Consider the following 57671-nt stretch of genomic DNA (forward strand, 5'->3'; position numbering starts at 1 on the left):
GTTTGGCTTGTTACGATAAAATATTTAAAATACCTACAGTTGCTCCGCAAGTTTTGGTGTCAGAGCAACGTGCTGCCTTAGATATTCAAAAAGCCGATGTTGAACCTGAAACCCTCAAAGATAAAATCACCCAGAAAGCAGAAAATTTATTTGCGATTCATGGTGATAAAATTGATCCGAATACCTCATTACTTGATCGACGTTGGGAGCTTTCTCAAGACAGTAAATTAGGTACGTGGAATATTCGAGCGAACCAACCTGTATATTTACTTCCTGCATTTTGGACCAGCAAGAAAAATGAATTTCCACAAAGTCCAAATCCTCAAAACACCGTGGATGAAGATCAAAATTTAAAGTCAATGGAAGCTAAATTTCAGATTTCTTTAAAAACCAAAGCTGCCGAAAATCTGTTTGGGAACAATGGTGATGTTTGGGTCGGTTATACCCAATCTTCTCGCTGGCAAGTTTATAACAGTGAAGAGTCTCGTCCATTTCGTGAAACAAATTACGAACCTGAAGCGAGTTTGATTTTTAGAACCAATTATAATTTATTAGGTTTAAATGGTCGCTTACTGGGTCTGACTTTGAATCATCAGTCAAACGGACGTTCTGATCCGCTATCACGTAGTTGGAATAGGGTCATTTTAAATCTTGGTTTTGAAAAAGATAATTTTGCCTTAATGGTACGTCCGTGGTATCGCATTGAAGAAGATTTTCAGGATGACAATAACCCTGATATTAAAAATTATATCGGTCGTGGTGATTTGACCGCATTCTATCGCTGGAATGACAATGATTTTTCTTTGATGCTACGTCACTCTTTAAAAGGTGGGGATGACTCGCATGGTGCAATGCAATTTGATTGGGCATTTCCAATTAAGGGCAAGTTACGTGGACATTTTCAATTGTTTGATGGTTATGGCGAAAGCTTAATTGATTATAATCACCGCGCGACTTATGTCGGTCTAGGTGTTTCGTTAATGAATTGGTATTAATCATTTAAAATAGCGTTGATTGGCTAGATTTAAATAACAAGCTGTCTTTATATAAGGCAGCTTTTTTGTTTTTAATTATTGATTTATAAGGAAGAGTTGTTGTTTTATTTGGATAAGTAAGCGGAAAGCGCAAGAGTGCTATTTTGCAGTATAAGGTGAGGCATAGCCTACGCAAAGCGATTAAAATATTAAAAGTAAAGTGTGGCATTGCTAACTTTTTATAATCAAATAATTTTTTACATATAATTGATTTAATTTAAAATATTAATTATAAAAAATTATATTCTTGAGTCCGAGTTTTTGTCTGGTTGACTATATAATAAAAAACCACGCTATTTTTAACGTGGTTTTTTATAATTTGGCTATTTAAAGGCTTTATTCACGAAGTGCTGACTGTTGAATCTTCATCCTCTGAGGCTTTTTGTTCAGGTTCAACTAAAAAACCACCTGTCTGTCTATGCCATAAGTGTGCATAAATACCATTTTGTGCGATCAGTTCCTCGTGAGTACCTTGTTCTGCAATTTGACCTTGATCTAACACAATCAAACGATCCATTTGAGCAATGGTTGAAAGACGGTGAGCAATCGCGATCACAGTTTTATTTTGCATTAACTCATCTAAGCTCGATTGAATTGCAGCTTCAACTTCGGAGTCTAAAGCACTGGTTGCTTCATCCAAGATTAAAATAGGCGCATCTTTTAAAAATACACGTGCAATGGCAATACGTTGACGTTGACCACCAGAAAGTTTTACCCCACGCTCACCAACATAAGCATCATAGCCAGTACGACCTCTTAAGTCTGAAAGTTGCGGAATAAACTCATCTGCTTTGGCTTTTCTTACTGCTTCATACATTTCTTCATCAGTCGCATCAGGACGACCATATTTGATATTTTCCGCAACTGTACGATGTAATAAAGAGGTATCTTGGGTCACAAGCGCAATATTTTTTCTTAAACTATCTTGAGTGACTTCTTCAATATTTTGACCATCAATGGTAATTTTTCCATTATTGATGGTGTAAAAATGTAAAAGTAATTGAATTAATGTAGATTTTCCCGCGCCTGAACGTCCAACAATCCCAATTTTTTCACCCGGTTGAATGTTTAAATTAAAGTGATCAATGACTTTTTTGCTGTTATAAGCAAATGTGACATCGCTAAATTTAATATTACCTTGAGTCACAACAAGTGGTTTGGCATCTTCTTTGTCTTGGATATTAATCTGACGACCTAAAGTTTGCATACCATCTTGAATTGTTCCGACATTTTCAAATAGGGCAGAAGTTTGCCACATCATAAACTCAGCCATACTGTTAAGTTTAAGAATCATGGCTGTTGTTGCTGCAATCACACCAATCGCTGCTTGACCCTGTAACCATAACCAAACGGCAGTACCTAATACCCCAAAGAATAAAACGGCTGTTAGCAAATTGATGCAAAGTTCATATGCAGTGCCTAAACGCATTTGTTTGAACACTGTACGCATAAATTCTTTCATTGACTCTTTTGCATACTGGCTTTCGCGGCCTGCATGCGCAAAAAGTTTTACTGTCTGAATGTTGGTATAGGCATCGGTTACACGTCCAGTCATCACCGCACGTGCATCGGCTTGTTCTTTGGAAATTCGTCCTAATCTTGGAATGTAATATAAGGCTGCACTAACAAACAACGCCAACCATAATAAAAGTGGAATCAATAGAATAGGAGAAATTGATCCCAATACAATGCTGATGGTGATGAAATAGATGACAACATAAGTCACCATGTCGCCCAAAATCACCCAAAACTCACGTACCGCTAGCGCCGTCTGCATGACTTTGGCTGATAAACGTCCAGCAAAATCATTATGGAAGAAGTCTAAGCCTTGGCGTAGCATTAGATTATGAAATCTCCAACGTAAACGCATTGGAAAACTACTGTATAAAATCTGATGTCTGATAATGGATTGCATACTGGCAAAAAAGATATTTGCCAATAAAATACAACTTAAAAAGATCAAATTTTCACGATGATTTACTAAAAAGTCTTGAGGTTTAGACTGTGTCAACCAATCGACTAAATGTCCAATTTGTGAAAAAAATAAAGCTTCAAAACTTGCTGTTGCAGCAGTTAATAATATTAAAATCAATAAATAACGCTTAACACCAGTCGCAGCTTGCCAAACAAATGGAAAGAACTTGGTGGGTAATGGTTCGTTTAAACCTTTCGACGGATATGGATCGACTAACTTTTCAAACCATTGCAGCAACATAAAATCCTCGTGGAAATTTTATAGATTGATTAAATTGTAAAATATTGAAATGAAGTTACAACCTGAACAGCTTAAATTATTTTAAGACAAATTCAGCAGAAATTGGGAGAATAGTGGGGTAATGTAGATTGTATAGTTTTCGTGGAAATTACACCAGTTATTTATATCGAATAAAAACGATTTATAGTATAGCCAAAGATAATTAAAAAATTATTGTACTTTGGCAATCTAATCGTAAATTGAACATTAATCTTCTAACACTTTAACAATCATAAGAAAGTAAAAACACTGCTCGAATGTTTTTTACATGAGCGTTCAATTCTTAAAAGAAACTTTGCCTTTCTATAAGTACTATATTAAAATATAGATTACAGTCTATATTTCTAGGTTTCGCATGTGGACAGTCATTACAACGGATTTGTTTAATGAATGGCTTGAACAGCAAGATGATTCAACACAGGAAAAAGTCTTAGCTGCATTGGTCGTTCTACAACAGCTGGGGCCAAGTTTAGGTCGCCCTTTAGTTGATACCGTAAATGACTCGAAATTCACGAACATGAAAGAATTACGTGTTCAGCATAGAGGTAAACCACTAAGAGCCTTTTTTATATTTGATCCATTACGACAGGCTATTGTGCTTTGTATTGGTAATAAGGGCGGTAAAAAGCGTTTTTATAAAGAGATGTTAGATATTGCAGAACAGCAATACGAACTTCATCTTTCAACCCTAGGAGATCAATCTAATGGCTAAAATCTTACAGGAACTATTGGCTGGTCGCTCTCCAGAGAGTCAAGACCGAATTCAAAAAATGGCTGATGAACTACGTTTACAAACGCAGCTGCATCTTATTCGAGAAGAATTAGAGATTTCGCAAAAAGAATTAGCTGAGATACTTGGAATCAAGCAGCCTTCACTTTCAGCAATTGAAAATCGTGGTCATGATCTTAAAATTTCAACAATAAAGAAATATGTTGAAGCAATGGGAGGGAAGCTTCGCATTGATGTAGAGCTTCCCACAGGAAAACATATTGAATTTAATGTTTAACTGTTGAAAATGGAAGCGATAAGCTTCCATTTTTTGATAGGAATGAGCACGATTATGCTGAAAATTATCTAAACTTAAATTTAATTGAGTCTAGAGCTGTGTTAAAACGCTAGATGTCTACTTTTTTATTTTAGGTTTTAAATCATTGACAAAGAGTATCAATCCAAACAGTATTGGACTACTCAGTATGCATAAGGCCACAAAAGAGATGCTATTGCCATAATTTAAACTGAATAAAAATAAAGCCAAGATGATCAACGCAAACGAGATAACTTTTACCAATTTCACATGTTGCGCTAAAACAGACAATTTACTTTTCTGAGTCTTGGTGATCTGCTTTGAGCTGATCAAATACAAGCTATAACTGGCAATCAGGATCAGCAGAAATGCAAATGCCAATATCATGACACAGACTCCTGCGCTGATTTTTGTTCCAGTTTTTTCTTGATCTTCGCCACAGCTTTGTTTTGAATCGGTGTGATTCTTTGATGTAAAAAAATCGCTAAAATGGCAAATAACCAGATCATTAAGTCCACACGTAAAAATAACCAATAGTCCTGTAATGAATGAATATATTGATTAGAAATTAGATAATAGACATTTAAAATAGGCAAGGCTAATGTCATGGCAATCAGCAACTTGAGCTGAGTTTTCCAGAGATATTGTTGTTTTGTGCAGAGCGCAATTATAAAACTGAATAACCATAAAGTGAAAAATGTATAGACTTCATAATTCGGTGTATCTGCTTGAAGTTGCACAAAACGATTGGCATATAAATAACCCAACATCGCAACGGGTAAACCAATAATCATCGTGGTATTGAGTCGATTTACCAGATAATGCCCAAAGTGAAAATGATCATTTTTCTTCTGTAATTGTCGTTTTAAACTCCAGAGCAATAAGCCCGAAGCAATCATTGCACAGCCCAGAAGACCAGAGAAAAACAAGCCTAAACGCAATAAAGGTTGGGCAAAATTCGCCATATGCAGCCCATACATACTGGCATTTAATGTTGCAATTGCACTGTTATTACGAGTATTCCCAATTAAAGCACCAGTAGCGCCATTAAAGCTAAGTTGTGCTTGATTACGTGTAATCGAATGATCTTCTAAGGCAGTAATCGTGAGCTTGGCAAGCTGTGTATTGGGTTGATCTACGGTAATGTTATCAATATTAGTTTTTCCCCATTGCTGTTGGGTTTGTTGCAGGAAATGTTGAATAGATAACATATTCTTCGGCTGTGCTTGTTGAGCCTTGTTTGCAGTTGAAACATGACGAATTTCATCAAAATACTGATATGGATTATCTGGATAGGCTTTTTTCATCCCTGCGGGGAAAAGCAGATAGAAAAAGATCGCTAAGCCGGTAAATGTAATGGTTAAGAAAAAGGGCAATGCGATTACCGAACTTACATTATGAAAATCTAAATATGAACGCTGACCTTTAAATGTTCTTAAGGTAAAGAAATCGGTAAATATCTTTTTATGGGTAATAATGCCTGAAATCAAGGCTATAAACATAATTAACGCTGCAAAGGTGACAATCAAACGCCCAATCGAATAAGGCATTCCATAAAGCTGATAATGAAACCCATAAAAGAAATCACCGCCTTGTGTGGCAGAAAGACTCAATTCTTTACCTGTATTGGCATCTAAAGTTTTACTTTCATAACCACCATCTGCTTTTTGCCAATAAATTTTATTTGCAGGGGTATTCTGGTTTGCAACACCGATATACCAACTTTTTGCATCTGGCGCATTTTTTTGCAAATAAGCAAATGCAGACTGTATAGCGGATTCCTGTTTGATTTGCATACTTGCGAATTGTGGTTGCATCCACATACTAATTTCATGGCGATAATATGTTGCAGAACCCGTCAAAAAAATTGCAAATAACAGCCAGCCGAAGGTAAGCCCGATCCAAGAGTGTAACCATGCCATAGATTGACGAACAGATTTATGCATGAGTTAACCTATAAACTTGGAAAATAGGAAAAAAGTAGCGACCAGAGCTAGGCTGATCAGCGTAAGTTTTTTTAAAGAATGTATACAAAAGCTTAGAATCACAAAAATAATGTAAAAAATAAGTGCGCTAAATGCCGCCAAGTAAATAGATTCAGCTTTGGCAAAATAAGGATAAAACACATCAATTAAAGCTAAGGATACTAAATAACTGCACACATAGCCCATACCAAAAGCCAGTATAAAACGATAGAGCACTGATAAAGGGTAGAGCACAATCTGCATAACGATCACTTTCTTGCAATTGAAAACGCCTTAATCTTAAAAGATTAAGGCGAATTCAGATTAGTATTTAAATTTTACAGCAACACTATAGTTTGCAGATGGGCCATAAAAAGCCTGACCATCTGGGAAGCTATATAAATATTTTTTGTCTGTCACATTGTTTGCATTTGCCTGTAGCGAAATATGCCTATTCAAGTCATAGCTACCCATCAAATTCACTAAAGCATAAGCATCTTGGGTAATTGTACTCTTTACAGAAGAGTCATACAGCTTGGTCGCATCTTGCCATTGTAACGCTGCGCCAATTTTCAGTTTAGGTATAGCTGGAATAGTATAGGTGGTTAAAAGATTAATGGTTTGGTTAGGGTTGTAAGTACGTGCCTCTCCACCATTTTTTAAATCTTTTAAACTAAATTGGCTATAACCGAATGTCAGATTTAAATGATCTGTTAATTGTCCAGCCAGTCCAACTTCTACCCCTTGAGAACGTAAGTCACTGGTTTCAACTTTTCGATTGAGAGGGTTTCCGTCAGAGTTACGTAATGGGTAATTACTTTGTTCTGTACGAAACACCGCCAAAGTTCCAGTGAGTTTGTCATCTAGCCATGAACTTTTAATACCTGCCTCATAGCTTTCGCCTTCAACTGGTTTGAGTGCTTTATTATCAGTACCTAATCCAGATTGTGGGCGGAAAATAGAGGTATAGCTTAGATAACCCGTGTATTCAGGGTTAAAGTTATAGGTAATGCCAACATAAGGAGATACTTTGTTTTCATCATAGGCCATTGATGAACCATAACTTTCACCTTCACTTTTAGCTTGAACATAATTTAAACCGAGTAAAAGTTTTAAATCATCGTTTAAGTGTAGGCGTGTTGCAGCATATACAGAATTGAGCTTTTGAGTATAGTTTGCAGCATCACTAAAAGCAGACCAAGTTACTGATTGGGGTGTCCAGCTTGCCCAGTTTGTGGTGAGCTGACGTAAATAACCTTGGGAGTAATCATTGTAGATATTAATATCATTGATCATACCTGAAGTTTGTTGATCATATTGTTTACTTTGTAGATAACTATAACCCAGTGTCGCTTCGTGTTCTCGACCAAATAATGAATAAGAGCCTTGTAGATTTAAGTCAGCAAAATGTCTTTTTAGACTTTCTTTACCGCCCCAAGCGGTAAGGGCTACACCTGCTCCATTTTGATCAGGGTAACCAAAATAATAGAGTAAGTTACTGTTGTGATCGGTTTGGGTATAATTATAGCTAAGCTTTGCTGTCCACTTATCATTAATTTTTTGCTTTAGCTCAGCAAAAGCATTTTGTGACTTATTGTCCCAATAGGCCCAATCTGGATTGGGATTATAATTTCGGTTATAAGAAAGTTGATTTCCATCTGCACCGAGAAGTGGTAAAGCACCCCAATTATTTGCATTAGGTTTGTTTTGTTGTTGGCTATAACCGACTGTCAATAATGTGCTATCACTTAAATCCGCATCAATGATGCCAGAAAATCCATTTTTCTCGGATGAATAGCGGTCTAGATAAGAATCTCCAGTTTGTTCATAACCCATCAAACGTCCGCGGATGCTGCCTTCTTTGTTTAATGCACCTGAAACATCTGCTTCATAGCGTTGGGTATTCCAAGAGCCATAACTTAGCCCAGCATTGGCTTGAAATTCTTGGGTAGGACGCTTACGGATATAATCGATTGTTGCGCTTGGATCACCAAAAGCATTGGTTAAGGCATCTGCACCTTTAATCACATCAATACGATCATAAAAATATGTATCAGGGTTGGTATTATTATAATTGTAGCTGCTAGAAGGGAAGCCGACGCCATCAGTTAAAATATTTGAGATTTCAAAACCACGAGCAGTGTAGGTTGAACGTTCGGTTTCTTGACTGCTGACAGTAATACCAGGTGTATTACTTAGAGCCTCACGTGCACTATTGAGTGCAAAATCATTTAATTGCTGACGTGTCACAACATTCACTGTCTGTGGTGTTTCTTTAACAGGAATACTCAGCTTGGCAGCGCTTGCAGATTTTTTAACGATATAAGATTTTGATTGTTCAGAGCTTAATTCAGTTTGATCAGCTGTGGCTTGAACTGAAATCGTGGGTAGATTTTCAATATCTGCAGCAAAACTCTGCTGAGCACTGAATACCGCTAAACTAAGAAGAGAGAACTTAAAACTGTGTGGGAGAGAATTCAGCATTGCTTATCTTAAATGATAATAATTATCGCTTAGTTTATTGTTAGTGGGATGAGCTTACAATAGTCGTGCAATTGAAAATATAAATAGAAAATAAAATAACGATAGAAAATTAGATGAATTGTTATATAAATTCACGCATTTGCCATACCAGTATCCTGTTTTGACTATTCACAATTAAATCCTATGAATATGCTATCATGCACTTATAGTGCTGATCAGGAAGAATATCTTGCAAAATCGAAAGCTTAAAATTGGAATTGTCGTAGGTGAGGTATCGGGGGATACTTTAGGCGCAAAACTTATTCGTCGTTTTCGTGAACAGGGTATTGATGCTGAATTTGAGGGGATTGGTGGTCCTCAAATGATTGCAGAAGGATTTAACAGTTTTTATTCAATGGATATTTTATCTGTGATGGGAATTGTTGAAGTGCTTAAAGATTTAAAAAAATTATTTGCAGTACGTGATGGTTTGGTCGAGAGATGGTCTGCCAATCCGGTAGATGTTTTTATCGGTATTGATGCGCCAGACTTTAACTTACGCCTTTCAAAAAGTATAAAACAGAAAAACTTGCCTATTAAAACGGTGCAATATGTCAGTCCATCTGTATGGGCTTGGCGACAAGGACGGGTGCATGGCATCAAAGCCAGTGTTGATTTAGTGCTTTGTCTATTTCCTTTTGAAAAAGGCTTTTATCAACGATATGACGTGCCAGCAGCCTTTGTTGGGCATCCACTGGCAAGTCAATTGCCATTACAAAATCCAATTTTGGATGCAAAGCAAGAGCTTGGTTTAGATATCAGTCAAAAGCATATTGCCTTGTTACCGGGGAGTCGACGTGGTGAGATTGAACGACTTGGACCGTTGGTGTTGGATGCAGCAAAAATTCTTTATCAAAAATATCCAGATTATCAGTTCCTGATTCCTGCCATTAATGATTTACGCAAACAGCAAATTCAGGAATTATTAAAGCATTATCCAAGTGATTTGGTTGCAAAAATTCATTTACTGGAAAATACTGATAAAGAATCAAAAATTGGCCGTCAGGTCATGAATGCTGCCAATATTGTGGCTTTGGCATCGGGGACAGCGACACTTGAAGCATTATTGTTACATCGCCCAATGGTGACTTTTTATAAGTTGAATTGGTTAACTTATGTGATTGCTAAATTTTTAGTGAAAATTCCGTATTATTCATTGCCGAATATTATTGCGGGTAAAAAAGTGATTCAAGAGCTTATTCAACAAGATGCCACAGCAGAAAATTTGGCCAATCAAATTGAAAAATTAATGAATATTGAAACTGCACAAATTCAGGTGATGCAATTGATCACCATGCACAAGCAACTTTTGGCTGGAAATAGTGAAGATCCCGTTCAGGCGATTTTAGCAATTTTAACAGCTTGATTTTTAACGCTAGCAACTGATTAAGCAAATATTCGTTTGCTTATCGAGCTGCTGGAAAAATTTTGTAATCACCTTCATTGGCAAATGATTTTTGGTAAATTATTTTATTATTTTTTAATTGATAGGGTAAGGTAATCAGGATTGAATAGTGGTCGACATGGTTAAGTGCAACAACTAAAGCATCTGTTTTTTTTCCTGACGCTACTGATGTAAGTTTAATATCATAAATCATTCCCGTTGCTTTATATTCTTTCTTTTGTCCGCCAAGCTGAAAAGCTTGATTTAGGTCTTGAATTAAATCTGTTGATTTAGGAAATTCGTTACCATTATAAGTTGCTAGAGTAATAATTTCTTTTTTATAATTTAAAGTAGCTGCTAATGGGTAGAATCCACGATTTTTTTTAAGAAAATATTCGGCCTTTGGTAGTAGAAATTTTAATAAAAGCTCACTTTCCATTTTTGCATTAGATGTATCTTTTGCATGGGTGAAAGTGGATAAAATCAAAAAGCTAGTGACAATTATAAGTTTAAGAAATTTCATAGTTTATTTATACAAATGGCATTATCAATCTTATTATTGATCTAAGTTTGCTTAATGTAAACACATGCCTAAAATGAATCAATGCTTATAAGTTTATATCATTTCATAAAAATAATTCATATCATTGAGGAGCATGTACTTCAAAATTGACATTGAGCGTTTGAATATACTTGTGTAGTGCATCCTGCACCACCATACCTGTTACCATACGATAATAATCATGTCTATTTAATATTTAAAAAGCAAAATTAGGGTCCTATATTAAGACCGTTATATTGATAGATATAATTTTAAATTTCTAAGCTAATGAAAAAAAACTCCTCTAAATCTAAGATAAAGAGGAGTATGTATGAATCAATTTCTGGGTTTGGGTGTGAAAAATTATTCCGCCCGAACTTTAAGTTCATAACCTGTATATTTACGAATATTGATGACACCCGTATCCATAATCAAGTATTGACCTTTGATTCCTTGTAGCTTGCCCCGAATGATTGGGGTTTTATCTAAATTGTGCGATTTAACTTTTTCAGGGTAAATATCGACAGGGTAGATGAATTCACGAGGTAATTCATTTTCTAACAATTCAACCGTTTCATTAAATTCAAGATTTTGCGCAAACTCATCGCGAATGCTTTGAATCTTAGGGGAAAATTCTTGAACCAATTCATTACGAATTTCAATCAGATCAATCGGTTCAGCTTCACCTTTAAGTAACTTTCGCCAATCCGTTTTATCTGCAACCTGTGTTCCAAACATGACTTCAAGTTGACCTGAAAGACGGCGCGAACCGACTTTTAAAATAGGCAGTGCTTGGGTCGCACCTTGGTCTAACCAGCGTGTTGGCATTTGACCTAGACGGGTAATCCCCACTTTTAAAGCACTTGAATTTGCTAGATAGACAATATGCGGTTGAAAGCAAACTTCATGAGCAAAATCATCTTCACGGCAAGTACCTAAATGATAATGGCAAGTTTCAGGCTTCATGATACACATGTCGCAAGACGCCTTGGTTTTCATGCATTTAAAGCAGTGGCCTTGCGAATAAGACTTCGGTGTTTTTGCGCCACAAGAAACACAATAAATATTTCCTGTCGCTTCAATCTCAATTTCCTGGCCTAAACTAAATGGTAGCTCGGTTTCTGAGCGATCTAATATAAATTTATATTCAACATTTGCCTTATGTGTTTGTTGATCAGTTACACTAAGGTCTTTAAGACCTGCATGCATTTTATGACAAATGCCTTGTAGTTCCATGTTTAATTACTCGCTTCAAAAAAGGTGCAGTTATGGCTGAGCAAAATGTCATCACTTCAATGCTAGACGATTTATCGCAAGAACAGCCAATTCAAACTGCATTGTGTATTGGGCAAAATTTGGCGCAATACCCTACAAATTATTCAATTCAATGGTCCTATTTTAACGTATCTGAGTTTTTAAGTCTGCCTTTTACGCAACGATATGATTTAGGATTTGTACTTTTAGATACAGATGAAATGTCTGGGGTGACCGATTTGCAGAAATCTCAGTTATTGGTCAAGTTGCGTGATTTACTGGCAAAACGAATCGTCGTGGCATGTCAGTTAAAAGATGAACAGTTGCTCAGATCGCTTGGTTTTACTCAACTGATTGATAAAACCTTACATCAAAATGATTTTGCACTTTGGCAGTTTAATATTTTGACCTATAAACATGTACCAGATTGGTTTAATTCTAAGTTCTGGGCCAACCCAGAAAACTGGAATAAATTTCGTTGGTAATGGTTTTATTTTGGTTATAAAAATCAGCCTTAAGCTATTGCAAAATTTAACAATTCCAATTTTGGTGAATAGGTTAAAGCCAAGTATGCTGTACTTGTCTCATAAAACTTAAAAAAGGAAAACTCATGACAGATTTAACCAATATTGTGGAAATTCTGGCAAAACAAGCACTTGGCGGACAACAACAATCACAAGGCGGGCTTGGTGGTGGATTGGGCGGGGTACTTGGTTCAGTACTCGGTGGCTTGGGTGGGCAGCAACAACAATCACAAGGTGGATTGGGTGGCGTACTCGGTTCAGTTTTAGGTGGTTTGACAGGTGGACAACAACAACAAGCACCACAAGCGGGTGGTTTTAATGCCTCATCTTTATTGATTGCAGTTGTGCCATTAGTCTTGGGTTGGATTCAACAAAATGGTGGCCTACAAGGTGCTTTAGCTAAATTACAAGGTGCAGGTTTAGGTGGGCAAGTTCAAAGTTGGGTCGATCCGTCACAAGGTAATGGTGCTGTAAATGTAGAGCAAATCCAGAGTTTATTTGGAGGTCAGCAAGTTGAACAAGTTGCTCAACAAGCTAATGTTCCGACCAATGAAGTATATGGTGCAATCTCTACAGTATTACCGCAAATTATTGATTCACTCACACCACAAGGTGATGCAACAGATCACACTGAAGCCAATGGTGATATTCAAAATGTCATGAATTTGGTATCAGGCTTTTTAAAGTAAAATCGAACATAAAAATGATCAAAGCCAGTCAATAGGTGTTGACTGGCTGATTTAAATTAAGGCTGTGGGTCATCGCCAATTGCTTCGCTACTTTTTACGTCGCCATTCTGTTTCTTTTTAACATATTTAATTTGCCCATATCCTTCAGCATACCATTCATCCAATGTTTCATCTCCGATTTGAGAAATGAAATGACATGCATTATCGAACTTTAAGGTATTGTCATCATTGTCAATTAAAGTCAGATCCTCAAACCCTACAAATACTAAGTCAATCGTCTTATTGTTTTCAGACTTATCATTGTTATCCATTTGCGACTCAATGACTGCATTATAAGTCATTTGAAACTTTTGCTGTGGTTTGAGATTGGATGGGAATGTTGGAAGCGGGGCTTGATAGGTGGTTTTTACCAGCACATCATTAGGATTTGATCCGAGCGCAGCAATACCATAGTCCAAGTTTGCAAGCATGGTACGGCCAGTTAAATCGTAGATATAATCTGTGCGCACACCTGCGCCTTGTCTAACGATTGCTATTGCCTTCTGATTGTTAAAGGTTGTGGGAACAATCTGGATTTCTGTCTCTTCATTGTTGTTTAGAGTAAACTGTTTGTTGGGTTCTAACTTAAAGCAATTATCTGAATTGGCTGCTTTATGTACTTTTTTAACCACTGGTGCTTCTGCTTGATGTTCAGAACTGTCATGCGGTTTGTTTTTAGAACAAGCAACACTAAAAATAGAAAGTAAGCTAAGTAAAACAACAGTTTTGTTCATTTTTATCCTAGACGATAAAGTTTAAATTTCACGAGGCTATTTTTCACCATGAGCCAATAAAAAACAACCATATTCTTACGAAATATGGTTGGAGTAAACTTTATATTTATGAATGGCTTATTATTCGGCTAAAACAGTTTTGTCTTCCTCTTCATCATCTTCAGCAGAATCCATGCCTAATTCTTTGAGTTTGCGGGTTAAAGTGTTACGCCCCCAACCTAAGAGTTCAGCAGCATGACGTTTACGGCCACGGGTTTGTTGAAGTGCTGCGATGATCAAAGTACGTTCAAACATTGGGGTGGCAATGTCTAAAATTTTCATTTCACCATTTTTAAGCTTTTGAATCGCCCATTGCGCCAGTAACTCATCCCAATGATGTAATGCAACACGGTCGATACCAGCTTGCGCTTGACCTTGATCATCAGATTTATTGATTGGAATTTGTTTTAATTCTGACGGTAAGTCTTCTGGATACACTTCACGGCCTGTGATCATCACAGTTAACCAGCGGCAGGTATTCTCGAGTTGACGTACGTTGCCTGGCCAAGGCAGTTTTTGAATATACTCTTGCGTTTCTGGGCGTAAAATTTTTGGACTAACCCCGAGTTCTTTACCCGCGCGTGCCAAGAAGTGTTGCGCCAACATCGGAATATCTTCAGAACGATGAGCAAGTTTAGGAATATGAATACGAATGACATTTAAGCGATGATATAAGTCTTCACGGAAACGGCCATCATTGACCAATTTTTCTAAATCTTGATGTGTTGCTGCCACGATACGAACATCAACACGAACTGGAATATGACCACCAACACGATAAAATTCACCATCTGCCAAAACACGGAGTAGACGTGTTTGTGTTTCAAATGGCATATCACCAATTTCATCTAAGAATAAGGTTCCACCATTGGCTTGTTCAAAACGACCTTGGCGTTGAGTATTGGCACCAGTAAATGCGCCTTTTTCATGACCAAATAATTCAGTTTCAATCAAATCTTTTGGAATAGCAGCCATGTTTAAAGCAATAAATGGTTTACTGCTTCTTGGTGAGTGGCGATGTAAAGCATGCGCAACTAACTCTTTACCTGTCCCAGACTCCCCGTTGATCAATACGGTAATATGCGATTGAGATAGACGTCCAATGGCGCGGAAAACTTCCTGCATTGCAGGGGATTCACCAATAATCTCAGTAGATTGAATTGGAGTGACTTTGGCAGATTCTTGTTGTTGCAGCTTGTTGATGTGCAAAATGGCACGATTCACCAGTGCAAGTGCTTCATCAATATCAAATGGCTTTGGAAGATATTCAAAAGCACCTGTTTGATAGCTCGATACTGCAGATTCTAAATCTGAGTGTGCTGTCATAATAATCACAGGCAGATCAGGATAACTTCCTTTGACTTTTCCTAGGAAGGTTAAACCATCAATGCCGGGCATACGAATATCAGTGAGAATGACATCTGGCACATTGCTTGGAAGCTGATCTAAAGCAGATTGTGCTTCTTCAAAACTGGTGACATCGAAGCCTTCTTCTTTAAATGTTTTTTCCAAGACCCAACGCATAGCACGGTCGTCATCGATCACCCAAATTTTATTATGCGACATGGTTAGACTCCCAAGGTAGATATAAGCTAAATACTGTTTTTCCAGGAACGGATTGGCATTCAATCATTCCGTTGTGTTGATGCATGATATTTTGTGCGATGCTTAAGCCAAGACCTGTTCCTTTGGCACGGCCAGTCACAAGCGGATAAAACACGGATTCTAAAATTTCTTCAGGAACACCAGGGCCATTGTCTTCAATATCAATACGAATGGCTGATTTATTCAGTACGCCATTAATCGTCACCAAACGTTGAATGCGTGTACGCAACATCAGTTCAGGTTGATGATCAATAAAAAACTCACGATTCTCAGTCATCGCCTGTACCGCATTGACACTAATATTGAGCATCACTTGAATCAGTTGATCGCGATCTGCTTTGACATCAGGCAATGAAAGGTCATAGTCTCGTGTGATTTTAATTTTTTTCTTGGTTTGATTTACAATTAAAGAGCGAACACGTTCAAGCGGTTCATGCACGTTGACCAGTTCGTAGCTCGGGAGCTGACGTGAACCCAGCATAGTATCAGCAAGGTTTCTTAAACGATCGACTTCACTGATAATAATATCGGTGAACTCCGCATATTGTGGATCATTTAAACTACGAGCAAGCAGTTGAGTTGCACCACGAATTCCACCTAATGGGTTTTTGATTTCATGTGCAACACCTCGAATCAGTTGCCGTGCAACTTGGTGTTGTTGAATCAGGTTTTCTTCTTTAGAAATTTTAAGCATCCGATCAATCGGATTTAATTCAATTAATAGTAATGGGTGATAGGGTCTTCCTGTATTTAACTGCGACACGGAATAATCAACATGCATGTCTTTAAAGTTAACATTGATAATCGCTTCACGGCGTGTATAGGCTTGACCTGTTTTTATTGAGTTGTTTAATGCTTCCAAGGTATTAAAGCTATCATTTGGTGCATGTAAAATATTAATCACTGGCTGACCTGCCGCACGAAGCAAGCTAATATCAAACAATGCTTCGCATGATGAATTAAGATAAAAAATATTTAAATTACAATCGACCAAAAGAATTGCAGTGGTTAAATTATCCACAAGCAATCTATAATCAATTGTTGGGTATTGATCCATTAGCAGAGCTTTCCTGTCTTTAAATAGCGCAATGGCATCTGCACCTCGTTTTCTATTTTCCCGAACATGGGTGATTGAATCGGTTAAATCGTCCTGATATAAAGCAAGATGCACGCCAACTTTTAAATACTGCGCAGTTTTCTTACATGAATGATAAAAATTGCGCATTTACTGCGCTTTATTCAAGTGTAAAAACCTGCATTCATATTACGCTATCATTATATTGTTCCAAAATGGTGCATTGTAGTAATTTAATTATTTGATTGGATGTATTTTGGTGCATTATACAAAGAGTGCAGTTTCCACCTGTTTTTATCTCTTGAAAAGTCATACAATACGCGGATTATAGTGGAGCGCAGATTCATGAAGTCCCCCAAAGTCGGTTTTGTATCTTTAGGTTGTCCTAAGGCATTGGTAGATTCTGAACGCATTTTAACGCAGTTAAAGACTGAAGGTTATGATGTTGCATCAGATTATGAAGGTGCTGATTTAGTTGTTGTGAACACCTGTGGTTTTATTGAATCTGCAGTACAAGAGTCTTTAGACGCAATTGGTGAAGCCATGAGCGCCAATGGTCGTGTGATTGTCACAGGCTGTTTGGGTAAAGATGAAGATAAAATTCGCCAGATGCATCCAAATGTCTTAAAAGTGACAGGTGCGGCGGCGTATCAAGATGTGATGGAAGCTGTCCATCAGTATGTTCCAGAACCACCGAAACACAATCCTTTTGTAGATCTTGTACCTGAACAAGGTATTCGTTTAACACCTAAACATTATGCTTATTTAAAAATATCAGAAGGCTGTAACCATCGTTGCACATTCTGCATTATTCCAAGCATGCGTGGTGATCTTGTGTCACGTCCTGTTGGCTCTGTATTAAATGAAGCACAGGCGTTAAAAAAAGCGGGTGTAAAAGAAGTCTTGGTGATTTCTCAAGACACCTCCGCTTATGGTGTAGATACCAAATATAAGCTTGATTTCTGGAATGGTCAGCCTGTTAAAACCAAATTCTATGACATGTGCGAAGCGCTTGGTCAGTTAGGGATTTGGGTGCGATTACATTATGTTTATCCATATCCACATGTGGATGCGGTTATTGACTTAATGGCACAGGGTAAAATTCTTCCGTATCTAGACATTCCTTTTCAACACGCCAGTCCGCGCATCTTAAAATTGATGAAGCGACCAGCTCATAGTGAAAACACCTTGGAACGTCTAAAATTATGGCGTGAAAAATGTCCTGAATTGGTTATTCGTTCAACATTTGTCGTAGGTTTTCCAGGCGAAACTGAAGAAGATTTTCAAATGTTATTGGACTGGTTACAAGAGGCGAAACTTGATCGTGTAGGTTGCTTTACCTACTCACCTGTAGAAGGTGCAACAGCCAACGATTTGCCTGATCATGTGCCTGAAGAAATTAAGCAACAACGCTATGAACGTTTTATGGAAGTTCAACAAGCGATTTCTGCTGAAAAACTGCAAAGTCGTATTGGCCAAACCATGACGGTTTTAGTGGATGATCTTGAAGAAGAATTCCCAGTCGCAGTTGCACGTTCTTATGCAGATGCACCTGAGATTGATGGTAATGTTTTTGTTGAAGATATTGATAAGTCAGTGATAAAAGCTGGTGATTTACTTGAAGTCGAAATTACAGATGCAGATGAATACGATTTATTTGCCAAGTTGATTCGCGTTAAATCAGCTTAAGTGTTGCCGATTTCGATTTGATTAAATACGAATAAAATTGTAGATATAAGTATTGGAGTTTTGTGATGTTAGATTCTAAAAAGCCACGCTATGAGCGAATTTTGCTGAAACTTTCGGGTGAAGCGCTTGCGGGTAATAAAGACATGGGGATTGATGCCCAAGTCTTAGATCAAATGTCTTTATCTATTGCTCACTTGGTTGGTTTGGGTGTGCAAGTGGGTATCGTGGTGGGTGGTGGTAACTTATACCGTGGTAGTCAATTGCAAAAAGATGGTTTGGTTGGCCGTGTAACGGGTGACCAAATGGGTATGCTTGCCACAGTAATGAATGGCTTAGCATTACGTGATGCTTTGGTTCGCCGTAACATCAAAACCCGTTTAATGTCAGCATTACCAATTGGTGCAGTAGTTGAAGCCTATTCAAGCCGTGATGCAATTCGCCACTTAACTCAAGGTGAGGTGTGTGTATTTGTTGCAGGAACAGGTAATCCATTCTTTACAACGGATACTGCAGCGTGCTTACGTGGTATTGAAATTGAAGCAAATCTTATTTTAAAAGCCACTAAAGTTGATGGTGTCTACAATAAAGACCCAAGCAAATATGATGATGCTGTTAAATATGACCATTTAAGTTTTGATGAAGTTTTAGATGAGAAACTTGGTGTCATGGATTTAACTGCAATTTGCTTATGCCGCGATCACAATGTGCCACTTCAAGTATTTGATATGAACAAGTCTGGTGCTTTGCTTTCTGTGGTAATGGGCGAAAAAGAGGGCACTCACGTTACAAACTAATGTACGTGGGTAGTAAAGCTCTTTATACTACTGCAATTTTAGATTAGGGTGTATTGACACTTCGCCTGTTTATGAAATGTCATTAGACCCCATACACATTTAGATAAATAAGTAAGGAAGATCATATGATTAACGATCTTAAAAAAGACGCAGAAGACCGTATGAATAAGTCATTGGAGTCTTTGGAACATGGTTTTGCAAAGGTTCGTACAGGTCGTGCGCATCCATCGATCCTAAATGGAGTTATGGTTCCTTACTATGGTTCTGACGTGCCGTTAAACCAAGTGGCTAACGTGGGTGTTGAAGATTCACGTACTTTGTTGGTGCAACCATTTGAACGTTCAATGGTTTCTGCAATTGATAAAGCAATCCGTGAATCAGATTTGGGCTTAAACCCAGTAACTGCTGATGCGATTCGTGTGCCAATGGCAGCTTTAACAGAAGAAACACGTAAAGATATGCAGAAAGTTGCACGTAACGAAGCAGAAAATGCCAAAGTTGCGATTCGTAATATTCGTCGTGATGTTTTAGGCGATATCAAATCATTATTAAAAGATAAGGAAATTTCTGAAGATGATGAGCGTCGTGCAGGTGATGATATCCAAAAAATTACCGATAAATTTGTTGCTGAAGTGGACAAACGTCTTGCTGCGAAAGAAGCTGAATTGATGAAGGTCTAAGATTTAAATGACCACATCTGAAGACAACCATCTTCCAAAACATGTTGCCATCATCATGGATGGCAACAATCGTTTTGCAAAAAAGAAACAACTGCAAAAAGGTGATGGACACCGTGAAGGTAAAAATGTCCTAGATCCGATTGTAGAGCATTGTCGTAAAGTTGGCGTTCAGGCGCTTACTGTGTTTGCTTTTTCAAGTGAAAACTGGAATCGACCACAGTATGAAGTTGATTTGTTAATGAAATTGTTGGAAGACACAATTCATGAGCAAATTCCACGGATGGAAAAATTCGAAATTTCGTTGAGATTTATTGGTGATCGTAGTCGGCTTTCTCCAGAGCTACGTGAATTAATGTTGCATGCTGAACAAAGGACTGCTAAGTTCAGTAACATGACTTTAACAATTGCAATTAGTTATGGTGGTATGTGGGATATCGCAGATACTGCACGTAAACTTGCGCAACAGGTTAAAGATCAACAAATTGATGTGAATCAAATCAATACTGAGTTATTTGCACAACAAATAAGTTTGGGGGATTTGCCACCCGTGGATTTATTGATTCGTACAGGCGGTGATTACCGACTGTCTAATTTCTTACTGTGGCAGGCTGCATACGCTGAGTTATATTTTACTGAGACATTATGGCCAGAATTTACAGTGCAAGAGTTGGATCATGCGTTCAATATTTTTTCAGGGCGTGAAAGACGTTTCGGAAAAACCTCTGAACAAATTCAACAAGAACATATAGAGAATTTATAATGTTAGAGCGGATTATAACCGCATTGGTATTGGTGGCAGTTGTACTGAGTTGTATGTTTGCAACAAAATCTCAATATCCAATGTTAGTGTTAATGATTATCGCAGCTGGGGCAGCAGGTTATGAGTGGTTTAAACTCATGCCACATGAATCTGACCATGTGAAGAAAATTAAAGCTGCTGGATTCGGCGTATTGACCGCTTTTTTTTCAGGGTTAGCATTATATTTTAATGATTTGGCGCTTATTCTTTGGAGTGCCTCTATTCTCACTTGGTTGTGTAGTCTGTATTGGGTAAAACATTATCCTGAATACGATGGCTGGTACAATATCACTTTAAATATTGTTGGCTTGGTTCTAATCAGTGCCGCAGTTACCGCTATTTTTGAAGTTTGGAAAAGCTCGCCTTGGTGGTTGATGTACCTGTTCCTGTTGGTTTGGGGCGCGGACAGTGGTGCATATTTTGTTGGGCGTAAATTTGGTAAGCGTAAACTTGCGCCAGATGTGAGTCCAAACAAATCAATTGAAGGTTTGATTGGTGGGATTGTCACTGTTGCGATTGTGATCATTGTGGTTCAATCGATTTACCTACATTTAACGCTTCCACAACATATTCTTTTCCTAGTTTTGTCTATTGTGACTGTGTTTAGCTCTGTGCTTGGCGACTTGTTTGAATCTATGATCAAACGTCGTGCAGGAATTAAAGACTCAGGTCGTATCCTTCCAGGACATGGTGGGGTGCTTGATCGTATAGATTCATTGCTTGCTGCGGCTCCGTTTTTTGCGGCTGGCATGTATGTTTTAAAACTTATTGGTGTAGATTTATAGATGTCACAATCTGTTTGTATATTAGGTGTTACAGGTTCTATTGGGCGCAGTACTTTAAAAATTTTACAACAGCATTCGGACCAGTATTCAGTTTTTGCAGTGACTGGATTTAGTCGAATCAAAGAACTCAGTGAAATATGCAAACAATATCGACCGAAATGTGTTGTTGTACCATCGGATAAAGTAGATGAGTTACAACAGCTACTTGCTATACATCATATTTTTGATATCGAAATCCTCACAGATGAAGCAGGGCTTATCACCGTATCGGAACATCCTGATGTAGATGTAGTGATGGCAGCAATTGTTGGTGCAGCAGGATTGTTGCCTACTTTAGCCGCAGTGAAAGCAGGTAAGCGCGTTTTGCTTGCCAACAAAGAAGCCTTGGTGATGTCTGGCGATATTATGCTTCAAGCAGCTAAAGATCATCATGCTTTGTTACTGCCTGTCGACTCTGAACATAATGCTATTTTTCAATGTCTTCCTCAAAATTATTTACAGATTCAATCCAATGGTGAGCCTCAATTGGGGGTCAAGCAAGTTTTGTTGACTGCTTCAGGCGGCCCATTTTTAAATTTTAGCTTAGAACAATTAAAAACTGTAACACCTGCACAAGCCTGTAAACATCCAAATTGGTCGATGGGACAAAAAATCTCGGTAGATTCTGCAACCCTGATGAATAAAGGTTTAGAATTGATCGAAGCATGTCATTTATTTTCAATTAAAGAACAATTTGTTACAGTTGTTGTTCATCCACAAAGTATCATTCATTCAATGGTTCAATATGTGGATGGTTCAACTTTGGCTCAAATGGGTAATCCTGATATGTGTACGCCGATTGCGCATGCACTTGCATGGCCTGAGCGGATTCAAACTCATGTCCCGCCTCTGGATTTATTTGTCCATTCACAACTCGATTTTCAAGCGCCAGATATTACGCGTTTTCCATCGCTTAAACTGGCTCGAAATGCTATGCAGGCGGGTGGATTGGCACCTTCTATTCTCAATGCTGCTAATGAAATTGCTGTGAGTGCTTTTTTACAGCAAAAAATTGCGTTTTTAGAAATTTCACAAGTGGTTGAACATACCTTAAATCACGTTCAAAATGGTTTGGCAGATTCGATTGACACGATTTTGCAGACAGATCAACTTGCGCGCCAAGTTGCTTCACAACGCATTACACAATTGGGAAGCTGATCATGAGTGTTCTATTTATCATTGTTGCTGCCATATTCTTACTTGGTCCGTTGATTGCGATTCATGAATTTGGACATTATTGGGTTGCACGTAAACTCGGTGTAAAAGTACTGGTCTATTCGATTGGTTTTGGTCCAACTTTGTTGAAGTGGACATCGAAAAAATCAGGCATCCAATATCAACTTTCAGCATTACCACTGGGTGGTTATGTCAAAATGTTGGATGAGCGTGAGGGGAATGTTAGTGCGGAAGATTTGCCGTTAGCATTTAACCGTCAGCCACCATGGAAGCGTATTGCGATTGTTGCTGCAGGTCCATTGATCAATTTGATTTTTGCAATAGTCCTGTTCTGGATTCTATTTCTTCCTGCACAAGAGCAATTAAATACTCGTGTTGGTGCAATTCTACCCAATACTCCTGCTGCAACAGCTCAAATGCAGATTGGCGATAAAATTGTAGCTGTAGATGGAACCGATGTCAGCACTTGGGAGAAACTCAACTATGCCATCGTTGACCGTGTTGGTGAAACAGGTCATATCGATGTTCAAGTTGAGCGTAATGGTCAGCCGCAGGGTTTTGCTTTACCGATCAAGAATTTCTTAAAAGACCAAAGTCAGTCACCATTTGATGTATTGGGTTTTACCCCATATCGTCCACAGATTCCTGCAACTGTTTATAAGTTAAGTAGTGATGGCGCTGCTATTCGTCAAGGGATGAAAGAAGGTGATCAGATCATTTCAATCAATCAAGTGAAAATGAAAGATTGGTTTGATGTGGTAGATGTGGTACAAAAATCACCTGAAAAGTTACTTAAAGTTGATGTGTTACGCCAAGGGCAGATTGTACATTTACAAGTAATGCCGCAAGGTAAACGTGACAATATGGGAAATGTAACAGGTATGTTAGGTGTGCAAGCACAGACTGATAAACTAACAATTCCTACTGAATATAAACAAACAATTCAATATAATCCTGCTGAAGCTTTTGTTGTTGCTGTTGAAAAGACTGGGCAACTTTCAGCAATGATTTTGAATTCGATGGTGAAAATGGTGCGTGGTTTAATTGGCTTAGATAATTTGTCGGGTCCAATTACTATTGCAAAAGTCGCCGGTCAAAGTGCTGAAATGGGGTGGCAGACATTCATTTCATTTATGGCTTTGATGAGTGTGAGTTTGGGGATTTTAAATTTATTGCCTATTCCGATGTTAGATGGCGGTCATTTGGTTTATTACATTATTGAAGCAATTCGTGGTAAGCCTGTTTCTGAACAAATACAATTGGTTGGGTTAAAAATTGGTATGGTACTGCTTGGTAGCATGATGCTTCTTGCAATATTTAATGATTTTATGCGTTTATAACGCAATTGTGGATTAACTTACTGGAAAATAATAGGCATGCAGCACTCACATTTATTTATGCCATTAGCGCTCGTTAGTGCGATGGCAGCTGTACAGCAAGTACAAGCGGCAGATGAGTTCATTGCACGTGATATCCGTGTGGATGGCTTGGTTCGTTTAACGCAACAAAATGTTCTTGCACTTTTACCAATAAATAGTGGTGACCGTGTCAATGATCCTGCAATTGCGGATTCAATTCGTGCTTTGTATGCTTCAAATCTTTTTGATGATATACAAGCATCGAACCAAGACGGTGTCTTGGTGTTTAAAGTGATTGAGCGTCCAGTAATTTCAAAAATTAATTTTAAAGGCAATAAACTGATTCCCAAAGAAGCTTTGGCGGATGGTTTAAAGAAAATGGGCTTGGCCGAAGGCGAGGTGCTTAAAAAATCTGCCTTACAAACTTTAGAAACTGAGTTGGAGCAGCAATATGCTCAACAAGGTCGTTATGATGCAGATATTAAAGTTGACCAAGTTGCTCAACCAAATAACCGTGTTGAATTGAATATCAATTTTAATGAAGGTAAACCTGCAAAAGTCTTTGATATCAATATTATCGGTAATACGGTATTTAAAGAAGACGACATTAAACAAGCGTTTGCGGTAAAAGAGAGTGGCTGGTTATCGGTTATTTCTCGAAATGACCGTTATGCACGTGAAAAAATGTCAGCAAGTTTAGAATCATTACGTGCACTGTATCTCAATAAGGGTTATATCAATTTTGATATTAACAGTTCAAATCTAAATCTCAGTGAAGATAAAAAACATATCTTTATTGAAGTTTCAGTCAATGAAGGTGAGCAATTTAAATTTGGTGAAACTAAATTTTTAGGTGATGCTCTTTATAAGACTGAAGATCTACAAGCGTTGCAAATCTATAAAGATGGCACAACGTATTCTCAAGAAAAAGTCAATGCTGTAAAGCAGTTACTACTCCGTAAATATGGTAATGCAGGTTACTACTATGCAGAAGTAAATGTAGTTCCTGAAATCAATAATGAAACCCATATTGTTGACTTAAATTACTATATTAATCCTGGTCAACAAGTGACTGTGCGTCGTATTAACTTTACCGGTAATACCAAAACTGCGGATGAAGTATTACGTCGTGAAATGCGCCAAATGGAAGGTGCTTTAGCGAGTAATGAAAAAATTGACTTGTCTAAAGTCCGTTTAGAACGTACTGGCTTCTTTAGTAAAGTTGATGTTAAACCTGTTCGTGTACCGAACTTACCAGATCAAATGGACTTGAATATTGATGTTGAAGAGCAACATTCCGGTACCAGTACATTGGCTGTGGGTTATTCTCAGAATGGTGGTATCACATTCCAAGCAGGTTTAAGTCAAACCAACTTTATGGGTACAGGTAATCGAGTTTCTATCGATTTATCTCGTTCAGAAACCCAAGATTACTATAATTTAAGTGTCACTGATCCATATTTTACTATTGATGGTGTCAGCCGCGGTTATAACATGTACTACCGTAAAACAAAGTTGAATGACGACTATAACGTTAACAACTATGTGACGGATAGTATTGGTGGTGGTGTTACATTTGGTTATCCAATTGATGAAAACCAAAATATTAGTGCGGGTCTAAACATTGATCAAACTAAAGTAACCACTGGTGCTTATGTTTCTACCTATGTACGCGATTATTTGTTAGCGCATGGTGGTAAGCAAACCGATACAAGTAGTTATTGTGCTGGGTCATATAAGTCACAAAAAGATATTGATACTGAAAAAGGTAAGCCAGCACCAAATCCACTGCCTGAAGGCTATGATTTAGCAACGAATTGTGTTGATGACAAATTTGATACATTGGCCTTAGATGAGTATGGAAGTGCCTTTGAAGGTAAGTTCTTAACTTATAATTTAAACTTGGGTTGGTCATATAATACACTGAACCGCCCAATTTTCCCTACAAACGGTACTTCACATCGTGTCAATGCTGAAATCGCATTACCAGGTAGTGATGTTGAATATCAAAAAGTTACTTACGATGCACAGACTTATTTCCCATTAGGCCGTGATTTCGTATTACGTGGCTACGGTAAGTTGGGTTATGGTAATGATTTACCATTCTATAAAAACTTCTATGCAGGCGGTTTTGGTTCAGTCCGTGGTTATGACAACAGTACATTAGGTCCAAAATACCCGGGTGTGACCTATAACGAAAGAAAAACCAAAGATTATGATCCTGAAGAAGTGGGCGGTAATGCTTTAATACAATTCGGGACAGAATTGGCTTTACCTGTTCCATTCAAGGGTGATTGGGCACGTCAGATTCGTCCTGTAATCTTTGCTGAAGGTGCGCAAGTCTTTGATACAGACTGTAGTACAGCGACTGGTGATCTTTATCTAGATGGTTCAAAAACACCAATTAATGCGAAACAGTACTGTAAAGACAATAACGATTTTGATTTTGGTAACATGCGCTATAGCGTGGGTGTAGGCTTTACATGGATTACCATGATTGGTCCACTTTCGTTGAGTTATGCATTCCCATTGAATGACAAACCGGGCGATGAAACTAAAAATATTCAATTCGAGATTGGTCGTACTTTCTAAGTACGATCTTTTCACGAGATTTAACTTAATATAAGGAACAATGATGAAAACAATGAAAATGGCCATTATGGGCTTAGGCTTGGGTTTTGCTGGATTGGTTCAAGCGGCAGGTTTTGGTGTAGTTGATCTAGAAAAAGTTGTAGAAAGTAGCACCTACTTAAAGCAACAGAATGCAAGTTTAGAACAATCGGTTAAACCGCAAACCACGAAGCTTGAACAAATCACCAAAGATATTGAAGCGTTGAAACAAAAAGCACAGGCTCAAGGTGCAAATGTTCAGCAAATTAATGCGCAATACCAAGCAAAAGTGAATGAATTCCAAACGATTCAGCAAGGTGTTCAGGCGAAAGTACAAAGCACAATCCAAAACACTAATGCAACTTTTGAGGCTCGTGTAAAGCAAGTTGCTGAACAATTGCGCCAAGAAGGTGGATTAGACTTCGTTTTGAATAAAAATTCAGCACTTGCTTATGACGCAAAGAGTGATTTAACTGCTAAAATGATCCAAAAGGTTAATGCAATTAAATAATCAATGAAATCAAATCGTTTTCATCTCGATGAATTAGCTCAGCTTGTACAAGGTGAGCTAATTGGTCAACCCAATTATGTTTTAGATGGGCTTGCAAGTTTAGAACATGCGCAATCCAATCATATTTCTTTTGTAAATAACGACAAATATTTGAATGAAGCTCAAAACTCTAAAGCCGGCGCTTTGATCGTCACGGCAGAGTTAAAAGAACAGCTTACAAATTGCCAAAATTTTATTGTTGTCCGTAATCCCTATCTTGCCTTTGCGATTTTAACCCATCAATTTGAAGTTAAAGTAAGCAAACGGGGTATTGAAAGTACTGCGCAAATCTCTCCTTCAGCAATTATTGCAGACGATGCTTATATTGGTCATTATGTTGTGATTGGTGATGATTGTGTGGTCGGTGCAAATACAATTATCCAATCGCACAGCAAAATTGATGATGGTGTTGAAATTGGCAAAGACGGTTTTGTCGATTCTCATGTGACCATTACAGGCGAAACAAAAATCGCAGATCGTGTTCGGATTCATTCCAATACTGCAATTGGTGGAGAGGGCTTCGGTTTTGCACCTTATCAAGGAAAGTGGAATCGTATAGCTCAATTGGGTTCTGTACGTATCGGAAATGATGTGCGTATAGGTTCAAATTGCAGTATTGATCGTGGTGCTTTGGACGATACAATCATTCATGATGGTGTCATTATTGATAACCTTGTGCAAATCGCCCATAACGTGCAGATTGGCGAGAATACTGCCATCGCAGCCAAGTGTGGTATTGCGGGCAGTACGATTATTGGCAAAAACTGTGTTCTTGCAGGTGCTGTTGGTATCGTAGGGCATATAAAAATCACTGATAATGTCACAATTACTGGAATGTCAATAGTCACAAAAAGTATTTCTGAGGCAGGTTCTTATTCTTCAGGTACTGGACAATTTGAAACAAATCATTGGAAAAGGACGGTTGTGCGCTTAAGACAATTAGCAGATGTGCCATTGACCAAACTAGTGAAACAAATAGATCATATGCAGGCTCAAATTGAGTCCATTGAATCAACTTTAAAGTCGCGTAAATAATTATGACTGAGTCTAAATCTCTACCTTTTACGGTTCCTGAATTACCAATGCAAACCCAAACGATTCGCGAGTATTTGCCACATCGTTATCCATTTTTGCTTGTCGATCGTGTAACTGAAGTTACAGAGAATGGGATTGTAGGATACAAAAACGTTTCAATTAATGAAGAATTTATGCAAGGTCATTTCCCAGGCTATCCAATTATGCCGGGTGTTTTGATCGTTGAGGCGATGGCACAAGTTTCTGGTGTGCTCGGTTTTATCATGAATAATGAAAAACCAAGACCAGGTTCTTTGTTCTTATTCGCTGGTGCTGAAAAAATACGATTTAAAAAACAAGTCGTACCAGGCGACCAACTCGTGCTAAAATCTGAATTACTCATGCAAAAACGTGGCATTTACAAGTATTTATGTACTGCCAGTGTTGACGGCGTGGTAGCAGCAACCGCTGAAATTATCATTTCTCATCAGAAATTAGAGCAGGCATGAGCAATAACGACTTAATCCACCCAACCGCTATTATTGACTCTTCTGCAGTGATAGCACCAGATGTCCAAATTGGACCATATTGTATTATTGGTCCGCAAGTGACGATTGGTGCTGGTACCAAACTTCACTCACATGTTGTGATTGGAGGCTATACACGTATTGGTGAAAATAACGATATTTTCCAATTCGCAAGTGTAGGTGAAATTTGTCAAGATTTAAAATACCAAGGTGAAGAAACTTGGTTAGAAATTGGCGACAACAATAAAATCCGTGAACATTGCAGCTTACACCGTGGCACTGTTCAAGATCGAGGCCTAACCAAAATAGGAAGCAATAACCTATTGATGGTGAATACGCATATTGCACATGATTGTTTGATTGGAAATAACAATATTTTTGCAAATAATGTCGGCATCGCTGGCCATGTTCACATTGGCGATTTCGTCATTGTGGGCGGGAATTCAGGTATCCATCAATTCTGTAAGATTGATTCTTATAGTATGATTGGTGGTGCATCACTGATTCTTAAAGATGTTCCTGCTTATGTCATGGTTTCAGGTAATCCTGCGCATGCTTATGGTATGAATGTTGAAGGGATGCGTCGTAAAGGCTGGTCTAAGAATGTGATTCAAGGCTTAAGAGAGTCGTTTAAATTGATCTATAAAGAGAATTTAACCACTGAACAAGCCATTGAAAAAATTCGTCAAGAGATCCTTCCAGAAGTTGAAGAAGTCCAGTTATTGATTGATTCAGTATTAGAATCTAAGCGCGGTATCGTGCGTTAATTGTTAAAGATTTCAATAAAAAAATGCCTCTATTGAGGCATTTTTTTTATTGTCTAAATTGTGAATAAGCGGATTAACCTTTTTTGAAAAAACCTGCTTCTTCTGATTTAGGGTAGGTGCTTAACAGTTTGCTTTTATAGACATTCGCAGTTTGTGTGTTCTTGTTGACATCTTTGGCAATACTATAAAGTTGGTATAAAGCACGCGGTGCTTTAGACGAGTTTGGAAATTTAGCTGCCACGATTTCATAGTTTTTCTTGGCTTCATTGTAATTTGGTGGATCAATTGCCAATTGGAACTCTGCTAACCAAAAATAAGCATTTCCAGTATAAATACTGTTTGGGTAGTTTTTAATAAAGTTTTGCATAGGGGCGATGGCTTGTTTTGCACCGCCTTTTTTATAGGCATCTAAAGCAATGGTATAAGCTGCTTTTTCCAGTGCAACAGGATCACTGGTATTGTTGCTACTGTTGGTCGGTGTTGGTGCCGTGCTATTCGTTGTAGCTTTGCTTGCAGTGGTTGTTTGATCGGTTGCGGTTGAACTATCGACAGGTGCATTTTCAGCAGGTGCTTGTTCTGGTTGATTGCTTTCAGGTTCAAGTTTCTGATTGAGCAGTTCAAGACGCTGATCTAAATCGGTATAGCGGTTGGTGAGTTCTTTGTTTAGTTGATCAATGGCATGATCTTGTTCTTCAATCTTGCCACGTAATTCACGAATTTGATTTTCTAATTGTTGATTCTTTTGTATTAAATCCCAATTCATATTTCCAGCAATGGGTGCTGGTGAATTTGTTACATCATTTCGAGATGATGCAGTATCACTTAATCCACGAGATTCTATAGGGATTGCATATAAAGATGCTGAACTGAGTAAGGCAATAGAAAACAGGGCATGCTTTTTTAGCATAATTTAAAATCCATCAAAGTCAAAATTTCTCAAATACACTGATATGGGCTATTTGAAAATCAATAATTGTTATCATTAAAAACGGCTAGGGACGGAATTGCAAGATGCTTTTACAATCTTCAGCTAATTCTAATGTAATATGAAGCGTTTTTGTATTTTAAAGCCTGTCATCTATGAAGTAGTGCTGAGATAAAATTCAGTAGAAGATTGACTGATGCTTGATAAGTTCAAAGAGCTATTGAAAAGAAAAGTTAGAATTTCTGTTAAAAATTAACCATATTGATGATGAAATAAGCAAACGAATGAATAACTTGAGAAAATCACAATGTTAGGCTTGAAAGAAAATTAAAAATCTCTATACTCTGTTCTTGCAATGGTAGCCCTGCTGGTGGTTTCGCAATTGTACTCTGAAAACCCCGCCAGGACCGGAAGGTAGCAACGGTATCAGAAATACGATGTGCCGAGATTTTGCTAGTAGGGCTGCCACCAGATTTCTAAATCTACGAATAATAATAACTCAATATATCCATTCGATTTATATCCTGCATTTTGAAAACATCTTTGCTATTTAATTTCTGAAAATTTTATATTCTCAATCTTTAGACCATCTGATTTAATTCAACCATCATTTTTTAGTCGTGACTAAAGATCTATCACTCTTATTGAGCTTATATTGAAAACACGCTTATAGTTTTATCGATGAATGAAATGATAGCTTGTACAGCGCTAAAAGATATTGGATCTGCTTAGAATTTATAAGAAATCAAAAGTGAGGAGGGAATTCTATCAATAGATTTTCAACCTAAGATTCTAACCCTACCTATTAATGAAAAGTTGATCTTGAATTGTATCGACTAGCCATCATCAATCATCACTTGGTTTTTTTGAAATTGCTTTCATAATCGCATCCATTTCAAAACCACGATATTGTAAAAAGCGAATTTGTTTGGCTTTAATTTTTGGATCTTTACTGACCTCTGTACCATATTTTTTTACTTTCAATTGGTAGGCCTGTTCATACCAATCAATTTCTGCAATATCCTCTTGTACTAAGGCTTTATCCAGTTGTTTGGCACGTAAAGCCAGTTTGATTCGATTCGGGCCCTTACCTCTACGGACTTGGCTACGCACAGTCATTTCCGCGACACGTTGGTCACTTTGGTAGTTATTCGCTGACAACTCATCAACCAAAATTAAAACTTCCTCACGGCTTTGCGCATAGGTCATCAGCTTTTCAATCAGATCAGCTTTGGAATATTCTTTTCGAGTCAACACCGCAAAAGCATAAGAACGCAAACGTGTACCTGTTAAGCCCTGTGGTTTGGGTGCAAGATCCTGTTCCGCATTAAAGGCGTGTTCATCATTTGCAATGCCAGAATCAAGTTCTGCAGGTTGGGATGTAGAATGCTGATACTCTGTTGTTTCCTGTTCACCAAATTGCTGTTTGAGTTTTTGGTAATCTAACAATTTGGGAAATTTTGCTTGGCTCATAGCTATTGATAACAATCTATTTATTTCAGAGATAAACGCTAGTTTAGCTTTAATTCACTTTTTTAACAGTGCAAATGCTATACGGATGAATTTTCCTTCTCCTAAATATCAGAAGATATAAGGGAGTATAAAGGGGAAGATAAGCAGATATCAGGATTTAAATTTTTATTCAAAACACTTCATGTCGGAGCTTAATACCGTCTAAACTGGTTTACCGATACTGTCCGTTTCTATTCGATCAATGATTCGAATTGATTTAGGACGAAGGTAGCGTGGAGTTTGGCCGCTAATCCATAATTGTAATTCTTCAATATTGAGTACCTGATTGAGAATAATGTCTACTGCCAAGCATTGTCCAAGATCAGCATCATCTATAGCATAAGCGCGTGCAAATTTGATTGCGCTATGGGTATATAAAATATTTTCCAAATCAATCGGGTAAACATTTACTCCACCGCAAATTAACATATCATCAGAGCGACCTTTTAAATAATAATAACCTTCAGCATCTTGTACGGCTAAATCACCGCACTGTAGCCATTGATTCGGTGTAATTGACCAAGCACATTTGCTCCATAAGATACCGATATTGCCATTTTCTAAAGGCTGACCCGTAGAATCGACAATTTTAATTTGTACACCTTGAATAGCTTTTCCAATACTTTCAGGATTTCGTTTTAAATCAGCTGTTGTTGCCAAGAGGTTAATTCCACTTTCAGAGCTGCCATAGAGATTGAACAGTTGTATCTGAGGATAGTGCTGTAGGGCGTGTTTGACTAAATTCGCACTTAAAGGCGCGCTACCTGTAATGATGTATTGAACTGAGCACAGAGGAGCGTTCAGTTCAATTAAACGGTATAAAATAGTGGGCACTAAGTTTAAACAATCAATTTGATGGTGTTTAATCAGTTGCTTGGCTGATTGCGGATCAAAACGTTTTTGCAAAATCACAGTTTTATGAAAGCTCAGCGCCATCAAACTCGCAGTTAAACCTGCCGCATGGCAGAGTGGTGTCATCACAAAAATTTGCTTAATTTTAAAAAATTTTAGTTTCCTGAGCATGAGGTCTAACAAAGGTAAACTTTGTAGTGGTTTAGATTGCCTTGTCGCAACTTTAGGAATTCCTGTTGAACCAGAAGAACAGACACTTATTTTATTAAAATAAGTCGGTTTTATACGAAATTTCTGCTGAGTACTTGGTGGAGGAATAAGCGTAAAATTTTGGATATTGAGTTGAGTGAATGTATCTAAACCGCCAATAAGATGCAGTTGTTTCTGGTCAATTAAAGCTTGAAGTTTATGCTGTACGAGGCTGGGGTTAACGATAATGATATCTTTACCTAAACGGCTCAGTGCAAACAAGGCCGCCAAGCTATCTAGGTCTTGTTGCATCATTAAACCAATCTGTTGCGGAAGTTGCTTTTGCTTATGTGTTTTTTGCCATTCACAAATAAGTTGGTCAGTTCTACATTTTAATTCTAAAAAGCTAATTTGACGATCATCAATAATAAATGCTGTTTTATCTTTTTGAATACGTGTCTGTGAATCTAAAATACTATATAAATGAATACCATGTTGAATAGTGCTATAGCATAAACTTATGCACCATCTTAACCAAAAGATCCATTTCATCTTATAACTTTCGCTTGAGTAAATGTTTATAGAAATAATAAATCGGTGTGATCAACAATATTGAACCAATCTGTGCAAGCCCTAACCACCAAGGTTGCCATTGTCGTTTACGATAAATTAGGCATGTAAGAATCGCTTGAGCAGCGTCTTTTGCTTGCATCGTTGGCATTTGCTGATATTGTTTGGTGGGTAAAATCATTCGTGTACGAACTAAGGGCAAGTAGACTAAGCCTGCGTGTACTTCATGAACCGCCAATTCTGGTTGAATGGCAAGAATCCACTGTTGCATTGCGGTTTTCGAAGCTTGATAGGTTGACCAAAATGGCGGGGCAAATAGTTTGGCATTGATGGTTGAAACCACAATAATTTGTCCTTGATTGTGTTTTAAATCAGCTAACAATAAACGGGTGAGTTGGGCAGGGTTGATATAGTTAATCGCAATGGTTCGATTGATATCCTGTGGGCGATCCAAGCTATCCCAAACAGAGCGCTGAATTGATTTTCCTGCATTATGGACCAATACATCAATCTGAATATTGCGTGCTTTTAGGCTTTGAAAAATATCTTCTGCGGCATCGGATTGATATAAATCTGCGCAGATGATTTCAATATGGCACGAATAAGATTCTAATTCACTTTTGAGTTGTACAAGTTTATCTGTACTGCGTGCAATCAGCACAAGCGTGCATTGTGTATTGGATAACAGCCTTGCACATGCTTCACCAATCCCAAAACTTGCCCCTGTAATTAAAATGGTTTTATTTTGAAAGTGTTGTTTGAGTTTATTTTTTTGAATTCGTGGAGCTCGAAAAAATAAAAATTCAGTGATTGTTCTGATTTTTTTATACATAATAATGAAAGAATCTGATTCATACGGCTTTAGCTTAGTTATAACTGAAATTTATATTAAATCAAAACGACTGTTGTTTAATTTGGTTTTAAGCATAAAAAAGCACCTCGAAAGGTGCTTGATATACTTAAAAATAAAGTTTGAATTTAAACATCTAAAAAGTCAGGCTCTTCTTCTTTCTCTTCCGCTGGTGCAGCATTGGCAGTGGTTAAAAGTTTTTCACGAATCATACGATCAAGTTCTTGAGCCAATTGAGGGTTTTCCTCTAAATGGCGAATGACATTGTTTTTACCTTGACCGATTTTGTCACCTTGATATGAGTACCAAGCACCTGCTTTTTGTACGAGTTCTTGTCCAACTGCAAGATCAACCAATTCACCTAAGTGGTTTACACCTTTACCATACATAATTTGGAAAAGTGCTTCACGGAAAGGAGGCGCCATTTTGTTTTTAACAACTTTGACTTTGGTTTCAGAACCTACAATTTCATCGCCTTCTTTAACTTGTCCAATACGACGAATATCTAAACGTACAGAAGCATAGAATTTCAACGCATTACCACCAGTTGTGGTTTCAGGGCTACCAAACATCACCCCAATTTTCATACGAATCTGGTTAATGAAGATAACCATACAGTTTGAACGTTTGGCATTACCTGTGATTTTACGTAAAGCTTGGCTCATCAAACGTGCTTGTAGACCCATGTGAGAGTCACCCATTTCGCCTTCAATTTCGGCTTTAGGGGTTAACGCTGCTACAGAATCGACAACGATCATATCGACTGCACCTGAACGAACCAACATATCTGCGATTTCAAGTGCTTGCTCACCATTATCTGGCTGTGAAACTAAAAGGTTGTCTATATCTACCCCAAGTTTACGTGCATATTGTGGATCTAAAGCATGTTCCGCATCAATAAAGGCACATGTTCCACCTGCTTTTTGGCATTGCGCAATGGCTTGTAGCGTCATTGTCGTTTTACCAGAAGATTCAGGACCGTAAATTTCAACGATACGACCTTTTGGTAAGCCCCCAATACCCAATGCAATATCAAGTGTTAAAGAGCCTGTAGAGACCGCTTCAACCGCTTGAACAGTGTTATCACCTAAGCGCATCACTGTGTTTTTACCAAATTGTTTCTCAATTTGGCTCAGTGCCGCATTCAGTGCCTTGCTTTTGTTATCATCCATCTCGTAAACCTCAAACGATGTAATATCACTAATATCTTAAGTGGATGTCATTAAATTTGATCTTTCGTCCACGGCAGTAATAGTGACAGAAAATAAAAAATGGTTCTATATTAAAAAACATTAGTACGACATAAGATGTCGTACCCAACCTAAACGAATTCAGTCATCATCATAGGACCAAGATTGGTCAAATTGTTGATCATTTTCTTGTTTAAATTTGCTAATTTGTCGTCGATCTTTTTTACTTGGTCGATGATCAGGGCGCGCTAGATTATGCAATTTTCTTTGGGATGAAATCAACTCTCTACGTGCCACACTCACCTCAGTTTCTTCATAAAGTTGTTGGGCAATCGGTGCGCCGCCACGAACAACGGAGAGTGCTTTAATCACTACCGTTTTACGATCAAAACCTTGTTGTATGGTGAGCTCCATTCCAACACGAATCTCTTTTGAGACTTTAACACGTTCATTATTATGATGAACTTTACCACCCTCGATTGCATCTTTGGCAATAGAGCGTGTTTTAAAAAAACGTGCAGCCCAAAGCCATTTGTCTACACGCATTGTTTCAAGTTGTTGTTTCTCAGGCTGTTTTGACATCGACATCCTTATGTTCTAAATCTGTTGACTGTAAATTTGCTAATGCTACTTTTTTCAGTAAAGGTAAAAGCTCAGTTAAATGATTGATTGCAGGGTATTCCAATTCTAATTGATGACGCGCAGCACGACCACTGGAAGGTTGAGTAATCGTGATTAAGTGTGCTATACCAAACTTTTCAGCACCTTTTAATACTGGGATGGTGTCATCCACAAAACATGCATTTTGTGGGTCAAATGGATGCTTTTGCTGCAGGATTTGCCAAAACTCAATAAACTCTTTGGAATAGCCAATTTCTTCACTACTGATCATTACTTCAAAATAAGGGCTGAGATCAACATTTTCAAGTTTAAGTTTTAAGCCAGCACAATCTGCATTGGTCAGTAACCAACAACGATAACCTTGTGCTTTTAATTGTTTTAATAATTCAAAACAGCCCATTCTTGGGGTGATTTTATCTTTAAAATCATATTGTAACTGTAGGACATCAACCCCAACTTTTTCAGACCAGTATTTTGAAGAATACCAGCAGAGGGTATGATTATGTTGTTGATAAAATGCATTTAGAATGTTTTGACTGTGCTCTAAACTACATTGATGGGTTTCTGCATGCCGTTCAGGGAGTTTGGTGTTCCAGATCAGATCATCAAAAGCTAAATCAAGGAGTGTACCGTCCATGTCAAAAAAGATGATCGGTTTTTGCATTCAAGGAACTCCAAAGTTTTTTAAAGTTTAACAAAGACTCTTTGAAGTGTAAAAATATTAAATTTTAATTAAAGCACATTAAGCCTTTTAAATACTTTCAACGTTTAAGCAAGTTGTTTAGGTCAAAAGAAAAATTATGTACATATGTGTGCACATAATTTTTTAAATTGCTTTTATAAGTATAAAGTATTTGGACTGAAAAAATCATAGCATTCAGTAATTGTTGGTTAAATCAAATATGGTATACAAAAGCCATAAAAAATAGTATGTTATCTGATAAATTATAAGATACGGTTACATTAGGTTATCGAGAAAAAGTAATACATAAAGCTAAAATATGGTCGTTCGCAATGGCTAGGTGATAATTAGGGGTAAAATATTCAAGTGTCTATTTTCTAGAATATAATTAATATTTATTATTTAAACTAAATTGGAAATTTGGAAAGCATGAAAAATGCTATTTAAGGAAGTATGAAAATGAAGAAAAAGATAATTTCTATTGTATTTTGTTTTTTATCAATGAGTGTTTTTGCGGAGGTGGATCTAGATAGAACTCTCTTTGAGGCTGGAGTAGTTGATCATAATTATAGAATTATAGATACGGATGCATTTGATGAAATAATGAGAGGTGTTACCAATAATATAAATGCTTATGCACCAATTAAAATTGATACATACACAACGTTTGATACAGCTATTTTTACTAGATTTGGTATCTATATAAACATCACAATCAAAGAACTTAGTAAGGGAGATTTGAGTAGCGAATTAAAAGATAAATTATTAAATAATCTTTGCAAAGAAGACTTATTTAGGTCAGAAACAGTAAAAATGGAAAATATACCATTCAATATTAATATTTATGGTGAAAATGGTGAGAAAATATTCAATGAAAAATTTAAATCAAGTGATTGTTATGACGAGGATTAAATAACATAGTATAAATAAAATCAATAATATATGATTGTGTTTGTCTATATCAAAGATGATCGGTTAAGGACGCTACAAAGCAGTTGATTGAAACTTTAAAAGACTTTGTTGTTTATGTTGAATCAATCTTTCACTAGGTTTACTTGGTGTTTAAATTCTTGAAAAATAAAAGCTAGAACTTAATCTGGCTTCTACGGCTATGGTACCGTGGAACTTCACCATATTTAAATAGTGTAAGGATTCCACCCAACTCGCCTTAAAGATTTAGCCTAAAAGTTCATCTACGTAATAGTCGAACTTCAATTTAAATCTCCTTAAAAATTATTATAGTCTGCTTTTTATTTAATAGCTAGTAACGAAATATCATATAAAAGCTGAGCATTCAGGGAAAAAAGCGTGATTTCATAATGGTGCTTGACTCGCAGTTATTTCTAACCTGCATCTACTGAACGTACGAAACGGACTATTTCCAAATCATGTCTAAAATAAACTATAGCAAATAACAAGTGTTAAAACCCAATGGTTGAATGGAGTTGTTATTATGTTTGGATGCGGTGCTTAATGGGGTTGTGAAAAAAATAAAAGCCCATAAACTGGGCTTCTAATAAAGACTTCACTGTTACCATGATTCTTTTATCCTACTCAGTGTCAAAAGACCTGTTAGGGGCGGCGTCCTTCGTTCTTTCGGTTGCCCACTGGCTGGTTACAGGTTGTGGCAACAGGTTAGCAATGCTATTAAACCCAACGGCACGGACCCTGTGCATTGAATCATCAAGCCATCGGGAAGTCCTCGCCCATGCGTTGACAAGTATAAATTTTCAATTGTGAATAATCAATTTGCAGATTCAGTTAATTCAACTTGGACATTTAAAAAAGAATGTGAAAAGTGAGTGAAGCGGATTTATGATTTTGTAAGGAATGTTGATGAGGGCTGGAAAATATAGGTAATCAATGGTAGTTTGGTTTACTACAAATCAGTAAAGTAAAATTAAAAAAATCATGAAACTAATTTTAATCATTTTACTTGTTTTTACTTTGACAGCTTGTGTTAGCCTGCCTAAAAGCTCTCAAGAGCTTCAAACAAAAAGTACCACTAGATACCAGTTTAATGTAAATAGGGATTTAGATGTTGTTGAAAGAAATTTTGATGAGTTTTTAGATAAATGTTACTACACACTAAATAATGCAAAGATTTATTTAAACCATGCACAAGTTGGAGTAGATCAAGGTTTTGATAAGTCTAAAAATGGTAATAATATCAAGTATTCGATTTATGGTGGGTTATCACCAAAGAATTATGTTTTAGATTTGGATTTGACTAAAGCTGTAGATTCGAGCAGTGTAAGAGTTGATGTGGTGGCGGTGACAGGTATGTGGAAAAGGCATTTTCCGAAGTATGAACGGGTTGCTAATGGGGAAAAAGAAAGTTGCCCATGGTAAGAAATAAATAATTTAATCTCTCTTCTAGGGAGGTTTTTCATGACTAAAAATAAATAACAAGTAATTTAGAAAGAAAGCCCCACTTTAAAAAGTGGGTCTTTGGGTGGCGTCCTTCGTTCTTTCGGTTGCCCACTGGCTGGTTACAGGTTCTGGCAACAGGTTAGCAATGCTATTAAACCCAACGGCAGGAACCCTGTGCATTGAATCATCAAGCCATCGGGAAGTCCTTGCTCCTGCATCGTGAGTATAAATTTTCAATTATGATTAATCAATGAGTGGATTTCTTTTGAGTTTGCTAGGTTAAATATTCGATTGAATGTAGATAATCAGATTAGGCAAGTCATTAGAGAGTGTAAAAGACAAATAGATTTTGCTTTTTATCCCACCATACTCAAGATATTTATTAGTTAAAAGCTATTGTTTTCATGCACTCAACATAAAAAAATGGTAGGCTTGTGGACAAAAATCAGACATCCTACAGGTCGGATCAATGTTTATTACCACTCAAGCACCACAAGATGAACAAATTTTAAAATTAGTTCCAGTTTTGGCATCTGCAAGTCAAATCTTGCTCGAGGAATACCAAAATTATTGTGCTGGAAATGCGTTTAATATTGATAAAAAGGATGATCAGTCACCTGTTACCCAAGCTGACTTAAAAGTGAATGCCTATTTAATAGAACAATTGGCGAAAATCACTCCTGAAATTCCAGTGCTATCAGAAGAGAGCGATTACTCTCAACGACATACATGGAATATCTGTTGGATGCTGGATCCTTTGGATGGAACTAAAGAATTTATTCATGAACGTGATGAATTTACGATTAATTTAAGTCTAATTCACAACCACCAAACCATATTTTCAATCATTGCTGTACCGACAGAGCAAGTGATGTATTTGGGATATTTAACAGAATTGCCTTATAAATATTGCTTTATTCACCGTACTTGGGAACGTTATTGCAAGTTTAAAGCTGTAGAGGAAGATGCAATTCAAATTGGACTAAGCCATAGCAGTAAAAATCCAAAGTATCAGCAATATATTGATTATATTGAGCAAGAATCGCCTGTCATTAGACGCGAGGCGGGCAGTGCCTATAAGTTTTGTATGATGCTTGAAGGCGAAATTGATATTTATCCAAGATTCCATCCAACCTCTGAGTGGGATACCAGTGCAGGACAAGGATTATTGGAAAGTATTGGTGGTGGATTACTGAGTTTAGCTGCGGTACCATTTACCTATAATCAACGTGATACCGTGTTAAATGATGGGTTTATCGCATTTCGGAATGTCGAAAATAAAGAAATTGCTTTAGAAGCATTAAGCAATGTGAGCTTTTAATCTGATATACATATGCATTTTATAGATAATTTAACACTTTGATATTAGGGTCTGTTGACAATTCGTCTATGTTTGCGACTACGTGTGTTTTTTTGGCGATACTAGGAACGAAATACGAAATTTAGTCATTCTAAATGAGTAGTTCGTAACGACGTAGCGGCAAAAAACACGCTAGTCCCGAAGGGTTGTGGCTAAAATTATCTCAGCCTACGTTATGAAACTCGAAAATAGTCTCGCTATTCTCTTCGTTTCATGCCTTGCCTGCTCAATTTTAACCTACAACGCAAGCCATTTATGAAATGTTAACAGACCCTAGATTGAGCGCTTGGCTGCATATGTTATAGTAAGCTTGTATAAAAATGAGTTTTAAGTTGATATGGCCTTAGATTTATTGCCGAACAGTATGCTAAAAGCAATAGATTTATTGCCCGATGCGAAAACACCTGTAACCTTATTCACGCGTCATTCAATTCGTGAGGTTGTGAATGGGCAGGGGCTGGCAGGTTATGATCTGCAATTAACTTCCCAAGGTCGTGATCTAGCGCAAGCTTGGGGTTGTTATTTGATTGAAAATACGGATCGAGTAATCCAACATTGTATTTCAAGCCCCATTCAGCGTTGTGTCGATACCGCGGCTTTGATGATTCAAGGCGCTGACGGAATTTCTCCTTATCCGAATACCCATCACATCGAAATTGTAGAAAAGGGCTTATTGGTTGAGCCGGGAAGCTTTGTGCTGGATATTAAACAGGCTGCTCCTTATTTTAGAGCACAAGGTGCTTTAGGTTTTATCAATAGTTTTGTAAATAATGCCTTACCTGGTATGAAACATCCGATTACGGGTGTGGTGGATGTGCTTGAATTAATCTATGAAACACATCCTACGCTAAACAACGGGATTAGTTTGGCTGTGAGCCACGATACGATTCTTGCTGCGATTATTGCGGTGATTTCAAAACGTACTGAAATCAGTCAAAGTGACTGGCCAGAGATGATGGAAGGCCTATTTGTTTGGTTTGAAGGCGAGCGTTTTGCAGATAGTCATTTAAAATGGATTTGGCGAGGCGAACGTGGTGAATTGTCGATACGAGAGTTTCAGCAATAGTTGCTTTTTAAATTAAAAAATAATTATGTTGAGCGAATCATATTGATATTGAAAGCTCCTTCTCCCTTTGTGTAGGCGATGCCCCATCTTGCGCTACTAAATCTGTATCCCCGCATACCCACACACAATGGGCGATATCCCTGTCGCCACGTGATAGCACCACGGTGCAGATAAATAACAACCTAAAACTCAATAAATCCATAAAAGTAAAATTTAGAGCAATATGTCCTTTTTATATTTTTAAATAAAAATCACATGATTATAAACAATGTGATATATTTAAATAATTGAAATATATAATTATTTTAATTTAATCTCAGAAACTAAGGATAGAGATAAGTCGTTATAAATATGGGGAAGATATGTGATGCAATTACGGTTTAAATATTTAACAATTTGTACGCTTTCAGCAATGCTTATTGCATGTGGGGGCGGTAGTGATAGCCATTCTACAAATGATCAGCCATCGAATATACCGCAAAACCCTGGCGATGGTACAAATGAGTTACCAGGAGATGGTACACCAGAAACCCCAGACAACGGTTCAGGGGGTTCAAATGGCGGTACGACTTTACCTCCAGAGAATGGTTCGGGCGGTTCAAACGGTGGTACGACTCAGCCTCCTGAGGGCGGTTCGGGTGGCTCAAATGGTGGTACAGGCACAACACCACCTGTAGTAGAAAAATATCCAGAACCAGTTAAAAATAAAATCTCAAGCAGTGTATTAGGCTTTTATGATTTTAATGCACAGGGTGGAAATCGCTTATTGCGCAATGATTTAAATGGTAACTTTGCTGCAATGCTACAGTTTGCCCAAAGTCATGTGGTAAACCCGAAGAATAATGAACAGGATAAAATGCCACGCTTAACAACGCAGAAAGATGCATTGTTATTGGTTACACCTTTGGTTTCGATGGGAGATGTTGATAAATTACAAGCGGAAATCTATAAAGGTAACCAACTGATACGTACCGTAAATCTAAAAGAGCCTTCACGTCTTGCTGCTTCCGATCAGTCTAATCAGGATGATCGAGCGCGGGTAATGTATTCTAAACAGGCATGGTCAGTAGCATTAAAGTGGGATGAGGTACGTTCAGGATTATCCATCCGTATTATAGACTCTGTAAACAATCGCAGTGGTTCTTTAGCTGGGACAGATATTGATTTTGCCGCACCAGGCGAGTTGGTGGTGCAAAGTATTCGTTTAGGTTTATTGACTGATGCACCTAAATCCAATGGTCACTATATGCTGTTGGAACCTGAAAAAGCAGGAACCGATTATTTCCAAACCATCCCTGCTGCAAAAATGATAGTCAGCAAATACGATGAAATGAAGCTTAATCGGGTCATGGTTGCAAGTGGTGTCATTTACGATTCTGTCAGTGCAACCAATGGTGGCGTCTATGATGGAGATATGCGTGAAAACACCGCTAAATCGACATTTAGTGTTGGAATTAACTTAGCGAACTGGGGTGTCACCAGTTCATCGATGCAAAGCCAAGAGCAACCACAAGTGACTCAAAGTGTGGTGATTCATCATGCCAGAGGTAAATATGCCAATGGTGAGTCCAATCACGGCTTAAGTGGTGGAAATGGTATTTTGACATTGATTGATTCGGTGGGGAATGAATTTAGCCATGAAATCGGGCATCACTATGGTTTAGGGCATTATCCTGGCTCAGTCGAAACTAGTGGAAGTCCTACAAATTATTTCTGGTCTGCACACCATGCGGACAGCGGTTGGGGATACATTGCATTTCGAAATAAAATGCGTGGCAATTTAAATTGGGGCAATACCAATTTAGGTGATGGCAGTAATGGTGTACCAAACTTCCAAAATCTCTATGCCTATGGTTGGGATGCCATGAGTGGTGGATCCAGCGCCAGCTCGATTTCCAAATATACCCACTATACTGGTTATAGTATGTGGTTAAAAATTCAACCTGCTTTTGATAAATACGTGTGGGATCCAAACTCTACAACAGGCTATAAAAAATGGAATCCCGCAACACGCGAAATGGTAGATGCACAACCCAAAATACCAAACTCAGGCAATGTTTGGTATAACAGTGCCGATGGTAACTTTTTAAAACCACGTTTGTTTAGTGTGCCTGTTTATACGATTTTAGGTGGCTATGATCCAGTCAATCAGGTGGGGATTATTTATCCTGCGGCACGAGGCAATTGGGGCAATGTCTTTAATCTACCTCAGGCCAACACGACTGGCACAGCTGCAAGTTGTTGGTTAAATGTGCAGTATGCCAACAAAGTAGAAAATATTGCACTTGCTCCACAACGGGTAAATTCAGGTAGCAATGCCAACAAATTCCATATCAACCTTGCGCAAAGTGATACACCTCAAAATGTTGATCTTTACTGCCAAAAAGCAGGTCAGCAAGCAGTGAAATTGTCGAATATCAATATTCCAGTCACTACACAAGCAATGGCACCTTTTGTTTCTATTGGCAAAGAAGCAGAGTATTCGGCATTAAGAACACTTGAAATGCCACAACTTGAACAAGCTTTGCTGAATAATAAAGGTAAAGAGGTGGTCAGTCTTGATGCGGATTCACGCTTATTATTTGACTCTTATCGTCAATTTAAAACTGAATTGTCAGCGGACGCGCAAACAGAAATGGTCCGTTATACCCAACAGCAAATTAAACTTTACCGTTTAAATCGTTGGATAAATGCATATCGAACTGATCTTGAAAGTGGCAATGTTGAAGCAATTGAGGCATTTAATCAGTTTGTGGCAAAGTTGGAACTAAGTACTGATTTCAATTTAAACCATGTTTCCAGCATTAAAAACGGGACAAATTGTCTAAAAGTTGAAACACTGTCTAATGGCAAATTGAATGCTTATATCAGTGGTAAGAGCGGCTGTACGGGTGATGACACTGAACAGTGGATTTATGATGCAATGGGTAAAATCCACAGCAAAAAATATATGGATCAGTGTTTAGCCAATCAGGGTGGAGTGATTAATCTAAGCTCATGTAACCATGATGCAGCAAGCCAAGTGTGGGCGATGAATGCCACACAGCAACGTATCGAACAAGGTTCAAAATGTTTTGATTTGGAATATGGTTATTTAAGCAATAACCGAGCACGTTTGATTAGTTATAATTGCGGTACTGGTGGAAATCAAAAATGGACAAATCTTACTACCAATAACAGTTTGATTTTGGCTGCAACCCGTGCTGAAAATTTAGCTTTGATCAAGCAACTGCTGATCAAGTAAGCAAATCAAAAATTAATTTATCACCATAAAATAAGCGCCATAAGGCGCTTATTTCTGTTCATGTTGATGATTTTACTTAAATGCATCAATGATTGAACTGTTGTTATGCTGGTTTAAGAAAACTGATCCGCATTCATCAAAGAGTGTTGTAAATCTTCAGTGGCTTTACGCCCTTGCAGTTGTAAGGCAACAGCATGTATTAAACCGGTCCAAGTTTCATTGGGTTCCCAAATTTGATGCATCAACTCTTGTGCGGTTGGCATATCGATATCCATATAATATTGGCGATATAAATACATCAAACAACTCACCCGCATATTTTTTGCACAATGTACCCAAACAATTTTTTCCTGTACCAAATGCGCGATCAAATCTAACACAAATAAGCATTGATCATCTGCTGGTGTATCCCAATGGATTGGAATTTGAATGTAGTTGAGCCCAAACTCAGCACAGATTTTATCTTCATGTTCAAGGTGTAAGCTGGCATCTGTAAATGCCAGATTGATGATTGTATCTACGCCGTATTCTTTAATCTGTTTCAGTTGTTCAGCACTCGGCTGACCTGAAGTCAGTAAGTGTTCATGGACAAACTGGAAGTTTGCGATTTGACAGAGTTCTTGTTCAAGTTCGTTCATAGCATTCTTACAGAAAATGTTTAATAACATCATAAACAAAAACGCCATCTATGTAGATGGCGTTTTTATATTAATTAACGATTTGGTAAAATTTCTTTTAAAGCTGCATCCATTTCCAGAAGCGCTTTTTCAGTGGTTTCCCAATCGATACAACCATCAGTCACCGATTTACCATATTCTAAATCAGCCAGATTTTCAGGAATATCTTGGCGTCCACCTTTAATATGGCTTTCAACCATAATGCCGACAATAGATTTATTGCCATCTAAAATCTGTTCGGTGATATTTTTCAACACAAGCGGTTGTAAATACGGATCTTTATTTGAGTTAGCATGACTGGTATCAATCATGATTTTATTGCTTACTTTGGCTTTTGCTAACGCATTTTCCGCTTCAGCAACAGAGCCCGCATCATAGTTCGGCTTACCATTACCACCACGTAATACAACGTGTGCATAAGGGTTACCGCTGGTACGAATCACTGAAACTTGGCCTTCGTTATTTAAACCCAAGAAACTATGACCATGTTTAACAGACTGCATGGCATTGGTTGCAACGGTTAAACCACCATCTGTACCGTTTTTAAAGCCTACAGGTGAAGAAAGACCAGAAGACATTTCACGATGCGTTTGGCTTTCCGTTGTACGTGCACCAATTGCAGACCATGAAATAAGATCTTGGTAATATTGTGGTGAGTTCGGGTCAAGCGCTTCAGTCGCACAAGGTAAGCCTTTATCGTTTAACTCAAGCAATAGTTTGCGACCTAAACGTAGACCTTTTTCAATATTAAAAGAATCATTCATATCTGGATCATTGATCAAACCTTTCCAACCAACGGTTGTACGAGGTTTTTCAAAATAAACACGCATGATGATATATAAAGTATCTTTTACTTTTTCACTTAATACTTTTAAACGATTTGCATAATCATGTGCTGCAACAGGGTCATGAATAGAACAAGGGCCAATCACAACAAATAGACGTTTATCTTTACCATCTAAAATATTACGAACAGTTTCCCGACCATGAAGTACAGTTTGGTAGGCATTTTCATTTAATGGTAATTCAGCTTTAAGTTCCGCTGGGGTTACCAGCGTTTGAATGCTTTGGACATTCACGTCATCAATATCTGATTGAGTAATTGGATTTGAATTTAATGTATTCATTGCCGTCACTGGGTATTAGAAACATACAGAAAGTATTTTTAGTGGTCAGAATATAACACGAATTGGCCGAAGTTTTGTCATAAATAAATCATTAAAACTTTACGGTCAATTCATAATTATTAGTTATCAATAAAAGCTTAATTTTAAACCTGCGGTTGTTGGACGGATGGCATCACCATTGCAGCCTGTGGTTTTTCTACAGGTTTGGATTTAACTGGGTTTAAGATAAAGTTAATACCCAAGGCAAATAGGGTGATCCCCAAAACCTTGCGAATCATTTTTTCTGGCATTTTAGAACTGATCAAGGTTCCCACCACAATTGCAGGAATTGAGCCCACCAGCAACCATCCAAGCAGATGAAAATCTACATTGCCAGATGTCATATGTGCAAAACCAGCAACAGAGGTTAATAAAACAGCATGTACCACATCGGAACCGATGATACGAATCATCGGTAAATTGGGAAACATGAGGATCAGCGCCATGATACCAAATGCGCCAGCACCTACAGAAGAAAGGGTCACGAATACACCCAGTACAATCCCCATAATCACAACATAAGTACGTTTGCCTTCAATGTTGAAATTATTGGCCTCATGAAAATCTTGCTTTTCTGCACGAAATTTGGCAAAGAATTTTTCAATTCTAGAACGGAACACGATAGACAAGCCTGTTATGGTCAGCATAAAGCCTAACACCATGGTTAAAATGGCTTTGTAGTGTGTTGAACTGCTGAGGTAATTGTCTAAAACCCAATGGGTGATAAATGAAGCAGGGACACTGCCCAAGGCTAACCAGAGAACAATCGGCCAAACGATATTCAGTTTTTTAGCATGAACCATCGAGCCACAAAACTTAGAAATAGCCGCATAGAGTAGGTCTGTTCCGATTGCGATGTGTGGTTCTATTCGAAATAAACTAATCAGGATGGGGGTCATAAGTGAACCACCGCCTACACCAGTAATACCTACACAGAAGCCGACTAAAACGCCAGCTAGAATAAACTCAACAGGACCAAACATGACTTATATTGCCAGATATCAAAAAACAGGCATATCTTATGACTTTTTTGTATAAGTGGTTGTCTTGATTGTTGATTTGCTTATGCAAAAAAATGCTAAAGTCTTTTAACTTTAGCATAATGTAGGTTTTTATATCTATCTAATTGATTATTATTCTAAATTTTGATTCGGTCTCTTTGATAGATTGAAAAATGATCATTTGAATTGAATCATATTCGTATTGAAAGTTTCTTCTCCCTCTGGGAGAAGGCTAGGATGAGGGTGCTTTTATGTTGATTTATGATTTTAAAAACACTTGTGAAAGAACTTAATAAATATACTAATTATTAAATAAAAATTAAGATCTTAATAGGATTTACTCAGCAACTTCAACGGTTAGACCATAAGTAAAAATTTCACTTTCTGGCTTTTTGCTATTGTCAGGATTAGCTTCTGGATAAGAAGTCGTAATCAAATAAATTCCAGGTTTTTCAAATTTAACTTCCACTTCACCTTTTGCATTGGTTTTTACATGTGGTTGTTCACGTTGTGCACTGGTTTCATAGCTGCTGGCGCCTTTAAACACATCAACCTCAAGGTTTGGTACAGCTTTGCCATTGAGTAAAATCTGCGCTTTTAATGATTCACCAGCAAACAATTCATTTGGATGGGTTAAAAACTTAACTTCAAATCCTTTATTGCTGACTGCTGGAACAGGACTTGGTTTGCCTTTAGTGACAAAGCTTTCAGCAATAATATTGTTTTTAACCTCTAAGATTTGTGCATTTGCAGGGACTTGGTCTGCTGAAACTGAACGTGGCGGTTGTGGTGGTGTTACTGGTTTTTTTTCAGCATCGGCTTTTTGTTGTTCTGGTTTAGGCGCTTGCATATTTACATTTTGTAGACGTACAGGGCGGATACGTAACCAACGACCATCTATAAGTGCATATTTACTACTATTCCCTGAAGCATTATCTGTACGGATACGGTAAGTCCCTTCGCTTGGAAGATCAAACTCAGCAACATTAAAGCGTTTTAATTCGGCCGCAGGGTTTATTTTTATTTGCTGACCTTTAGGATCAGTAAGGAGATAGCTGGTTTTAAAGTTAATGCTGGGAACAAAAAACTTTTCTAAGGTTAGTGAACTCTGGAAGCTTACATTTTGTGATGCGCTGGTATCAAAAACTTCAGGGAGAATAAAAGGGCTGATGGTATGCGCAGAACCAACAACGGGTAATGCAGACAGCAGAGCAATTTTGAGCCATTGATTCATTTCAAGCGTCCTGTAAACTTAAGTTAAAATATTTTACATAATGTACTTGATAACAAGTATCATTATCAATATTATTTTAACAAAATTCAGAGACTATCCGTATGTCCTCATCAAGCAGACGTTCACCCTCAACTCGTGCTGTATTTCGTCTTTCGCCTCTGGTCATGGCATTAGCACTGATATCTCCACTACATAGTTATGCAGAAACAATGCAGGTTTCTGCTGCAAGCAATAATAATATTGAATTGGAAAGTCATCACTTCCATCGTGATCATGTTTTAGGTACATCTTTAGATGTGGTGATTACTGGAACTTCGCAACAAGATGCTGCGCGTGCAACAGCTGCAATCGAAAAAGAAATTTCTGATTTGAATCGAGTGTTATCAACTTGGCAAAATGACAGTGAAATTTCACAACTTAACCAACAAAAACAGCTCACAGCATCTTCGGATTTGTATCAGGTGATTGCTGCATGTGAAGCTTGGCGTGGTAAAACCTGTGGTGCATTTGATGCACGTTTAGGCAATTTGATCGCAATGTGGCAACAGGCCAATGGGGTGCTTGAAATTGATCAAAGTACACGTGATCAATTGCTTTCGCAGTTGCAAGACAACAGTGTTCGTTTGGATGAAAAAACAAAAAGTGTGAAAATGGATAGCTCAGTTACTTTTGCACCAGATGGCTATGCAAAAGGCTATATTATTGATCGAGCTTTAATTGCAGCACGTCAAGCGGTCCCTAATTTAAAAGGTATTTTACTGGATATCGGTGGTGACATGCGCGTTTGGGGGACTTCACCCAATCAAGCGGGTTGGAATGTTGGTGTACAAGATGCTTTTCATCACTATGACAATCTAGCACCAAGCCAAGTTTTAAATTTAAAAGACCAAGCAGTCGCATTCAGTGGTCAAGGTTATCGTAGTTTGGCTGGTCAATCTCATCTTTTAGATCCATATTCAGGTTTGCCAATCCAACATGTTGAACAATGTGTAGTCGTTGGAAAATGTGCTGCGGATGCAGATGCTTTAGCAACAGCCTTGACTGTGATGAAGCCAGCAGAAGGCATGCAACTGATCGAATCTTTGCTCGGTTATGAAGCTCAACTGACACTTTCAACGGGTGAAACGTACCAAAGCACAGGTTGGAATGCGTTGGTTCAACTTCCACAGCAAGCAGATTTTCATAATGTTGCAGCAAATGCTTCAGCAAAATGGCCCGCAGGTTATCAAGCGGTGATCGATTTGGTTATTCCCAAATTGGTTGTGGAAAATTATCGCGCACCTTATATTTCGATCTGGGTGACCGACAGTGATAAAAAATTAGTGCGGACACTTGCAGCTTGGGGCAAAGACCCGAAATGGATTAATTCAAACTATGTATGGTGGCGCCGTTATGGTCGTCAAATAACGAACTTGGATGCAGTTGCTAAACCGTCACGCCAACCGGGTAATTATAAACTGGCTTGGGATGGTAAAGATGACAATGGTAAAACTGTAGATGCAGGGCAGTATCAAATACATGTTGAAGCTTCACGTGAGCATGGTGATCATTCTTATCAAACCTTTAAGTTGGATGTAAAAGCAAAAGCTTCCGCTCAAAATTTACCTGCACAAAAAGAAATCGGTGTCGTCAAACTGAATTTCCAGAAAGTGAATTAATTTGCTGACTATGCGTGTTCGGATAAGCGTTTTGATGAAAATTTTGATGAGAGTTTAATTGTGTATCAACGTCGAGATTTTTACCGCCATGCACGTTATGTGCATGGTTGGTTATCAGCTTTTGCTTTTATTGTCTTAATCTTTTTTGCTGTTACGGGATTAATTTTAAACCACCCTGAATGGTTTACCCCTGCAACAGATGAAAATACTGAAACGATTACCTTACCTGAAAATGTCCTGACTCAAATTAAAGGCCAAGAGAATCCAAGCACTCAAATTGTAGATTATCTACGACAACACCATGCAGTCATTGGTCGTTATAAGAGTGGTGAAGTCATGGATAATGAAGTCATGATTCATTTGGCAAGTCCAGCAGGTTCAACAGATATTTGGGTCACTTTAGACAATGGTCAAGCTGAAATTACGCTTAAACCCGCATCTACCGTTTCATTGATTAGTGATTTGCACCGTGGGAAAAATGCGGGTAAAGCATGGACTTGGCTGATTGATATCAGTGCAATCATCATTACGATCTTATCATTGGCAGGCTATATCCTATTTTTAAGTATTAAGACTCGCTTAAAAACACATCTTTTCTTGACGGTATTCAGCTTAGCGCTATTGATGCTTCTGGTTTGGACAGTAGTATAAAAGGTTAGAACAATGACACATGCTGTACTGACTGTACTTATATTTTTAGCAATCTTGTTTATATTTCATGGCATTTTTCTGTTACTTTTATTTAGACCTCAATCAAAGCGCAATTTAGCTCAAAATGCAGATGAATATTTGATTGTATATGCAAGTCAGTCAGGGCAGACAGAAAATTTTGCTTTACAAACAGCCCAGCAATTGTCTGCTTTAGGCTATTTGGTCCAGTGCTTGAGTATTGAACAGGTGAATGCCGCTTTATTTAAACGTAGCTTAAAGATTCTATGGATCGTTAGTACTTATGGTGAGGGGGATGCACCAGATTCAGCACGTCAGTTTGTTAAAAACGTAATGACAAAGTCATTTGATTTAAATGACATTGAGTATGCGGTGTTGGCTTTTGGTGATTCGCATTATGCAAATTTCTGTAATTTTGGTAAACAATTGGATTTATGGTTAACAGAAAATCATGCACAAGCTTTATTCTCGTTGGTTTGTGTTGATCAACTTAACCCTACGATGGGTTTGACTGAGTGGCAAACTCAACTTGACCTAGTTTTGCCGCAATTTTCAGCTCAACCTGTTCAATTGATACAACATCCTTTTCATTCTGTGGTTTTATCTGAACGCCATTTGTTAAATCAAGGTAGTTTAGGGCATCCAATGTATCATCTTGTGTTTACCCAAGTTGAAGCATTATGTTGGAAATCTGGTGATATTCTTGAAATTCAATGTGCCAATACAGATTCACAAATCAAGGTGTTTTTAGATCATTTTAATCTTCAAAACTCAAATGTGTTTCAGGCTAATCATCCAATAGAATTATTGCGGTTTAAGAATTTACGTTCATTTGATGCCATGCAGCATTCAACGGCATTTGAGCAATGGTTGGCACAGGCAGAAGACTTACCGATTCGTGAGTATTCGATTGCCAGTATTACATCACAAAGCCAGATTGAGTTGGTGGTCAGACGAGAAGTTCATCAAACAGGTTTAGGGCTGGGTTCGGGCTATCTTACCCATGCACTGGCTTTAGGTGAGCAAATTTCTTGTCGAGTTCGTTCAAATCCTGCATTTTATCTGGTTCAAAATGATCAACCTATTATTTTGATTGGAAATGGTTCTGGGATTGCAGGCTTGATGTCACATATTCGACAACGCGCAGAATGGTCTTTTCAGCAAAACTGGTTAATTTATGGCGAACGTCAGTACCAAATTGACCTTGGCTTTGCAGATCAATTGAATCTATGGCAACAACAGTCTGTACTGCCGCAAATTGATTATGCTTTTTCACGTGATACAGATAATCAGAAATATGTACAAGATTGTGTATTGGAGAAATCAGCGCAACTTAAACAATGGATTGAGCAAGGTGCATCAATTTACATTTGTGGTAGTTTAAAAGGGATGGCACAAGGGGTTGAAACAGTATTAATCGATATTTTAGGTGAAGATCAGTTTGAGCAGTTGATTGAACAAAAACGTTACTTACGTGATGTATATTAATTGCGTGATGTTTCTCATTTCTATATAGATGATTAAAGTAGCGAATTAAGAATAGTCTTACGAAAGCAAACTTTATAACTTATGGAAATTATACTCTTCTATAGAAATGAATATGTATGATTGAAAAGCTTGCAATGCCACGCTATTCTCAAAAAATATTCACACCAGTACCAGATGTCTAATGTGAATATTCATGCAGATAAAATTTATATCGCAATACCTTTATATTTAGCTGCCCAAGGTTGCGCTTGTTCTAATTGTGCCGCCAGTTGTAGTAATACATCCTCACGTCCAAAAGGTGCAATAAATTGTGAACCTAAGGGCATATTATCTTTATTCCAATATAAGGGTACTGACATGGCAGGTAAGCCCGTGATATTGGCCAATTGGGTAAATGGAACCCATTGCAAATTATTTTTAATCATTTGCTCAACCAGCTTACCTTTTGCCAGTAAGTGGGCTTGATCAACTTTGAGCAAGGCTTTTAAAATCGGAACTTGCCAAGATGGTGTTTTTACCTCGCCATTTTTCGGTGCAATTGAAGCTGTAGACGGAATTAGAAATAAATCATAACGCTCAAAGAAATGATTCATTCTTGCAACATAAACACCCCAATTATTGAGATTGTTGATATAGTCCACAGCAGAAGCTTTGGCACCAAATGCGGCAATTGCCAGTGTATCTAATTCAAAATCTTGATCTGTTGCACCAAATCGCTGTTTGACTTGATTCACTGTATAAGCGCATTGGCTAAACCATGTGGTAATAAAGTCTTTGGCAAGCGCCATACCGTCAATTTGAGGCGTTGCTTCTTCAACAATATGTCCTAAAGATTCTAAAAGTTTGGCCGTTTTTTGAATGGCTTGTACTGCATCTTTTGAAACTTTGGTTCCAATCGGTGAAACAGTGGAAAAACCAATTCGCAAACGTTTTGGGGCTTTTTCAATGATGTCTAAGTAGCGTTCAGTCGGGCTTTGGATATTGAAAAGAGCAGTACGATCTGAGCCTTGAGTAGCATCTAACATAGCTGCACTGTCACGGACTGATTTGCACAATACATGTTGCATCGCAGCCCCATGCATTGCTTCACTGATTTCAGGTCCCCAAGGTGTACGTCCGCGACTTGGCTTTAAGCCAAATAAGCCACAATACGAGGCAGGAATCCGAATAGAACCGCCTCCATCACTTGCACCTGCAATTGGTACGATACCCGCTGCAACGCCAGAAGCAGAACCTCCAGAAGAGCCGCCACTATTGTGTTTTAAATTCCACGGATTTTTGCAACTGCCCCAAGCTTCAGGTTCAGTGATACCTTTAATGCCAAACTCTGGCGAATTGGTTAAACCAAAAGTAACCACGCCCGATTTTACCCAGCGATTGACGATTTCTGAGTTTTCTTTAGCAATATATTTAGCATTTTTAAATGCTTTAGAACCAGATGAGGTTGCGACACCCGCATATTCTTGATGTAGATCTTTGAGTAAAAATGGTACACCTGAAAAGGGGCCATTCGCATAATTTTGGGTATTTTTTAATGCGTGTTCATAGATCGGAATAACGATCGCATTAATTTTAGGATTTACCTGCTCAGCACGTTGAATTGCGATTTCTAATAATTCATGTGCTTGTACTTCTTTGTTTTGTACAAGTTGTGCTAAACCGATACCATCATATTGAATATATTCTGAAAATTTCATAGCTTTCCCTTGCTGTTTTGAGTTATTGGGCAAATATCTTTTGGTTTTGTTCGATCGTGGTTTCTAAACAAAGTTGATTTCTACCTTTTTCCTTGGCTAAATACAAAGCATCATCAGCCCGTTTAATCAGCTGTTGAAAAGGTATGCAATAGGGTAAAGTCTGATAACTTAAGCCAATACTGACGCTGATATTTAAGCTACGCTGATCATCTAAATGAATCGGGGTATTGAAAACGCTATTACAAATTCTTTGTGCAATGGCAACACTTTGTTCTAAAGATAGATCTTTTAATAATATAGCAAACTCTTCTCCACCTAAGCGACCAAATAGATCATTAGCACGAATTTGTGCTTTGACTTGATGGGTAAACTCTTGCAAAACATAATCGCCAATCACATGGCCATATTGATCATTAATTTTTTTAAAATGATCTAAATCTAAAACCAAAATCGTGACACTGTGTGCTTGTTGCTTTTCAACATCCTCTGCAATGGTACGTTCACTTTCTTCATAGAAATAACGACGATTGAGTGTGGTAGTGAGACCATCATGATTGGCTAAGTATAAGATTTGGTGATAAAGCTTTTGGCGATTTAAACTGATAATTGCAAGGGTTAAAGGTCCTAAAGCTAGCATCATTAAACCGATGCGTACAGACAGTGTGGTGCCCAAATAGGCATCTGGTGACTGAGCAATATAATATGCAGTCAATGCATTATAGAGCAGCATACACACAATACAGTTAATGATAGAGACAAAGAATAGGTTATAGCTTAGTGCAGCCCAAACCAATGCTGCAATGGGGAACATAATCGCACCTGGACCCAGAAAAAAATGGGTCAGAATGACGGATAAAACGACTCCCAACAGTGGAAGAAATTTTTCGTACTGAAAAGGCTGTTGTTTAAATTGTTGGATATGGCTTTGAATGGTTTTTTTATCTGGGATTGCCAATATAATCGGTAAAAAGGCAATGACATTGAGGATTTCTCCCGTCCACCACATACCAAAATCAATCCAGATTCTATCCATAACCATAAAGGTGTTTGGTAAATAAGGGACCGTTAAACTTGCGACGATTGGTGAAGCTAAACAACCGCCAAAGGCACTGATTGCAAATAAGTATAAAAATGTTAAGCCTTTATTATATTGTTTATAATCCAGTTTAAAAAATCGAATCAGTCCTAATGTGACCAAGGCATGAGATAGATTGGCTAAAGTCAGAAAGAAGGTGATTAAAAAAGAGTTTCCCGTAATCAGATCTGCAAGCATAAAGGCAGTAAATGCGCCAATCCACCCACCTATATTTTTTAAGCGATGAAACCTTAAAAAAAGTCCAAGTAAAACAGCATTTGCGGGCCAAAAAATGGCAAGAAAGGATAAGGGTCTACCAAATATTCCAGCCAATGCGCAGACAAAAATAATCATTGCAATAATAAAAAATGCAGAGATGTTGTCTTTAAGTGCTTGACTTAAATATGCGATAGCTCGAGGCAATTTGCGAACCTATTCTAAAGAGGGATTAATCTCTAAGCCAATATTTTATCTGGCTCTGCTAAGGTATTAATAAGTAATCATATCTATTTATATCGATAAATCAATAGTTTTAGTTACCTTAATTCGAGCCTGTCACAAAAATATTTTTGCTTAGAATAAACAATAAAGATTGTTCATATATGGTTAATTTTACATGTTTTATTCTAAATCTATGCTAATTTATGTCTGATGAAATATTACATACAGACTTGGTATGAAAAAAACAGCACTTATAATTTCTTTATTGCTTAGCCTTTCACCTTACGTTAGCGCTGAAACAGTTCAACCTCAAGCAACCAATCCTGCGACTGTGGCTGCAACCAATACCACAAGTACAATTCGTATAAATACTCGCCCTGAAATTTTAGGCTTATGGGGCATGGAAATTCCAGAAAATAAGAAATGTACAGAATATTATAATTTCCGCGGTTCCAATGAAGTGGTGGTGAATAGTGCCAAAGAGTGGTCAATCGGTCTGTTTGATTATCAGCCTTCACCCGATAATACGCTGGAAAAGCCACCCGCGTTAATCATGCAAATTCGCTATGAAAATAATGAAACAGATTGTTCGGGGCGTAAAGAAGATCAGTCTGGTGAAGTTACCCAATATTTTGTGAAGTGGATTAATAAGAACACCTTGAATTTTTGTATTTCTGACAAAGGCGATCAGTGCTTTGCTACTTTACGCAGAGTCTTGCCTTAAGTTGATTTAAAGCATGGATGCTTGTGTAAATAATCAAGAATTTGCTTTAAAATAAAAAACCTCTGATTTTACAGAGGTTTTTTATTGGTTTTTTTACTGGATTAGAGGATGCATATTAAGCATCTTTTTCATGTCCTTGAACTTGTTTTAACAAGTGTTTTTCAAGGTAGTGAATATCCATTGCTTGTGAACAGAAGTTTTTGTCTTCAAGGATCAGATCTTTATGTAAAGGAATATTGGTTTTAATTCCAGTTAAGATCATCTCATCTAAGGCTTGTTTCATACGGGCAATCGCAGTTTCACGATCTTTACCATAAGAAATCAACTTTGCGATCATTGAGTCATAATACGGAGGAATGCTATATCCTTGATAGATATGAGAATCTAAACGGATACCTGCACCGCCTGGCGCATAGAATGATTCAATTTTACCTGGTGATGGTAAGAAGGTCGACGGATCTTCTGCATTGATACGGCACTCAATCGCATGACCTTCGATTTTAATATCTTCTTGTTGAAGATTTAAACCTAGACCCGCAGCGATACGTAATTGCTGTTCAATAATATCTACACCAGTCACTTGTTCAGTGACTGGATGCTCAACTTGAACACGGGTATTCATCTCGATAAAGAAGAATTCACCATCTTCAAATAAGAACTCAAAAGTACCAGCACCACGGTATTGCATCAACTTACATGCATTGACACAAGCTTCAAGAATATGCGCGCGCGCTTCTTCTGGTAAACCCGGTGCAGGTGCTTCTTCAAGTACTTTTTGATGGCGACGTTGTAAAGAGCAGTCACGGTCATATAAATGAATCGCTTGACCATTACCATCTGCTAAAACTTGTACTTCAACATGACGTGGTTTTTGCAGGAAACGTTCCATATAAACCGTATCATCACCGAACCACATTTCAGCATCACGTTGTGCA

51 protein-coding genes and 1 other RNA gene (2 of these 52 cut by a window edge) are annotated in these 57671 nt (G+C 37.8%); 28 read left to right on the forward strand and 24 right to left on the reverse strand.

The window, feature by feature from the left end; all coding sequences use genetic code 11:
• Positions 1 to 995, forward strand: the 3' portion of a protein-coding gene (locus CQZ96_RS01340; RefSeq protein ID WP_105712461.1) for a phospholipase A. The gene continues 154 nt to the left of window position 1, outside the view; 995 of the gene's 1149 nt are visible here — the last part of the coding sequence; its start codon lies off the left edge, out of view; it ends in the stop codon at positions 993 to 995.
• A gap of 379 nt (positions 996 to 1374) precedes the next feature.
• On the opposite strand, the gene CQZ96_RS01345 is transcribed toward CQZ96_RS01340, so the two are convergent.
• Positions 1375 to 3246, reverse strand: a complete 1872-nt coding sequence (locus tag CQZ96_RS01345; protein ID WP_171287879.1) for an ABC transporter ATP-binding protein — start codon at positions 3244 to 3246, stop codon at positions 1375 to 1377.
• Positions 3247 to 3643: 397 nt separating this feature from the next.
• On the opposite strand from CQZ96_RS01345, the gene CQZ96_RS01350 reads away from it, so the two are divergent.
• Positions 3644 to 4000, forward strand: coding sequence for a type II toxin-antitoxin system RelE/ParE family toxin (locus CQZ96_RS01350; protein ID WP_004719695.1), 357 nt, complete (start codon positions 3644 to 3646; stop codon positions 3998 to 4000).
• Positions 3993 to 4295: a helix-turn-helix domain-containing protein gene (locus CQZ96_RS01355; RefSeq protein WP_105712463.1), complete on the forward strand. Its 303-nt coding sequence runs from the start codon at positions 3993 to 3995 to the stop codon at positions 4293 to 4295. The genes CQZ96_RS01350 and CQZ96_RS01355 overlap by 8 nt, the downstream gene beginning before the upstream one ends.
• A 117-nt stretch (positions 4296 to 4412) precedes the next feature.
• Here CQZ96_RS01355 and CQZ96_RS01360 read toward each other — a convergent pair whose 3' ends face one another.
• From CQZ96_RS01360 to CQZ96_RS01375, 4 genes are read right to left on the reverse strand one after another with little or no spacing between them, the layout of a single operon-like run.
• Positions 4413 to 4700, reverse strand: coding sequence for a hypothetical protein (locus tag CQZ96_RS01360; RefSeq protein WP_105712464.1), 288 nt, complete (start codon positions 4698 to 4700; stop codon positions 4413 to 4415).
• The gene (locus CQZ96_RS01365) at positions 4697 to 6259 is read right to left on the reverse strand and encodes a PepSY-associated TM helix domain-containing protein (RefSeq protein WP_105712465.1); all 1563 of its coding nucleotides are present in this window, start codon (positions 6257 to 6259) and stop codon (positions 4697 to 4699) included. The genes CQZ96_RS01360 and CQZ96_RS01365 overlap by 4 nt, the downstream gene beginning before the upstream one ends.
• Before the next feature lie 3 nt (positions 6260 to 6262).
• Positions 6263 to 6541 carry a hypothetical protein gene (locus CQZ96_RS01370; protein ID WP_056511720.1) on the reverse strand — a complete coding sequence of 93 codons (279 nt, stop codon included), beginning with the start codon at positions 6539 to 6541 and terminating at the stop codon, positions 6263 to 6265.
• Positions 6542 to 6601: 60 nt separating this feature from the next.
• Positions 6602 to 8761 carry a TonB-dependent siderophore receptor gene (locus CQZ96_RS01375; protein WP_105712466.1) on the reverse strand — a complete coding sequence of 720 codons (2160 nt, stop codon included), beginning with the start codon at positions 8759 to 8761 and terminating at the stop codon, positions 6602 to 6604.
• 229 nt (positions 8762 to 8990) lie between these two features.
• On the opposite strand from CQZ96_RS01375, the gene lpxB reads away from it, so the two are divergent.
• Positions 8991 to 10166, forward strand: a complete 1176-nt coding sequence (gene lpxB / locus CQZ96_RS01380) for a lipid-A-disaccharide synthase (protein WP_056511715.1) — start codon at positions 8991 to 8993, stop codon at positions 10164 to 10166.
• Positions 10167 to 10206: 40 nt separating this feature from the next.
• Here the strand turns inward: lpxB and CQZ96_RS01385 are convergent, their stop codons facing one another.
• A complete protein-coding gene (locus CQZ96_RS01385; RefSeq protein ID WP_105712467.1) occupies positions 10207 to 10707 on the reverse strand; it encodes a hypothetical protein in 501 nt (166 codons plus the stop codon).
• A 381-nt stretch (positions 10708 to 11088) separates the two neighbouring features.
• Entirely contained in the window at positions 11089 to 11961 is an 873-nt protein-coding gene (locus CQZ96_RS01390; protein WP_004719710.1) for a DUF2797 domain-containing protein, read from the reverse strand.
• Positions 11962 to 11993: 32 nt separating this feature from the next.
• Here CQZ96_RS01390 and CQZ96_RS01395 point away from each other — a divergent pair, with 32 nt between their 5' ends.
• Positions 11994 to 12464, forward strand: coding sequence for a DUF6231 family protein (locus CQZ96_RS01395; protein WP_004719712.1), 471 nt, complete (start codon positions 11994 to 11996; stop codon positions 12462 to 12464).
• A 125-nt stretch (positions 12465 to 12589) separates the two neighbouring features.
• Entirely contained in the window at positions 12590 to 13192 is a 603-nt protein-coding gene (locus tag CQZ96_RS01400) for a YidB family protein (protein WP_004719714.1), read from the forward strand.
• Between the two features lie 56 nt (positions 13193 to 13248).
• Here CQZ96_RS01400 and CQZ96_RS01405 read toward each other — a convergent pair whose 3' ends face one another.
• The 3 genes from CQZ96_RS01405 to glnL all read right to left on the reverse strand — a co-directional run bounded on the left by CQZ96_RS01405 (position 13249) and on the right by glnL (position 16666).
• A complete protein-coding gene (locus tag CQZ96_RS01405; RefSeq protein ID WP_004719717.1) occupies positions 13249 to 13965 on the reverse strand; it encodes a hypothetical protein in 717 nt (238 codons plus the stop codon).
• A gap of 120 nt (positions 13966 to 14085) precedes the next feature.
• Positions 14086 to 15570, reverse strand: a complete 1485-nt coding sequence (gene glnG / locus CQZ96_RS01410) for a nitrogen regulation protein NR(I) (protein ID WP_105712468.1) — start codon at positions 15568 to 15570, stop codon at positions 14086 to 14088.
• Positions 15560 to 16666, reverse strand: coding sequence for a nitrogen regulation protein NR(II) (gene glnL / locus CQZ96_RS01415; RefSeq protein WP_034613940.1), 1107 nt, complete (start codon positions 16664 to 16666; stop codon positions 15560 to 15562). Before glnL ends, glnG begins: the two co-directional genes overlap by 11 nt.
• 363 nt (positions 16667 to 17029) lie before the next feature.
• Between glnL and rimO the strand changes: the two genes are divergently transcribed.
• The 12 genes from rimO (at position 17030) to lpxA (ending at position 29472) form a co-directional block, all read left to right on the forward strand.
• Positions 17030 to 18373, forward strand: coding sequence for a 30S ribosomal protein S12 methylthiotransferase RimO (rimO, locus tag CQZ96_RS01420; RefSeq protein ID WP_004719723.1), 1344 nt, complete (start codon positions 17030 to 17032; stop codon positions 18371 to 18373).
• A 65-nt stretch (positions 18374 to 18438) separates the two neighbouring features.
• Positions 18439 to 19167 carry a UMP kinase gene (pyrH, locus tag CQZ96_RS01425; RefSeq protein WP_004719725.1) on the forward strand — a complete coding sequence of 243 codons (729 nt, stop codon included), beginning with the start codon at positions 18439 to 18441 and terminating at the stop codon, positions 19165 to 19167.
• Positions 19168 to 19292: 125 nt separating this feature from the next.
• Positions 19293 to 19847, forward strand: coding sequence for a ribosome recycling factor (gene frr, locus CQZ96_RS01430; RefSeq protein WP_004719727.1), 555 nt, complete (start codon positions 19293 to 19295; stop codon positions 19845 to 19847).
• 7 nt (positions 19848 to 19854) lie between these two features.
• Positions 19855 to 20607 carry a polyprenyl diphosphate synthase gene (gene uppS, locus CQZ96_RS01435; RefSeq protein WP_004719730.1) on the forward strand — a complete coding sequence of 251 codons (753 nt, stop codon included), beginning with the start codon at positions 19855 to 19857 and terminating at the stop codon, positions 20605 to 20607.
• A complete protein-coding gene (locus CQZ96_RS01440) occupies positions 20607 to 21431 on the forward strand; it encodes a phosphatidate cytidylyltransferase (RefSeq protein WP_004719733.1) in 825 nt (274 codons plus the stop codon). Before uppS ends, CQZ96_RS01440 begins: the two co-directional genes overlap by 1 nt.
• Positions 21432 to 22628 carry a 1-deoxy-D-xylulose-5-phosphate reductoisomerase gene (ispC, locus tag CQZ96_RS01445; protein ID WP_004719735.1) on the forward strand — a complete coding sequence of 399 codons (1197 nt, stop codon included), beginning with the start codon at positions 21432 to 21434 and terminating at the stop codon, positions 22626 to 22628. It abuts the gene before it with no gap.
• Positions 22629 to 22630: 2 nt separating this feature from the next.
• Positions 22631 to 23986 carry an RIP metalloprotease RseP gene (rseP, locus tag CQZ96_RS01450; RefSeq protein ID WP_105712469.1) on the forward strand — a complete coding sequence of 452 codons (1356 nt, stop codon included), beginning with the start codon at positions 22631 to 22633 and terminating at the stop codon, positions 23984 to 23986.
• A gap of 36 nt (positions 23987 to 24022) precedes the next feature.
• Entirely contained in the window at positions 24023 to 26596 is a 2574-nt protein-coding gene (gene bamA, locus CQZ96_RS01455; RefSeq protein WP_105712470.1) for an outer membrane protein assembly factor BamA, read from the forward strand.
• A 43-nt stretch (positions 26597 to 26639) separates the two neighbouring features.
• Positions 26640 to 27125, forward strand: a complete 486-nt coding sequence (locus CQZ96_RS01460) for an OmpH family outer membrane protein (RefSeq protein WP_004719741.1) — start codon at positions 26640 to 26642, stop codon at positions 27123 to 27125.
• 3 nt (positions 27126 to 27128) lie between these two features.
• Positions 27129 to 28199 (forward strand): UDP-3-O-(3-hydroxymyristoyl)glucosamine N-acyltransferase, encoded by a 1071-nt coding sequence (gene lpxD / locus CQZ96_RS01465; RefSeq protein WP_105712471.1) that lies wholly within the window; start codon positions 27129 to 27131, stop codon positions 28197 to 28199.
• 2 nt (positions 28200 to 28201) lie between these two features.
• On the forward strand, positions 28202 to 28687 hold the full coding sequence (fabZ, locus tag CQZ96_RS01470) for a 3-hydroxyacyl-ACP dehydratase FabZ (protein ID WP_004719745.1): 486 nt from the start codon (positions 28202 to 28204) through the stop codon (positions 28685 to 28687).
• Positions 28684 to 29472, forward strand: a complete 789-nt coding sequence (gene lpxA, locus CQZ96_RS01475) for an acyl-ACP--UDP-N-acetylglucosamine O-acyltransferase (protein WP_004719746.1) — start codon at positions 28684 to 28686, stop codon at positions 29470 to 29472. The genes fabZ and lpxA overlap by 4 nt, the downstream gene beginning before the upstream one ends.
• 73 nt (positions 29473 to 29545) lie before the next feature.
• Here the strand turns inward: lpxA and CQZ96_RS01480 are convergent, their stop codons facing one another.
• Positions 29546 to 30382, reverse strand: a complete 837-nt coding sequence (locus CQZ96_RS01480) for a YbgF trimerization domain-containing protein (protein WP_228722802.1) — start codon at positions 30380 to 30382, stop codon at positions 29546 to 29548.
• A gap of 380 nt (positions 30383 to 30762) precedes the next feature.
• Between CQZ96_RS01480 and ffs the strand changes: the two genes are divergently transcribed.
• Positions 30763 to 30859: signal recognition particle sRNA small type (gene ffs, locus CQZ96_RS01485), an RNA gene on the forward strand.
• A 384-nt stretch (positions 30860 to 31243) separates the two neighbouring features.
• On the opposite strand, the gene CQZ96_RS01490 is transcribed toward ffs, so the two are convergent.
• The 6 genes from CQZ96_RS01490 to CQZ96_RS01515 form a co-directional block, all read right to left on the reverse strand.
• Entirely contained in the window at positions 31244 to 31870 is a 627-nt protein-coding gene (locus tag CQZ96_RS01490) for a regulatory protein RecX (RefSeq protein ID WP_105712473.1), read from the reverse strand.
• A 201-nt stretch (positions 31871 to 32071) separates the two neighbouring features.
• Positions 32072 to 33502, reverse strand: coding sequence for a class I adenylate-forming enzyme family protein (locus tag CQZ96_RS01495; protein ID WP_105712474.1), 1431 nt, complete (start codon positions 33500 to 33502; stop codon positions 32072 to 32074).
• 1 nt (position 33503) lies between these two features.
• Positions 33504 to 34352, reverse strand: coding sequence for an SDR family NAD(P)-dependent oxidoreductase (locus CQZ96_RS01500; protein WP_171287862.1), 849 nt, complete (start codon positions 34350 to 34352; stop codon positions 33504 to 33506).
• Positions 34353 to 34498: 146 nt separating this feature from the next.
• Complete coding sequence (gene recA, locus CQZ96_RS01505) at positions 34499 to 35542, reverse strand: recombinase RecA (protein ID WP_004719755.1); 1044 nt, start codon at positions 35540 to 35542, stop codon at positions 34499 to 34501.
• A gap of 159 nt (positions 35543 to 35701) precedes the next feature.
• Complete coding sequence (locus CQZ96_RS01510; protein WP_004719756.1) at positions 35702 to 36142, reverse strand: RNA-binding S4 domain-containing protein; 441 nt, start codon at positions 36140 to 36142, stop codon at positions 35702 to 35704.
• On the reverse strand, positions 36126 to 36845 hold the full coding sequence (locus CQZ96_RS01515) for an HAD-IA family hydrolase (protein WP_105712475.1): 720 nt from the start codon (positions 36843 to 36845) through the stop codon (positions 36126 to 36128). The genes CQZ96_RS01510 and CQZ96_RS01515 overlap by 17 nt, the downstream gene beginning before the upstream one ends.
• Before the next feature lie 477 nt (positions 36846 to 37322).
• Between CQZ96_RS01515 and CQZ96_RS01520 the strand changes: the two genes are divergently transcribed.
• From CQZ96_RS01520 to CQZ96_RS01540, 5 genes are all read left to right on the forward strand, one after another.
• Positions 37323 to 37775, forward strand: coding sequence for a hypothetical protein (locus CQZ96_RS01520; protein ID WP_105712476.1), 453 nt, complete (start codon positions 37323 to 37325; stop codon positions 37773 to 37775).
• Between the two features lie 999 nt (positions 37776 to 38774).
• Positions 38775 to 39215, forward strand: a complete 441-nt coding sequence (locus CQZ96_RS01525) for a hypothetical protein (protein WP_228722761.1) — start codon at positions 38775 to 38777, stop codon at positions 39213 to 39215.
• A 490-nt stretch (positions 39216 to 39705) separates the two neighbouring features.
• Entirely contained in the window at positions 39706 to 40557 is an 852-nt protein-coding gene (locus tag CQZ96_RS01530) for a 3'(2'),5'-bisphosphate nucleotidase CysQ family protein (protein ID WP_004719760.1), read from the forward strand.
• Positions 40558 to 40933: 376 nt separating this feature from the next.
• Positions 40934 to 41662 carry a histidine phosphatase family protein gene (locus CQZ96_RS01535; RefSeq protein WP_004719762.1) on the forward strand — a complete coding sequence of 243 codons (729 nt, stop codon included), beginning with the start codon at positions 40934 to 40936 and terminating at the stop codon, positions 41660 to 41662.
• A 367-nt stretch (positions 41663 to 42029) separates the two neighbouring features.
• Positions 42030 to 44906 carry a M66 family metalloprotease gene (locus CQZ96_RS01540; protein WP_105712477.1) on the forward strand — a complete coding sequence of 959 codons (2877 nt, stop codon included), beginning with the start codon at positions 42030 to 42032 and terminating at the stop codon, positions 44904 to 44906.
• Between the two features lie 113 nt (positions 44907 to 45019).
• On the opposite strand, the gene CQZ96_RS01545 is transcribed toward CQZ96_RS01540, so the two are convergent.
• From CQZ96_RS01545 to CQZ96_RS01560, 4 genes are all read right to left on the reverse strand, one after another.
• The gene (locus CQZ96_RS01545; protein WP_034615591.1) at positions 45020 to 45544 is read right to left on the reverse strand and encodes a protein tyrosine phosphatase family protein; all 525 of its coding nucleotides are present in this window, start codon (positions 45542 to 45544) and stop codon (positions 45020 to 45022) included.
• A gap of 74 nt (positions 45545 to 45618) precedes the next feature.
• Complete coding sequence (locus CQZ96_RS01550; RefSeq protein ID WP_004719768.1) at positions 45619 to 46710, reverse strand: 3-deoxy-7-phosphoheptulonate synthase; 1092 nt, start codon at positions 46708 to 46710, stop codon at positions 45619 to 45621.
• 143 nt (positions 46711 to 46853) lie between these two features.
• Complete coding sequence (locus CQZ96_RS01555; protein ID WP_105712478.1) at positions 46854 to 47732, reverse strand: sulfite exporter TauE/SafE family protein; 879 nt, start codon at positions 47730 to 47732, stop codon at positions 46854 to 46856.
• A 355-nt stretch (positions 47733 to 48087) separates the two neighbouring features.
• The gene (locus CQZ96_RS01560) at positions 48088 to 48984 is read right to left on the reverse strand and encodes a DUF4198 domain-containing protein (RefSeq protein ID WP_105712479.1); all 897 of its coding nucleotides are present in this window, start codon (positions 48982 to 48984) and stop codon (positions 48088 to 48090) included.
• 101 nt (positions 48985 to 49085) lie between these two features.
• On the opposite strand from CQZ96_RS01560, the gene CQZ96_RS01565 reads away from it, so the two are divergent.
• The 3 genes from CQZ96_RS01565 to CQZ96_RS01575 are packed head-to-tail and all read left to right on the forward strand — an operon-like array spanning position 49086 to position 52799.
• Positions 49086 to 50642, forward strand: coding sequence for a DUF2271 domain-containing protein (locus tag CQZ96_RS01565; RefSeq protein ID WP_105712480.1), 1557 nt, complete (start codon positions 49086 to 49088; stop codon positions 50640 to 50642).
• Positions 50643 to 50702: 60 nt separating this feature from the next.
• Complete coding sequence (locus CQZ96_RS01570; protein WP_004719778.1) at positions 50703 to 51293, forward strand: PepSY-associated TM helix domain-containing protein; 591 nt, start codon at positions 50703 to 50705, stop codon at positions 51291 to 51293.
• Between the two features lie 12 nt (positions 51294 to 51305).
• A complete protein-coding gene (locus CQZ96_RS01575; RefSeq protein ID WP_105712481.1) occupies positions 51306 to 52799 on the forward strand; it encodes a sulfite reductase subunit alpha in 1494 nt (497 codons plus the stop codon).
• A 206-nt stretch (positions 52800 to 53005) separates the two neighbouring features.
• Here CQZ96_RS01575 and CQZ96_RS01580 read toward each other — a convergent pair whose 3' ends face one another.
• Both CQZ96_RS01580 and CQZ96_RS01585 read right to left on the reverse strand, forming a co-directional pair.
• Positions 53006 to 54496 (reverse strand): amidase, encoded by a 1491-nt coding sequence (locus CQZ96_RS01580; RefSeq protein ID WP_004719783.1) that lies wholly within the window; start codon positions 54494 to 54496, stop codon positions 53006 to 53008.
• A 22-nt stretch (positions 54497 to 54518) separates the two neighbouring features.
• Complete coding sequence (locus tag CQZ96_RS01585) at positions 54519 to 55994, reverse strand: GGDEF domain-containing protein (RefSeq protein ID WP_004719785.1); 1476 nt, start codon at positions 55992 to 55994, stop codon at positions 54519 to 54521.
• A 253-nt stretch (positions 55995 to 56247) separates the two neighbouring features.
• Between CQZ96_RS01585 and CQZ96_RS01590 the strand changes: the two genes are divergently transcribed.
• Entirely contained in the window at positions 56248 to 56736 is a 489-nt protein-coding gene (locus CQZ96_RS01590; protein WP_004719787.1) for a hypothetical protein, read from the forward strand.
• Between the two features lie 115 nt (positions 56737 to 56851).
• On the opposite strand, the gene accC is transcribed toward CQZ96_RS01590, so the two are convergent.
• Positions 56852 to 57671: the 3' portion of an acetyl-CoA carboxylase biotin carboxylase subunit gene (accC, locus tag CQZ96_RS01595; RefSeq protein ID WP_004719789.1), read on the reverse strand. It continues 545 nt past the right edge of the window; 820 of the gene's 1365 nt are visible here — the last part of the coding sequence; its start codon lies off the right edge, out of view — the gene reads right to left on this strand; the stop codon is at positions 56852 to 56854.

Origin of the sequence: Acinetobacter sp. MYb10 (assembly GCF_002980175.2) — a bacterium.
GTDB lineage: Bacteria > Pseudomonadota > Gammaproteobacteria > Pseudomonadales > Moraxellaceae > Acinetobacter > Acinetobacter guillouiae.

Coding starts and splice junctions, on each gene's coding strand:
- ispC (WP_004719735.1), top strand. CDS start 21,432: ATGTCACAATCTGTTTGTATATTAGGTGTTACAGGTTCTATTGGGCGC.
- CQZ96_RS01405 (WP_004719717.1), bottom strand. CDS start 13,965: ATGAACAAAACTGTTGTTTTACTTAGCTTACTTTCTATTTTTAGTGTT.
- CQZ96_RS01515 (WP_105712475.1), bottom strand. CDS start 36,845: ATGCAAAAACCGATCATCTTTTTTGACATGGACGGTACACTCCTTGAT.
- rimO (WP_004719723.1), top strand. CDS start 17,030: ATGAAGTCCCCCAAAGTCGGTTTTGTATCTTTAGGTTGTCCTAAGGCA.
- lpxA (WP_004719746.1), top strand. CDS start 28,684: ATGAGCAATAACGACTTAATCCACCCAACCGCTATTATTGACTCTTCT.
- CQZ96_RS01395 (WP_004719712.1), top strand. CDS start 11,994: ATGGCTGAGCAAAATGTCATCACTTCAATGCTAGACGATTTATCGCAA.
- CQZ96_RS01555 (WP_105712478.1), bottom strand. CDS start 47,732: ATGTTTGGTCCTGTTGAGTTTATTCTAGCTGGCGTTTTAGTCGGCTTC.
- CQZ96_RS01535 (WP_004719762.1), top strand. CDS start 40,934: ATGGCCTTAGATTTATTGCCGAACAGTATGCTAAAAGCAATAGATTTA.
- CQZ96_RS01545 (WP_034615591.1), bottom strand. CDS start 45,544: ATGAACGAACTTGAACAAGAACTCTGTCAAATCGCAAACTTCCAGTTT.
- CQZ96_RS01490 (WP_105712473.1), bottom strand. CDS start 31,870: ATGAGCCAAGCAAAATTTCCCAAATTGTTAGATTACCAAAAACTCAAA.
- frr (WP_004719727.1), top strand. CDS start 19,293: ATGATTAACGATCTTAAAAAAGACGCAGAAGACCGTATGAATAAGTCA.
- CQZ96_RS01375 (WP_105712466.1), bottom strand. CDS start 8,761: ATGCTGAATTCTCTCCCACACAGTTTTAAGTTCTCTCTTCTTAGTTTA.
- CQZ96_RS01440 (WP_004719733.1), top strand. CDS start 20,607: ATGTTAGAGCGGATTATAACCGCATTGGTATTGGTGGCAGTTGTACTG.
- lpxD (WP_105712471.1), top strand. CDS start 27,129: ATGAAATCAAATCGTTTTCATCTCGATGAATTAGCTCAGCTTGTACAA.
- CQZ96_RS01500 (WP_171287862.1), bottom strand. CDS start 34,352: ATGTATAAAAAAATCAGAACAATCACTGAATTTTTATTTTTTCGAGCT.
- glnL (WP_034613940.1), bottom strand. CDS start 16,666: ATGGATCAATACCCAACAATTGATTATAGATTGCTTGTGGATAATTTA.
- CQZ96_RS01580 (WP_004719783.1), bottom strand. CDS start 54,496: ATGAAATTTTCAGAATATATTCAATATGATGGTATCGGTTTAGCACAA.
- CQZ96_RS01385 (WP_105712467.1), bottom strand. CDS start 10,707: ATGAAATTTCTTAAACTTATAATTGTCACTAGCTTTTTGATTTTATCC.
- glnG (WP_105712468.1), bottom strand. CDS start 15,570: ATGTCGCATAATAAAATTTGGGTGATCGATGACGACCGTGCTATGCGT.
- recA (WP_004719755.1), bottom strand. CDS start 35,542: ATGGATGATAACAAAAGCAAGGCACTGAATGCGGCACTGAGCCAAATT.
- uppS (WP_004719730.1), top strand. CDS start 19,855: ATGACCACATCTGAAGACAACCATCTTCCAAAACATGTTGCCATCATC.
- CQZ96_RS01390 (WP_004719710.1), bottom strand. CDS start 11,961: ATGGAACTACAAGGCATTTGTCATAAAATGCATGCAGGTCTTAAAGAC.
- CQZ96_RS01400 (WP_004719714.1), top strand. CDS start 12,590: ATGACAGATTTAACCAATATTGTGGAAATTCTGGCAAAACAAGCACTT.
- CQZ96_RS01560 (WP_105712479.1), bottom strand. CDS start 48,984: ATGAATCAATGGCTCAAAATTGCTCTGCTGTCTGCATTACCCGTTGTT.
- CQZ96_RS01520 (WP_105712476.1), top strand. CDS start 37,323: ATGAAGAAAAAGATAATTTCTATTGTATTTTGTTTTTTATCAATGAGT.
- CQZ96_RS01365 (WP_105712465.1), bottom strand. CDS start 6,259: ATGCATAAATCTGTTCGTCAATCTATGGCATGGTTACACTCTTGGATC.
- CQZ96_RS01525 (WP_228722761.1), top strand. CDS start 38,775: ATGAAACTAATTTTAATCATTTTACTTGTTTTTACTTTGACAGCTTGT.
- CQZ96_RS01575 (WP_105712481.1), top strand. CDS start 51,306: ATGACACATGCTGTACTGACTGTACTTATATTTTTAGCAATCTTGTTT.
- fabZ (WP_004719745.1), top strand. CDS start 28,202: ATGACTGAGTCTAAATCTCTACCTTTTACGGTTCCTGAATTACCAATG.
- CQZ96_RS01350 (WP_004719695.1), top strand. CDS start 3,644: ATGTGGACAGTCATTACAACGGATTTGTTTAATGAATGGCTTGAACAG.
- CQZ96_RS01565 (WP_105712480.1), top strand. CDS start 49,086: ATGTCCTCATCAAGCAGACGTTCACCCTCAACTCGTGCTGTATTTCGT.
- rseP (WP_105712469.1), top strand. CDS start 22,631: ATGAGTGTTCTATTTATCATTGTTGCTGCCATATTCTTACTTGGTCCG.
- CQZ96_RS01590 (WP_004719787.1), top strand. CDS start 56,248: ATGAAAAAAACAGCACTTATAATTTCTTTATTGCTTAGCCTTTCACCT.
- CQZ96_RS01460 (WP_004719741.1), top strand. CDS start 26,640: ATGAAAACAATGAAAATGGCCATTATGGGCTTAGGCTTGGGTTTTGCT.
- CQZ96_RS01530 (WP_004719760.1), top strand. CDS start 39,706: ATGTTTATTACCACTCAAGCACCACAAGATGAACAAATTTTAAAATTA.
- CQZ96_RS01540 (WP_105712477.1), top strand. CDS start 42,030: ATGCAATTACGGTTTAAATATTTAACAATTTGTACGCTTTCAGCAATG.
- CQZ96_RS01510 (WP_004719756.1), bottom strand. CDS start 36,142: ATGTCAAAACAGCCTGAGAAACAACAACTTGAAACAATGCGTGTAGAC.
- CQZ96_RS01355 (WP_105712463.1), top strand. CDS start 3,993: ATGGCTAAAATCTTACAGGAACTATTGGCTGGTCGCTCTCCAGAGAGT.
- CQZ96_RS01550 (WP_004719768.1), bottom strand. CDS start 46,710: ATGAATACATTAAATTCAAATCCAATTACTCAATCAGATATTGATGAC.
- pyrH (WP_004719725.1), top strand. CDS start 18,439: ATGTTAGATTCTAAAAAGCCACGCTATGAGCGAATTTTGCTGAAACTT.
- bamA (WP_105712470.1), top strand. CDS start 24,023: ATGCAGCACTCACATTTATTTATGCCATTAGCGCTCGTTAGTGCGATG.
- CQZ96_RS01360 (WP_105712464.1), bottom strand. CDS start 4,700: ATGATATTGGCATTTGCATTTCTGCTGATCCTGATTGCCAGTTATAGC.
- CQZ96_RS01495 (WP_105712474.1), bottom strand. CDS start 33,502: ATGAAATGGATCTTTTGGTTAAGATGGTGCATAAGTTTATGCTATAGC.
- CQZ96_RS01370 (WP_056511720.1), bottom strand. CDS start 6,541: ATGCAGATTGTGCTCTACCCTTTATCAGTGCTCTATCGTTTTATACTG.